Here is a 52,918-nt window from a genome sequence, read left to right as displayed (position 1 = left end):
CACCTCGCCACGCGGATCCGGGCTGGGCCGGGTGCGCAGCGGCAATCGAGTGTCGATGGTGCGCGGGGACCGCGACATCTTCGGAGTCCACGGCCGATCGGCAGAACAGCGGATCGCCATCGACATGCTGCTCGACGATGCTCTGGGAATCGTGTCGATGGGAGGGCGAGCCGGAACGGGGAAGTCCGCGCTGGCCCTCATGGCCGGACTGCAGAAGGTGCTCGAGGAGAACAAGCACTCGAAGATCATGGTCTTCCGTCCTCTCTACGCCGTCGGTGGGCAGAACCTCGGTTACCTGCCCGGCAGCGAGGGCGAGAAGATGAACCCCTGGGCGGAGGCCGTATTCGACACGCTGAGCGCCCTGGTGAGCAAGAACGTCATCGACGAGGTGGTCAACAGAGAGATCCTCGAGGTGCTCCCGCTGACCCACATTCGAGGACGCTCCCTCCACGATGCGTTCGTCATCGTCGACGAGGCACAGTCTCTGGAGCGCAATGTTCTGCTCACGGTGCTCTCACGGATCGGAATGAACTCGAAGGTGGTGCTCACCCATGACGTCGCCCAGCGGGACAACCTGCGAGTGGGCAGACACGACGGAGTCGCCGCGGTGATCGAGAAGCTCAAGGGCCACGAACTCTTCGCACACGTCACCCTGACGCGGTCGGAGAGGTCGGAGATCGCGGCTCTGGTCACCGACGTGCTCGAGGAATTCGACCCGTTCCGTTCCTGACTTCCTGAGTGGATCGACAGCACGAAACGGCGCCCGGACGAAATCGTCCGGGCGCCGTGTTCTGATCAGTCAGATCGGCGGCTTACTTGTAGTTGCCGATCATCGTGGTGACATCGAGGGCCTTGTCGAGGTCGGCCTCGGTGATGGAGCCGTTCTCGACGAAGCCGAGAGCGATCGTCGCTTCCTTGACCGTCATCTTGTTGTTCACGGCGTGCTTGGCGATCTTCGCCGCGGCTTCGTAGCCGATGACCTTGTTCAGCGGAGTGACGATGGAGGGGCTCGCCTCGGCGAGGAAGCGGGCACGCTCCTCATTGGCGGTGAGCCCGTCGATCATCTTCTCGGCCATGACGGTCGAGGCGTTCGCGAGCAGGCGGATCGACTCGAGCAGGTTCGAAGCCATGACCGGGATTCCGACGTTGAGCTCGAAGGCGCCGTTGGTCGACGAGAGCGAGACTGCGGCGTCGTTGCCGATGACCTGAGCGGCGACCTGAATGGTGGCCTCGCAGATGACCGGGTTGACCTTGCCCGGCATGATCGACGAACCGGGCTGGAGATCGGGGATGGCGATCTCGCCGAGACCGGTGTTCGGTCCCGAACCCATCCAGCGCAGGTCGTTGCAGATCTTCATGTAGCCGTAGGCGATCGTCCGCAGCTGACCGGAGGCTTCGATGAGTCCGTCGCGGTTGGCCTGCGCTTCGAAGTGGTTGCGGGCTTCGGTGATCGGCAGTCCGGTCTCCTCGGCGAGGATCTCGACCACACGGGAGGAGAAGCCGTCGGGGGTGTTGATGCCGGTGCCCACAGCGGTTCCGCCCTGCGGGACCTCTGCCACGCGGGGCAGGGACGCCTCGATGCGCTCGATTCCGTAACGGACCTGTGCGGCGTAGCCGCCGAACTCCTGTCCCAGCGTCACCGGGGTGGCATCCATGAGGTGGGTGCGGCCGGACTTGACGATGGAGGAGAACTCCTCCGCCTTCTTCTCCAGGGAGGTCGCCAGGGTGTCCAAGGCCGGGATGAGGGTGTTGACCAGGGCCTTGGTCACGGCCAGGTGGACCGAGGTGGGGAAGACGTCGTTCGACGACTGCGAGGCGTTGACGTGGTCGTTCGGGTGAACGTTGATTCCGTCGGCTTCGAGAGCCTTGGTCGCCAGCGAGGCCAGGACCTCGTTGGTGTTCATGTTCGACGAGGTTCCCGAACCGGTCTGGAACACGTCGATGGGGAAGTGGGCGTCGAACTCGCCGGAGATGACCTGATCGGCGGCGTTCTGGATGGCTGTGGCGCGTGCCTCGTCGAGCACGCCGAGTTCGGCATTGGCCTTCGCGGCGGCCTTCTTCACCTGTGCCAGTGCGGCGATGTGCGCGGATTCGAGGGTCTTGCCCGAGATTGGGAAGTTCTCGACGGCACGCTGGGTCTGTGCGCTGTAGAGGGCGTCCTTGGGGACTTTGACCTCACCCATGGTGTCGTGTTCGATGCGAAATTCTTCGGTCATTGTTGTCCTTTCCGTTGGGTGCCTGGGAAATGATTGGCGAGCTCAGGCTCATTGATCCGAGCGGCTGACCATCGAGGCGGCCGGTCGCTCAGGAAGCATAGGTGGAGATCGCGGCCTCGTCGCCTCCGTACTGGGCGACGACCGTGGTGTGCCCGTCATGGAGCTGGTAGGTGAGTCCGACGATGATGAGTCGGCCATCGTCGACAGCGGTCCTGATGATCGTGGACAGCTGCATGATCTTGTCGACCGTGTCCATGGTGTTCTGGCCGACGGTCTCGTTGACCGTGGTGCGCCCGTTCTTCCGGGCCCGTGCCACGGTCGGCAGGATGCGGGCGACTACGTCGGAGATGAATCCGGGAGGAGTCTCACCCGAGTCGTAGGCGTTGTAGGCAGCGGTCACGGCTCCGCAGCTGTCGTGTCCGAGCACGACGAGCAGGGGAGTGCCGAGCATCTCGACCCCGTATTCGAGCGATCCCAAGGTGACCGGGTCGACGACCTGTCCGGCATTGCGGACGACGAACATATCGCCGAGTCCGACGTCGAAGATCATCTCAGCGGCGACTCGGGAGTCCGAGCAGCCGAAGAGAGTGACGAACGGGGTCTGGCTGTCCGACAGCGACTCGCGTCGTGCGGTGTCCTGGTTGGGGTGTCGAGGGACATCGTCGACGAAACGCTGATTTCCCTCGAGGAGTCGGTTCCACGCCTGATTGGGCATTGCTTTCGCACCTGCTTCCGAGTTGTGTGGATCGCGCCCGGGACCGGGTGCGATGGGAGGTCAGACCAGTCCGCGGCGGGCGGCTTCTTCAGCGGCCTCCACGTAGGAATGCGTCTTCGCCGCCTGGTGCTCGGCGAAGACCTGGCGCACGGTCCCCGACTTCGACCGCATGACCAGCGAGTGTGTGGTGACGTGGCCGCCCTGGAACTTCACTCCGTCGAGCAGATCGCCGTTGGTGATGCCGGTGGCGACGAAGTAGCTGTTGTCTCCGGTGACGAGGTCATCGGTGTTGAGCACCTGGTTGACGTCGAGGCCGGCCTTGGCGGCGGCTTCGCGTTCGGTGTCGTCCTGCGGCCACAGACGGCCCTGGATGACTCCGCCGAGCGCCTTGATGGCGCAAGCGGTGATGATGCCTTCCGGGGTGCCGCCGATGCCCATGAGCATGTCGACGCCGGTTCCGGGACGGCAGGCGGCGATGGCTCCGGCGACGTCGCCATCGGTGATGAGCTGGATGCGGGCACCGGCGGCGCGGATCTCATCGATCATCTGCTGGTGGCGGGGACGGTCGAGGATCATCACCGTCACCGAGGCGGGATCCTTCGTTCCCTTCGCCTTGGCGACGCGACGGATGTTCTCGGCGATCGGCAGACGCAGATCGACGGCGTCGGCGGCATCGGGGCCGGTGACGAGCTTCTCCATGTAGAACACGGCTGAAGGGTCATACATCGCACCGTCTTCGGTCACGGCCATGACCGAGATCGCGTTGGGCATGCCCAACGCGGTCAGGCGGGTGCCGTCGATCGGATCGACGGCGACATCGCAGTGCGGTCCGCCGCCGTCGCCGACCTGCTCGCCGTTGAAGAGCATCGGAGCTTCGTCCTTCTCGCCTTCGCCGATGACGACGGTTCCGGCCATGCGGACGGTGGAGATGACGTTGCGCATCGCGGCCACGGCTGCTCCGTCGGCGGCGTTCTTGTCTCCGCGGCCGACCCAGGGTGCGGCGGCGATGGCGGCAGCCTCGGTGACTCGGACGAGTTCCAGGGCCAAGTTGCGGTCGGGTGCGTCCGACTCGACCTGAGCCTTCTGTGACCATGAGTCGGTCACTGCGACAGGTGGAGCCTCCTCATCAACTCGTCCTCGGTCTTGGTGAGATTTCACGTCAACAGGCTCTTTGGAGTCACTCATGGTTCCAATTGTGCCACCCCTGTGATCCGGGTCGCGACAGCGGTGTCCGCTTGTGGCCGCAGTCACGCGATTGAGCTGGAATTGGCCCTTCGCGCGCGAGCCGAGGACAATGGCGGTGTGAATGTCCGAAATGCTGCTGACGAGACGGGTACTCGAACAGTCGTCGACGAGTCGACGCAGAGTCCCAAGGGAGAGTCCATGGCTGACGAGTCCGGAGTGATGTTGCCGGGGTCCCGAGAAGAGATGCGCTCCCTGCGCAAGAACTCGAACTGGGTCAATATGATCATCGCGATCCTCGCCTGTCTGGCCGTCGCCGTCGGGATCCTGTTCCTCGCCCCTCAGCCCGAAGTCGACTCCGAACGTGTCGTCGACTATCAGGGAATCGCCGAACAGTCGCAGGGCAATGCCGACTTCGACCTGATCGTTCCGCAGATCCCGCGTGGGTGGACCTCGAATGAGGCCAGCCTCGATCGTGTGGGCGACTCGGAATACACCTCGTGGTACATGTCGTTCATCGGTCCCGAGGACCAGTGGGTGAGCATCGAACAGGCCGAAGCGAGTGAGAACTGGGCGAAGCGGAAGACCGATGAGGCCGTCGCCGCCGAGAAGGTGACTGTCGGCGGTGCCGACTTCCAGATCTACCGCACCGAAGAGGAGAAGGAATACTGGGTCACGCACAAGGGCGACATGTATGTCGTCATGAGTGCCACCGCTGCACCGGACACCATCAACAGCTTCGCCGATCAGGTGGCCGCCCAACTGAAGTGATGTCAGGCGCCTGACCGGAGGTGAGCCGGCACGGCGCTCTCAGCCCATCGGCTGGGCTTGAGCCTGACCTCTGAGCAGCCGAGACCTATTCGGCGTCGTCCGAAGTCTCCTCACGAGCCTTGTCGAGGCGTTCGCGCGCCCCATTGAGCCATGATTGGCACCGGTCGGCCAGAGCCTCGCCTCGTTCCCACAGCTGCAGCGACTCTTCGAGCGGCAGATTGCCGGTCTCCAGACGTTTGACTGTCATGACGAGTTCTTCGCGTGCCTGCTCGTAGCTGAGGGTGCTGATATCGGGCTGATCCTGTTGGGTGGTCGGTTCGGTCATCGGTGTCTCCTTCGCAGAGTGAGTGGAATGTGGGCGGAGTGTGGAGCTGTCGTCATCCGTCGGTCGTCGAATCGTCCGTTTCCGGTGAGACGTCGGTGATCGCGGCATCGAATCGACCATGGGCGACCCGGACGTGGACGGTGTCGCCGGTCGTGACCTCGTCGGCATTGCGGACGGCCTGTCCCTCGTCGGTCTGAACCACGGCGTATCCGCGCTCCAGCGTCCGCAGGGGAGAGAGGGACTGGGCCTGGGAACGGAGGTGCTGGATCTCGTTCTGGGCCTGGACGACCGATGCGTTCGTCGCCTGCAGGCTGCGACGGCGGATCATCGCCAGTTCGTTCTCGTGAGCGGTGATCATCGTCTGCGGTTCGGCGAGCACCGGGCGCGAACGCACGGCGGTGAGCATCTCCTGTTCGCGGTCGAGAATGCGATTGACAGCGGCCTCGAGCTCGGTTCGGGCGCGCAGCAGATTCATGCCTTCTTCGGCGACATCCGGCACGATCCTCTTTGCCGCATCCGTGGGCGTCGATGCCCGCATGTCTGCGACCTCATCGAGGATCGGCCGGTCGGCTTCGTGTCCGATCGCCGAGACCACCGGTGTCTGGGCTGCAGACACAGCGCGGACGAGCGCTTCGTTGGAGAACGGCAGGAGGTCTTCCATGCTGCCGCCGCCGCGGGCGATGACGATGACATCGATCTGCGGGTCCGCGTCGAGTTCAGCGAGGTTCTTCATCACGCCGGGGACGGCGTCCGGGCCCTGAACCGCACAGTTGCGGACTTCGAATTCGGCGGCAGGCCAGCGCAGGTGCACGTTGCGGATGACGTCTTTCTGCGCATCAGAATCCCGTCCGGTGATCAGACCGATCCGGTTCGGCAGGAACGGCAGGCGCAGCTTCCGACTGGGGTCGAAGAGCCCTTCGGCACCCAACTGCTTCTTCAGTCGTTCGAGGCGGGCGAGGAGTTCGCCGAGTCCGACGGCACGGATGTCGTTGGCTCGCATCGTCAGTCGACCGGTCTTCGTCCAGAAGTCGGCTTTGAGGTTGGCGACGACATGGCTGCCCTCGGTCAGAGGCGCCCCGGTGCGGTCGAGTACGTTCTTCCAGATCTGACCGGCAGGGACATCTCGACGTCGGTGTCACGCAGAGTCAGGTAGCTGGCCTTGCCGCGATGATTGAGCTCGACGACCTGCCCTTCGATCCACACGCTCGACATGCGATCGATATAGGACTTCATCTTCGACGACAGCAGACTCAGCGGCCACGGATTCTCCGCCGTGGTCTCTGCTGCGGTGGCGGCGAGCTCCTTCGGCTCGACGGATTCGCCGAGCGTGCCGGGCGTGCCGGAAATTCTTTGCGCCATCTAAGTCCCCTTCCGAATCCCCAGCCTAACGAACAGCTCTGACACAGCCCATTCCTGGCCGCCGTCGAGGCCTCCGGCTTAGACTGAACGGGTGACTGTCGTTTCAGTACCTGCCCCGACCATTCCGCGCCGGCGTCTGACACCAGGCGAGATCCGTACTCCGGTCAATGCTGACAAGAGAGTGCTGCTGGCCGCGCCGCGCGGCTACTGTGCCGGTGTCGACCGGGCCGTCATCGCCGTCGAACGCGCGCTCGAGCATTATGGTGCACCGATCTACGTCCGCAAGGAGATCGTGCACAATCGCCACGTCGTCGAGACCCTGTCCGAACGAGGAGCCGTCTTCGTCGATGACACCGCTGAGGTCCCGGAAGGCGCTCGAGTCGTGTTCTCCGCCCATGGAGTCTCACCGGCCGTCCATGCCGAGGCGGCTGAACGTTCGCTGTCGACGATCGATGCGACCTGCCCGTTGGTGACCAAAGTCCACAAGGAGGCCATCCGGTTCGCCCGGGACGGCTTCCGCATTCTCCTCGTCGGCCATGCCGGACACGAAGAGGTCGAAGGGACCATGGGAGAGGCCCCGGACCACATCACTCTGGTACAGAGCCCCGAGGAGGCGCGCACCATCGAGGTGCCTGACGCCGAGAAGCTGGTGTGGATCTCCCAGACGACATTGAGCGTGGACGAGACGATGGAGACCGTCGAGATCCTGCGTGAGCGCTTTCCGCATCTGCAGAACCCACCCAGCGATGACATCTGCTACGCGACACAGAACCGGCAGGTTGCAGTGAAGAAGATCGGGCCCGAAGCGGATCTGGTCATCGTCGTCGGGTCGGCGAACTCCTCGAACTCCGTCCGCCTCGTCGAGGTTGCCCTCGAACATGGGGCGAAGGCAGCTCACCGTGTCGATTTTGCTCGTGAGATCGACGAGACCTGGTTCCACGACGTCGTCACCGTCGGAGTCACCTCCGGGGCGAGCGTTCCCGAGAACCTCGTCCAAGACGTGTTGCACTTGCTGGCTGACTACGGTTTCGACACGGTCGAAGAAGTCGTCACCGCCGAAGAGGACCTCATCTTCTCCCTGCCGAAGGAACTGCGCAAACTCGGCTGACGACCCTCAGTCCGTCCCCGTCTGCCGATCACGCAGATGAGTCGGACTGCGATCATCGAAGTCCATGGCTCGCGGCCGACTGAGCTCCTCGGCGCTGACGCCCCGAGCGCGAGTATCGAGTTCGGCCACGGCATCGAGCTCATCGGCGACGATGCCGGTCGACGGGAACTTCCTCGCGGTGACGAGGAACCGGGACTCCAAGGACGAGACGAACCGGTTGTAGTCCTCGACCGACCGATCCAGACTGGCACCCATCCGAGACACATGGGTGACAAGGGTGCCGACGCGTTCGTAGAGTTCCGTGCCCAGCCGCAGCACTTCGGCCGCCGAGGTGGACATATCGGCCTGCCGCCAGTTGAGTGCCACGGTCTTTAGCAGCACCAGCAGAGTCGCCGGTGAGGCGAGGACGACGTTCTTGCCCAGCGCATGGTCGATCATCTTCGGGTAGCTCGCCGCAGCGGCCGAGAGCAGCCCGTCGGTGGGGACGAAGCAGACGACGAAGTCAGGGGAGGAGTCGAACGCCTTCCAATACTCCTTCGACGCCAGAGCATCGACGTGGCGCAGCAGCGCACGGGCATGATCCTGGCCATCTGTACCCGAGTCGGGCGCCTCGGCGGAGTCCCCGTTCATCCGTGCCGACAGCGGGGTCTTCGCATCGATGACGATCGTGCCGTCGCCGGGCAGATGGACGACCATATCGGGGCGGTGGCGCTTACCGTCCCGGTCGGCACTGACCTGCGTGTCGAAGTCGACGTGGGGGAGGAGGCCGGCATATTCGACGATGCGTTTGAGCTGGACCTCGCCCCAGTCTCCGCGGTGCGTCGTCGAGTTCAGTGCGTTGGCCAGGGACCCGGTGGATTCCTGGAGGCGGAGGTTCTGTTGGCTGAGGTGCCCGATCTGGGAGTTCAGTCGGGTGATCTGTTCGATCTGAGTGCGGTCCTGGGTGTGCAGGTTCTCCTGCAGGTTCTTCACACTCGCGGCCAACGGTCCGATGGCCGCAGTGATCTCACCGGCCATCTGCGCATCGGCCTCGAGGTCTTCTGTGCGCTGAGACAGGATACGGGACGTGGTTTCGCGCGGGTGAGTCTTTCGAGGTAACGGGACCGCGTGAGGCTGCGCCCGAGGAGGAAGCCGAGTGCGGCGGCGAGGACGATCGCCACGATGAAGGCGATGATGACTGCGGCGGCGGGGAAAGCATTCATGGTTCCAGGGTGACAGAGGGCACTGACGTAGAGAATGTTAGAGACGGGTTTCCGGTGTGGCCCAGGCACTGACTGCCACGAGAATTCGAGGACCACCTCGGCGACGGCTAGACTTGGATACCGTGGCTTTGACTATTGGAATCGTGGGACTGCCCAATGTCGGCAAGTCGACCATGTTTAACGCACTGACCAAGAACCAAGTTCTCGCGGCGAACTACCCGTTCGCGACGATCGAACCGAACGTGGGCGTGGTCCCTCTGCCGGACGAGCGGCTGACGCGACTGGCGGAGATCTTCTCCTCCGAACGCATCCTCAACGCCACCGTGGACTTTGTCGACATCGCGGGAATCGTGCGCGGTGCCTCCGAGGGCGAGGGCCTGGGCAACCAATTCCTCGCCAATATCCGCGAGGCCGATGCCATCTGCCAGGTGATCCGTGGATTCGTCGACGACGATGTCGTCCACGTCGACGGCAAGATCAGCCCCGCCGATGACATCGACACGATCAACACCGAACTCATCCTCGCCGACCTGCAGACGCTGGAGAAGGCGCGGCCGCGGATCGAGAAGGAAGTCAAGGGAAAGCGTGCACCGGCCGAGCAGCTGACCGCGATCGACGCCGCCACTGAGATCCTCGAAGGCGGGCGGACGCTCTACCAGGCGATGCAGGCCGACAAGTTCGACGTCAGTGCCCTGCGTGAGCTGCAGCTGATGACGGTCAAGCCCTTCCTCTACGTGTTTAACGTCGACGACGAGGTGCTCGCCGATGAGGACAAGAAGAACGAGATGCGCGCCCTCGTGGCTCCCGTCGAGGCGATCTTCCTCGATGCGAAGTTCGAGTCCGAGCTCGCGGAGCTCGATGAAGAAGAGGCGCGGGAGATGCTCGAATCGACCGGTCAGGAGGAGAGCGGGCTCGATCAGCTCGCTCGTGTCGGCTTCGATACCCTCGGTCTGCAGACGTATCTGACTGCCGGTCCCAAGGAATCCCGTGCGTGGACGATTCCGAAGGGCGCCACCGCCCCCGAGGCGGCCGGAGTCATCCATACCGACTTCCAGAAGGGCTTCATCAAGGCCGAGATCGTGTCGTTCGAAGATCTCGATGCGAACGGTACGATGGCTGCCGCGAAGTCCGCTGGCAAGGTCCGGATGGAAGGCAAGGACTACATCATGGTCGACGGAGATGTCGTGGAATTCCGTTTCAATGTGTGATCATTGGCCCGTCGTAAGCATCAGGGGTCGATGACGCTCACAGGATCGACGGGGGAACGCGTGCAGGTGTTCTGAGGAACCGGGCGAGTAGGCCAGCGTCAGGCGTCGTGGGGCACGTGGAGGATCGAGATGGTCGCCAGTGAGTCACCGTCGTAGTTGAACATCACGTGCCTGCCGTTGGCGCTGTACAGGTCGAGATCCGAGCGGGAGTCGTTCGGCGTACCCAGCGCGGCATGTACGTCCTCGCGCGTGGTCGGGAAGGACAGTCCGTCGACGAGCTGATCGAGGCGCGGGTAAGGGCGACGTTCGCCGTCGCGCACGTGCACCAGGATGGCGAGGAGAACGTCATCGCGGTACTGCAGGTCCACCCCGCCGCTGTCGAACACGAGAAGTTTGCCGCCGCCGTCCGCAGCGTCGATGTCGTGCGAGTCGAGGCCAGGTCCGAGCAGATCGACCAGATCCAGCATGACCGGGTCTCCGTATGCCGAGCCCGCGGCATCGATCAGCTGCGAGATCCCACCCGTGATCGGCTTCCGCTCGGCGGCGAGCACGGACTCTGCCTGTTCGGCCTCGACCTGCGTTGCAAAGTCCTGCCGCTGTGCGTTGATGCGCAGAACACACTCATCCCGAAACTGGATGTTCACGAACGCATCGCCCGCCGGATAAAGAAGGTAACGCTTCTTGTTCTGTCGAGGCGTGCCCAGCTGATCGATCACCTCGTCCCGGCTCATGCCGAACCTGATGCCCTCCACCAACGCGTCAGGATGCGCGTAAGCCGCATACTTCTCACTGTCGCGCAGGTGGAAGAACACGGTGTCGACGATGCCGTCATGAAGCAGGAAGTCAACGCCGCCCGTGGCGAAGATCAGGTACTTCTCGTGCACGCCAGTCGACGTGTACTCCTTGAGCGTGAACTTGGTGCCGACGGCCTCCATCGCCGCGATCATCTCTTCGGAGCCGTCCGACGATCCGATCGCGTCGAGATAGTGAAGGATCTCGCCTGTGATCGGCTTCGGCTCGGCGGCGAGCACAGATTCCGCCTGCTCGGCCTCGGCCTGAGCCAGCAGGTCGAACCGCTGTGCATCGATGGCCGAGATCCGTTCGTCGTCGAGCTGGATGTTCACGAATGCATCGCCGGCCGGGTACAGGAGGAAGTGCTCCCTGTCCTGACGCGCCGGGCCGAGCAGGTCGATGACCTCAGCCCGGGGCATTCCCGGCGCGAGCCCGTCGACGAGAGCCTCGACGTGCGCGTAGGCGGCGTACTTCTCACTGTCGCGCAGGTGGAAGAACACGGTGTCGACGATGCCGTCGAGGAGCAGGAAGTCGACGCCTCCCTTGGCGAAGATCAGGTACTTCTCGTGCACGCCGGTCGACGTGTACTCCTTGATCGAGAACTTCGTTCCCACGGCTTCCATCGCCGCGATCATCGCGTCAGAGCCGTCTTCGGACCCTATCGCCGCCAAGTAGGTGTGGATCTTCCCACGGATCGCTGCCTTCACGTGCTGTCCTCCATGTTCGAGTGCCTGCTGCGGGTCGTGAGGCCAAACTCGGCGGTGCGTTCCGGCCGTGAGAGGCGTGCATGTGGCGTCAGCCGTCGCAGGGCGGAAAGGTCTTGCGCCATGCTATCAGCACCACGCGGCCCGCGGAGCGTGCGTGCGCCAACGAATCGACCCAGCTGGGCCTGCGGTGGCCAGCGGGTGACGACTGGAGGCTGCACGCCGTCACGGCCCTCCGCGACGTGATGTTTCTCGGTGTGGCGACGTGGTTGAATTCAGATTCAATGTGTAGTTGCCCGACGCCGGTTGTGACGCGATGACCGCGGAACTCGCGGAGTGACGTCAGGAGTGCTTCGCGACGTACCGTTCCATCCGCTCCAGAATGCTCTTGCGGTGCGGGAGGGGGCGTGTCATTCCGAGAGGTTCGCGTCCGTTGGTCGCCGATGTCGTGAAGTCCAGCGGTCCGGGCTGCTCGAACCAGAGGTCGTAGATCGGCTGGAGTTCCTCGTCGGTGTGCTTCATCCACAGCACCTCGCAGAACACGAGGCCGCCTTGCGAGCTGACCGCGTTGACGTCGGATCCGAGGTCGATGAGTCTGCGTGAGATGCGCGTGTCGTCGTCGATCCGGCGCTCGACCTGCCCGAACAGGACATGAAGCGCGGTGCGCCCCTCGGAATCCGGTGTCCAGGGTCGTGCACCTTGGTCGAGCAGCCACGCCATCGATGAGTAGCGAGCGTCGAGGTCATGGTTCGAGAGCGTGTCCATCATCCATGACATGCCGTTCTCGTGCGGCACCGTGACATCCACGCCCTGCTCCTGGGCCGCGGCGATGAAGTCGGCGGTCGGCTTCCGGTCAGCGATCGTGCTCGGATCCCTCATGCTGACGTGTGACTCCCCGCCTTCTCTCAGGCGACTCGGGGCCGAGCCCGACGTTGACGTACGTCATTCAATCAGGCCTGGGCGCGGTGTGGTGGGGACCCGAGGTGGGGCAGTCCATCAGGCGTCGCTCTTCAGCAGGTCATCGAGGTGGACCCCGACGTCGTCGAACGGCTCGAACCACTCGCGAACGAGGTCCATGCCGAGCCTGTCGCGCTTCTGCAGGGCGAAGGCGGTCACCTCTATCAGGCCCATTGATTTATCCAGGCGGACATGTCCAGAGTCCGCGATTGCAATGAGGACTGGTTTCAGGTCGACATCGACGCGCTTACGGATCTTGCTGGCCTCGGCCGCCGACGGTGCGTTGATCGCTGCTCGCATCACGGGTCTGCGCGTCGGGAACTCAGCAACGCTGCGCTTGGCGATCCGCGTCCAGGACTCGCCCGTGATCGTCGGAACGACCTGGAAGAAGCGCTCGACGGCGGGATCGAGCTGAATCGGCGGCATAGCTATCTCCTGGCTCTCAGAGCATGGTGGTGAATTGGTCGGCTCTCCTGCGACTATTGCTGGCTACGAGGTCGTCACACACCGGCCCAGGTGGTGCGATCCGGCACCTCGTCCCACCGGTGCGCGGCGAGCCGCGCGTCGTCGACGTGCTCGAAGATGGGCGCGCCGCGGATACACAGGCCCCAGTAGAGCAAGCGGTCGCACTCGGAGCACTCCAGGTAGCTGACGACCGTGTACTTCATGTCCGCGGCGAACAGGTCGAGCATGTCGACCAGCGGCACGTCGCCCGCGACTTCCCGCATCCGGCCGCCGGCGACACGCTCGCGCAGTGCTGCGGTGGTGGCCGTGATCTCGATGTCGTGCGGCGGGGTACTGTCCGACCGCACGAGGGCCGTGTCGCAGGTCGGGCACTGCGCTGGGGGTCTCGCCATCACGATTCCGCCGGAGCGTCGTCGACGAGCCGCATCGCCTCGCGGACCAGGCGCGGCGTGCGAAGCTCTGCCCGGAGCCGGGCAAGGGTGCCCTCATCCCCGACCGCGCCACGCAAGTCGAACAGCAGGTGGTCGCGTTCCCGCATCGCCGCGCGGCTGACATCCGGGTCGAGAGCGCTGATCCGGGTGAGGAGATCCTCGACGCCGCGGTGGTCCTCGGTCGGTGGACGCGGGGACTCGGAGGCGACGGCTGCGACGAGGGCATGCAGCTCGCCGACCTCGTCGAGCACGCCGGCGGCCTCGCCCGAGAACAGGGCGTGCAGGTCGTCGTAGCCGTACGCGGGCGGCTCGAACGCGTGACGGCGGAACGCGTCGCCGATGCGCTTGTCGTCGCAGACCTCGACCGCGGCTCGCCATCCCTCGCGCACCGCCAACGAGCGGATGAGCTGTTCCTTCAACCGCCGCATCTCGACGCGGTCCTGCCGTGCGTCGCAGCGACTCCAGAGCCGCAGGAACGACAAGGCATCGCCGTTCGCAGCGTGGTACGCGGCGATACTGCGCCACCCGAGATGCCCGGATCTCGGAGTCACGTCGCCGATGCGTGCGGCCGTCCGCTCGGCCGCGGTCACGTCGTCGGCCCCCAGGTGCACCTCTACGAGGTGGACCAAGAGATCACGAACCACGAGGTCGCGGTCCTTCGCCGGAAGGTCGGACTCCGCCGCCGTGGTGATCAGGAACTCGGCGTCGTGCCAGCGGTCGAGAACGCCGTCCCTCAGCAGCCTGAGTACCACGGCCGGCAGGCCCGCGCGGTACATCACCCTGCCGCCGCGCGCGTGCTCGTGGCCGGCCGGAAGTGCAGCCTCGAGGGCTTCGACGGCCGGGACCAGGCCCGTCGGCAGCGGGTACGGCGGGGAGCGGAACGCCACGCGCTCCTCTTCCGACCAGGGGAAGTGCATCGCGAGGGCGGCGATGTCTTTCAGATCCATCCCCGCTACGTCCTCGCTCGAGATCGACGGGGCGGTGTGTTCGGGCCCGTCGAGCATCTGCGGCATGGTCACGAGAAGTGAGGTGAGGTGGTCCTGCGGCTCCTCACGGATCGTCATCAGGACTCGGTGTGTGTCATTCGGCCGCCACCACAGGATCTTGGTCGCTTCCATGGCCGTGGCGAGCGCCGCCAGGATCGATCGCGGGTCGGGGCTGTCCGCCGTCCGGTCGAACGCAGGGACCGTGGAGACCTGGAGTTCGTGATGCGATCCCCAGCGCGCGTCCAGGGCAGAGACGGCGGGCGGCGTTTCCTGCCGCAGCGTGGCCAGGTCCGCGTCGTCGCCGAGCACCACCAGGTGGAGGATGCCCCAGTTGGTCTGCCCTTCGTACCCGTCGAGCCGCCACTCGACCCTCTTGGGCGGTTCATCGTCGTCCGGCCAGGGCAGGTCGACCATGCGTTCCGCGAGCATTGCGACGGTTGCCGCGCTCAGCGGCTGTTCATCGTCGGCTTCCCGCCGGGTGTGCTGCAGATCGACCGCGCAATAGTGCAAACGACCGGCGTACGAGAACGTCAGCGCCACCTGCTGATCGCTGCCCACCGGCGTGGTGGTGACGGTGAACAGCTCAGAGTTCGCGAGTTCTTCCAGGGCCGCGTGGGGAGGTGCGTCCTCGCCCTCGTCAGAGAGGAGCCAGGCGATCCATGCCGGGGCGTCCCAGCCTTGCTCGTGCACGATGTCGTGGAGCTGGGCGATCAGTTCCTCGGCCGCCTGAGAGAAGGCGACGGAGTCTCGCGGTCTCACAGCTTGCCCTGGAACAGGGACTGCCGTGTGGCGGTGTCGAAGATCGCGACGATGTGATCGCCTTTCGCGAGCGTCACCGTCGTCGACCGCAGGGAGAGAGCTCGGGCGATGGCAGGACGCAGTTGCAGCATCTTCCACACCGGGATAGCGACCATCTCGTCAGCCGTGGCCTCGTTCTTCGACCTCGGCGGAGAGGCATCGACGAACCACCCGGTGCTGTTCTCTGCGCGATCATCCGAGCGGACGAGTGAGACGAGTTCGGAGGTGTCCCAGCCGTCGATGCAGAACACCAGTTCGTCCCATCTGACGTCCTCGGGTTTGATGCCGACGGTCCGGGCTGTGGTCAGCAGGCCCACGGTCATCTGGATCATCAGGGTGAGGTCGTCGGAGTCCGCGGTCCGCGGGTCGTTCTGGAAATCGCGCGTGAAGATGGTGAAGCCGTCGTCCTCTTCGCGGAGCCACAGCGGTGCCCACCCGATATGCAGGCTGAAGCCGTGACGCCATTCCTCCGCCACGCCCTCGAACTGGCTGATGAGGCCTCTGAGCTGTGGCTCCAGTTCAGCCGATGCGGTGGCGCGGATCTGGGTGCCCGTCCGGTCGGAACGGAGAGTTGTCATGGCGCTGTTCGTCGAGGTCATCCGGAACTCTCTCGGGCTCGGCGATGCCGACGTCCCGTGTCGTCGTGGGGCCCGCCGTGGGGCAAGCGCCTGCGGCGTCGGTCGTCGCAGGACAGAGGGATCTCGCGCGATCCTATCACTGCTACGCGGCCCTCGGAGCGTGGGCGTGCCGACGAAGCGCACCACCCTCCGCGACGCGATGTTTCTCGGTGTGGGGATGTGGTGGAGTTCCGCTTTTCAAACTAACGTCTGGTGAGGTCTGACGGGCAACGGCTGCACATTGCCACACTCCACGTCCCCGTCGATCGGGACGTCGAGCCGTCCGAGCGCATCTGCGACGGCCTAGTGTTGAGTTAGGCACTCTGTACGCGCGGCGCGAATCCTGCCCGCTGGCACGGCGTTGGTTTGATCGAAGAAGGTCTTTTGTCTACCTCCTGAACCGCTGTGCCTCTCCGAAGCTCGTGGCACTCGCCTACTGCAGCTTCTCAACCCTGCTCAACCGGCCGAGCCATTCGATGAGGAGCTGGGTCTCCGCCCTGCCGAGGACATCTGGTTGTGCTGCAGCGAGCTCGATGGCAGTGGTGAGCGAGTCGTTGGCTCGTGTTCCCTTGCCGGTGATCGACGAGATAGCGCCTTCACGGACAGTTTGAGACAGGGCAGGATCCGGCGCTGCCAGGATGATCTGGCGCAGGGTGACGCCGATGTTGGTCACTAGGATGTGCGCGGCAGCCTGCTCAGAGGGCACCAGAAGCCTGCCCTGTTCGGCGGCCCGCGCCGTGAGCGCGCGCAGGATCTCGCTGGGACGGAACTGCGCCTCGGGGGAGTGCCCAGGGCGGACCTTCCCGTACATCAGAGTGTAGAACCCGGGGTTGGCCAGACCGAAGGCGACGTGGGCATCCCAGCCGGCACGGATGTCCTGGATGGGATCGCCCGAGGACTCCATCGACGACTTCTCGTTCAGGTAGAGGTCGAACCCGTGCTCGATGACAGCGTCGATCAGCCCTTGCTTGGAGCCGAAGAAGTGGTAGAGCGTCGGCATCTTCACCCCGACTGCGTCGCACACCGCGCGCAGGGAGAACTCCTCGCCAGGAGAGGCGGCGATGAGGTCGGCGGCTGCCGCTGTCAGTCGCTCCCGTGTATCGCTTGTCGGTGCTCCTGTCATAGTGCTACGTTAGCTTATGTATCAGAGTAATACTGTTGCATACCAACGATATGGAGGGCTGTCATGGCCGATCACACGCTCAACGGCAAGAACGTCCTGATCGCGGGCGGCGCGAAGAACCTCGGCGGGCTGGTTGCTCGTCAAGCAGCCGAGGCCGGCGCGAACGTCGCGATCCACTACAACTCCGACTCCAGTCGCGCCGACGCCGAGCAGACGCTGGCCGCCGTCGAAGCGGCTGGAGGCAAGGGCGCGGTGTTTCAGGGGGACCTCACGGTTCCGGCGAACGTGGCCGAACTGTTCGCCGACGCTGAGGCGGCTCTGGGGACGATCGATGTCGCGGTGAACACGGCGGGCAAGGTCCTGCGCAAGCCGATCGTGGAGACCACCGAGGACGAGTACGACTCGATGTTCGACATCAACTCCAAGGCCGCTTACTTCTTCATCAAGGAAGCCGGCAAGAACCTCGCCGACGGCGGCAAGATCATCACCATCGTCACCGCGCTGCTGGCCGCGTTCACCGACGGCTACTCCACCTACGCCGGAGGCAAGTCGCCGGTGGAGCACTTCACTCGCGCCGCGGCCAAGGAGTTCGCCGACCGAGGCATCTCCGTCACCGCGATCGCGCCCGGTCCGATGGACACGCCGTTCTTCTACGGCCAGGAGACCCCGGAGCGGGTCGAGTTCCACAAGTCGCAGGGTATGGGCGGTCAGCTCACGAAGATCGAGGACATCGCCCCGATCGTCCGCTTCCTCGCCTCCGAGGGCTGGTGGATCACCGGCCAGACGATCTTCGCCAACGGCGGCTACACCACCCGCTGAGCTCGACCCTACGAAATAAGGAGCGCCCCATGGCAGCACTCACCATCCCCGAACCCGTGGCCTCGTTCATCACCGCGGTCAACGACCACGACGAACAAGCCTTCCTCGACGCCTTCGCTCCTGACGGGACCGTCGACGACTGGGGCCGCGACTTCACTGGGCGCGAGCAGATCAAAACCTGGAGCGACAAGGAGTTCATCGGTTCGCGCGGCACCCTCGCGGTCGAGGAGGTCGACATCGCCGCTAGCACGATCACCGTCATCGGCGACTGGCGCTCCAACCACGCGAACGGCCGCTCGAAGTTCGTCTTCGACGTCGACGGCGACAAGCTCGCGAAGATGACGATCCGCGAAGGCTGAGAGCCGGCACGAGCGTCTCGAGCGGGCATCCAGCCAGTTGGACGCCCGCTCGTCGCTGTCGTCTTCGAGGCCCCCGCACCACACATACGAGGTTCACCAACCATGACTACCGTCCCGCTCGCCCGCATCGGGCACCGTCGATCCGAGGTCGGCCCCGTCGAGCTCTTCTTCGACCTGGTCTACGTCTTCGCCATCATCCAACTCTCGCACCTGCTCATCGAGCACCTCTCCTGGGAGGGCGCTGCCCAGACCATCGTGGTGTTCGCCGCGGTGTGGTGGGGCTGGAACTACACCGCCTGGGCGATGAACTGGCTGGATCCGAGCCGCACCCCAGTGCAGCTGCTCTCCGGGGTGCTCATGCTCGCCGCACTGGGCATGTCGATCGCTATACCCAGCGCCTTCGGCGACGGAGCCTGGCTCTTCGTCGGGTGCTACCTGTTCATGGGCCTCCTTCGTCCGGTCTTCATGATGATCACCTACCGCGGCCACCAGCTCGCAGCCAACTACCGCATGCTGCTGCTGTGGACCCTGCTGGCCGGCATGTTCTGGGTCCTCGGTGCGGCACTGCCCCTCGAGTGGCGGCTGGGTCTCTGGTTGATCGCGGTGCTCATCGACTACGCGGCCCCGCTCGCCCACTACCGGATCCCCGGTATCGGCGCAGCCCCCATGCACCAGTGGGACACCGACGCCGAGCACCTGGCCGAGCGCAACCGTCTCGTCTTCATCATCGCCCTCGGCGAGTCCATCCTGCTCATGGGCGGCAGCATCGTCTCCCACGGGCAGCTCACCCCCGGCCTCGCTCTGAGCTTGATCGTCGGCTTCGCGTCCCTGTTCGTGCTCTGGTGGAACTATTTCGCCCTCGCTGGCCCTGATACCCACGGCGGGGACTCGTCAACTGGGGCTCTCCGATCGGCCTACGCCTATGCGCATGCTTTTATGGTCTTGGGCGCGATCCTCGTCGCCGTCTCCATCGAGCTGCGACTCTCCCATGATCACCTCACGCCCGCAATCGTTGTCGTGACGGCCGCAGGTCCGCTCGTCTACCTGGCGGGGAACCTGTTGTTCCTCCGGTCCCGGTTCGGACGCCTCGCGCGGTCCCGGTTCATCGCAGCAGCCGTGCTGGTGGGGATCATGATCGCCGCGATGCTGCTGATCGATCATCTGCCGGTGATTGCGTTGAGCGTCGCCGTGCTCGCCGTGACGGCGGTTCTCGCCGCCCATACCGCGTACACGACAGCAAAACGGTCGGCGCTCGAATAACTGGTGATTACCTCGCAATCTTTCACGTCGGATTCTTCTGCGCCCGATCGCGGTGCTCAGGAGCGAGCGACGCGCTTTGCTTTTCAACTGCGATCCTCGGTCATAGCTGGCCGACCGCATCGCGGCGAGAATGCTCCTTTGCGTCGCCGGTGGCTATGCGCACCTGGTCTCGGCCGTGCACTGTACGAACGGATCAGAGCAACGCTCTGACCCGCGGGATGATTAGCGCTGGCAACTTGACTACTCATCGTCAGAGGTTGGTTTGTAGCGGAACTCGGTGGAGTTCCGGATTAACGTCTAGCGTTAATGACGGTATCCGTTATACGCTGGTCTCGTGATCAGATCGTTCGGCAGTAAGGACACCGAACGCATCTGGCATGAGCAGTACGTCAAGGGTGTCGATCGGACGGTGCAGCGGGCGACCCTGCGCAAACTCGAGCTGGTTCACGCGGCGAAGGATGTCGAGGATCTGCGAATCCCGCCGGGGAACCGGCTGGAGAGGTTGGCCGGAGATCGTCGTGGTCAGCACAGCATCCGGGTGAATGCCCAGTGGCGGATCTGCTTCGTCTGGAGAGATGGAGGTGCAGAAGATGTCGAACTCGTCGACTACCACTGAGGCCGACCTGATCGAGCCGGTCCACCCGGGGGAGATCCTGATGGCGGACTTCATCGAGGGCTTCGGGATCACACAGAACAAGCTTGCTGTGTCCATCGGTGTGCCGCCGCGCCGGATCAATGAGATCGTGCACGGCAAGCGGGGGATCACCGCTGATACGGCGATCCGACTGGCGCGATACTTTGGGACGTCCGAGGAGTTGTGGATGAACCTGCAGTCGAACTACGAGCTGCGGCTCGAGCGTCGGGCGCTGCGCGACAAGGTTGCTGCGATCACGCCGCTGAAGGTCGCGTGACGCGTGCCAGAAGTCGCGATCGACGTCGTTGCGCACGATGAACTAGCCTCCCGCGACTTTGCGTCGCTTCGCCGGCTCTTCGACGCCGAGTACCAGGATGACTTCGGTGAGTGGAACCCCGATGCGCCGTATGGGTATGCGCCGCACACCGTCCACGTATTCGCTCGGCGTCACGGCGAAGTCGTCGGTCATGTCGGATGGGCGAGGCGGACGGTGGCTGTCGGTGGCGTTGAGGTCGAGATCGCCGGCGTTGGTGGCGTACTGATCTCTGATGACGTGCGCGGTGAGCGCGCAGGAAGTCGACTGATGGGCAAAGCGGCCGAGTCGATGAAGACGGCGGGTGGTATCGGTTTCGGATACCTCGGGTGCCGTGAGGAAGTCGTGCCCTTTTATCGTTCCTGCGGCTGGTCGCGGATTTCGGCGGCCGAGCGCTCGATCGATCGGGAGGGGCGGCTGATCGACGACCCGCCCGGGCAGCCTCTGCTGATCCTGCCGGTGGAGAGTACCGTCGCCGCTTGGCCGGTCGGCACAGGCGACCTGCGTGGTCGCGCGTGGTGAACCGGAACGAAAGGTTGGTATGTACCGGAACTCGGTGGAGTTCCGCTTCAACGTCTGAGGCCCATACTCTTGACTCTTCCTATAACCGGAAGATATCTTCGTGTTCTATGAAGAACATGGCAGCGCAGCTGACGCCTTTCGTGCGCTCGGATGCAGTTGGGGCGATTCTGGCTGAGACTCTCGGACACCCCGGTCGGGAGTTTACGTTGGCCGAGCTTGGGCGGCGGACAGATACGAGCGGTCCGGTCGTGCATCGCGAAGTCGGGCGATTGGTCGAATCGGCCGTGCTTTGTGACCGGTACGAGGGGCGAAACCGTCTCGTGAGTGCGAATGCCGACCACCCATTGTTCGCTCTGATGCGAGATCTGATCGCTGCGACCTACGGTCCTGTGCCGGTATTGCGTGAGCTCTTTGAAGGGGTCGACGGGGTGGAGGAGCTGCTCATCTATGGATCCTGGGCCGCGAGACGGTCCGGAGAGAGCGGCGCGTTTCCCAACGACTTAGACGTCCTTGTCGTTGGCGACGCACCGCGGAGGGTGCTCACGGAACTGGCCGCGGAGGCAGGTGACCAACTAGACCTTCCGGTCAACGTCACGCGCATAGCGCCGGTCGACTGGGATTCGGAAGAGTCGTCGCCTTTCCTCTCGACAATTCGTTCGCGCCCGCTCGTCGATGTGAGGTCCGGCGAGATCGTTGACTGACATCGTCGATCAGATGCTCGCGAACCGGAGACTGGAGCGAGTAGAGAAGAATCGCGAGCATGCGCTGGCCGTGGTCGAAACCAGTGAGCGTCATGTCCGAACGGCTGCGCTGCTTGCTGATACAGACGATCACGCGATGGCGTTCACGGCGGCGTACGATGGTGCGCTCAAAGCGCTCGTCGCGGTTCTTGCTGCTGAAGGGCTTCGTGTCCGACCTGTCGGCGGAGCTCATCGCAACACCGGGATCGCGGCAGCAGGTTTCGTCAAAGACTGTGCCTTGGGCGAGTTCGAATGGATGCGACAAGTGCGCAACGCGACAGAATATCCAGACGACGATCGGCCGACAGCGACGAACCAAGACGTGGCTGAAGCGATCGCCGCGGCCGTTCAGATCGTCGATGTCTGTGCCGAGTACGTGCGTCGCGACGGCTAGTCGACGAATTTGGGTGCAGTTATTCGCTCGCATCGGCTTCGACAACCTCAGTCTGCAGACCTACCTCACCGCCGGACCCAAGGAATCGCGCGCGTGGACGATTCCGAAGGGCGCCGCCGCCCCCTAGGCGGCCGGAGTCATCCATACCGACTTCCAGAAGGACTGCATCATGTTCGACGGCGACGTGGTTGAGGTCCGCTTCGACGTCTAGCGCTGCTGCCTGACTCCGTCATGCGCTGAGTTCGAAATCAGATCACTCCGCGATAAGGAGACTGATCGCATCTGGTCTGAGCAGTTACGACAAGCGCATTGATCGTGCAGTGGCGGCCCTGCTTCGTCTGGAGAGATGGAACTACAGACAATGTCGAGCTCGTCTACTAACGCTGAGGGCGATCTGATCGAGCCCATCCACTCGGGAGAGATCCTGATGGAGGAACTTCATCGAGGGGTTCGGGATCACGCAGAACAAGCTCGCCATGTCGATCGGAATGCCGCCGCGACGCATCGACTAGCTGCGTCGTGAGCGGCGGACGCTGCGCGACAGGATCTCTGCGATCACACCTCTCGTAATCGCACAGCCGTTCGACTCGTCGTGGAATCCGGTCTGCCGAAGGTTCCGCTTCAACGTCTGAGGCAAGCGTTAATAGGTGGGCGCTCCCCGTTCGGCCCGGCGTCCGCGGCAGAGGCTGGGGCACTGTGGCAACGACAGCTTGAGCTGTCCTGCACTTCCTAGGCTCATAACGCCAGAATAGTCGCGGAGAGGCCCGACGGCTGGGGACATGTGCGGATGGAGTGCGGCGGCGATCAGCCCCTTGACAGTTCCTCGCGGACGATCGCTGTTCCCGCACTCAAGGCGCTCATCTTCGCGAGGGAGACGTCGCGCGCGAAGGGGGCCATGCCGCAGTTCGTGCTTGGAATGAGCTTGTCCGCGTCGGCGAAATTCAGTGCCTTGCGCAAAGTGGCGGCGACCTCTTCGGGTGTCTCGATGGTCTCGTTTGCCACGTCGATGGCGCCGAGCATGACCTTCTTGCCGCGGATCAGTTCGATGAGGTCCATCGGGACATGGGAGTTGTGGCATTCGAGTGAGACGATGTCGAGGCTCGAGCGCTGCAGGAGCGGGAACGATTCCTCGTATTGGCGCCACTCGGACCCGAGAGTCGTTTTCCAGTCGTTGTTCGCCTTGATCCCATAGCCATAGCAGATATGTACCGCGGTCTCGGCCTGCAGACCTGCCGCTGCTCGTTCGAGCGCGGCGACTCCCCAGTCCTTCATCTCCTCGAAGAAGACATTGAATGCGGGCTCGTCGAACTGGATGATGTCCACCCCCGCCGCCTCCAGATCCTTTGCCTCCTGATTGAGGACCGTGGCGAATTCCCAGGCCAGCTTCTCGCGGCTCTTGTAGTGGTCATCATAGAGTGTGTCGATCATCGTCATCGGTCCCGGCAGCGCCCACTTGATCGGCTGATCGGTCTGCCGGCGGAGGAACTTCGCATCGTCGACGAACACCGGTTTCTCACGGCTCACGGCGCTGACGACTGTGGGAACGCTTGCGTCGTAGCGATCGCGGATTCGAACCGTCTTACGCTTCTCGAAATCGACTCCGCTGAGATGCTCGATGAACGTCGTCACGAAGTGTTGGCGGGTCTGCTCTCCGTCGCTGATGATGTCGATGCCGCGGTTGGTCTGCTCATGAGTCGAGATGCGCAGAGCATCGTGCCTGCCCTCGGCCAAGGCATCGCCCTGGAGGTTCCAGGGGGACCAGAGAGTTTCGGGTTGCGCGAGCCAGGACGGCTTCGGCAGGCTGCCGACGATTGAGGTGGGCAACAGCGGCTGCGTCATCGTTTCTTCTCCTGAGGTCATGCGGCTGGGACGGGTCGGTCGGAAGCCCACTGTTCGAGCATCTCTCGGTGCGGGTTGACGAAGAACTCCTCCGTGAACTTCCCCTGTCTCATGCCGAGCTGGCTGCGTTCGACACGATCATATGAGACAGGCATCTCCGAGAAGTCGTGCCGGTCCAGCGTCGGCCGGTAGACCTCTCCGGCGGCGGTATTCGCGTTGTAGATCTCGGGCCGATAGATCTTCTGGAAAGTCTCCATCGTGCTGATCGTGCCGATGAGCGCCAGATCGGAATAGTCGCCGAGGAGGTCGCCGCGATGGTAGAAGGCCAGCGGTGCGACGCTGCCCGGCGGCATGAAATACCTCACCTGGAGTCCCATCTTCGCGAAGTAGTCATCTGTCAGCGAGTACTCGTCCTGCTGGTATTCGAACCCGAGAATCGGGTGGTGATTCTCGTTCGACGGTACGACTTGCTCGTGGAGACGCTGATGCAGATCACGGGTGCCGTCTGGAACCGTTCCCGATAGGCAGCAGAATCGAGGAAGTGTTGGAACAGTTTGCCATGCAGATCACCGAAGTCATCGGGGACCGTGAACTCGGTTGCGGCCTCATTGGCAGCCGGCAGCCGCACGCTGAAATCGAAATCGCGGACGAAGGACGAGAAATTGTTCCCCACGATCCCGGGGTGACGTTTTCCGGTCTGTCTGTCGATGATCTGGATATCCAGGACTTCGAGCAGGGGGAACTCCTGTTCCCGGCCGCCAGTGGTGAAGTGAAGTCCTCCGGAGACGATGTCGAGTTCGAGGACATAGCGATCCCGGTCGGGATTGTCCCAGGACGCGAGTTCGTTGAAGCGGCGATGGATGATGCTCAGAGCAGTGCGGAGGTTCTGCCGACGGTCCTCGCCCCTGGCGAGGTTGGCGAAGTTCGTCGTCGCTCGGGTGCTCTCCGATGGCGAGTAGTCCTCGTCGAATCGAGTCGTGGTGATGCTGAATGAGAACTCAGGTGTCATGGACGTCCAATTCGGTGGGTGTTCGGCCGGTTGCGGTCGTTTGCATATCTGTGATCCATCCTGCCCGTCCCCGGCGGTTATCGGGTAACTCGGGGGAACTATGGATTCCTATAGCCTTAGACTATGTCTCGAGGTCTGAAGAACATCACGCTGCTGCAACTCCAGTACTTCATCGAGGTCGCCTCGGAGGGGTCGTTCACCGCCGCAGCCGATCTCCTCTATGTCTCCCAGCCGACCATGTCTGCCGCGATGAAGGACCTGGAGACTCGTGTGGATCGCGCTCTGCTCATCCGATCCGCCCGCGGGGTGACTTTGACTGACGACGGTGTGGAGTTCCTCGGCTATGCCCGGCAGGTCGTCGAACAGGTGGAACTCCTCGAACAGCACTACTTAGGGCGCCCCCCGTCACGGCGTCTGCTCGGAGTCTCGGCGCAGCACTACTCGTTCGTCGTCGATGCTTTCGTTCGGATGGTCAAGGCCAGCGATGCTGCCGAGTACGAGTTCTCACTGCGAGAGACGCGTACCTGGGACATCATCGAAGACGTTCGCACGCTCCGCAGTGAGCTCGGCATCCTCTACCGCAACGATTTCAACAGGAAGGTCATCGACAAACTGCTGCGAGACTCCGGGCTTGCGTTCCACCCGCTCTTCCTCGCCTCTCCGCACATCTTCATCTCTCGTACGAACCCGCTTGCCTCCCGCCACCGCGTCACCCTTGACGATCTCGCCGCCCTGCCGCGGCTCACTTTCGACCAGGGGGCGAACAACTCGTTCTCCTTCGCCGAGGAGATTCTCTCCACCCTGTCGAGCAAGCAGGAGATCCGGGTTTCTGACCGTGCGACCATCTTCAACCTGATGATCGGACTCGACGGCTACACCATCTCGACGGGCATCATCAGCGACGATCTCGATCCGGCCATTGTCGCGATTCCACTCGAGGTCGAGGAACGCATCGAGATCGGCTGGATCGGTCATTCCGGGATCCCGCTGACCGAACAGGCGCAGCGCTACCTCGACGAAGTGCGGGCCGTCGTCGGCGGTTTCGGCATTGCGCTGCTCGACCGGCCTTGACCGAGGGCAGCGCCGAGGCGGTTCCCTCGACCCACGAGATCGTCAGTTCGTCAGCGCTCCCTCGGCAAAGGCCGCCGACGCCGCTGTGCGGCAGACGCTCTGCTGTGGCATGTTTGAGGAGCACCGGAGTCGGGCTAGTCGATCCGCGGTGGAAGATCAACTGATGACGCCTCGCACGATCGATGTCGTCGCTCGTCAGGATCCCGCGTCAGCTGATCTGACCGAGTTCCGGCCGATGTTCAACCGAGAGAACTCGATGGTTCCGGCGAGTGGGTTTACGAATAGCCGTACGGCTAGTCTTCGCTTGGTCTCCACGTCAAGGCGCGGATCGAACAGTGCGTGCGGGATCGGTGGCGGGTATGGCAGCTGGTGAGTGGTGGCAGGCCGACGACTCGCCGCGCCCCTCGCTTGAAGACCACCTCGGTGCAGGGGCCGTGCTCTCTGGGGTTGCAGATCGCGGCATCCGCGAGGCGATGAGTCCTGTAGCCTCAGCTGCCGCCGACCTAGTCGAGGCAGCGAGGCCACGTCTGACTCTGGCCCTAGCCGAATGCGTCAGGGCTCGAGAGCTGGGAGCGATGGGATTTCACTCCGACGTTGAAGCGGCACCCTCGTCGGACGTCTCAGGGGTGAAACTCAGATTCGACGTCTAGTGGACGGTGACCGTGTCGGCGTCGGCCACCCATTTTTCGTCGTCCACGACGACGCGCTCGATTCGGCGTCCGCCGATTTCGGACGCGGAAGCGGCGAAGTCCGCGAGGGTGACCGGCTCGGGCAGCGTCAGGTCGATCGGGCCCTCAAATGGTTCGACCATCTTCTGAAGCGGATTCCGCCTGGGCAGAGCGGCGTCTGTGCCCGCGATCCCTCGCGTGCGACCCATTTGGCCGATCAAGGAGCCCGCGTCCGGCAGGGGTTCTCCTCCAGGAGTATCGCGGCTCCGAGCAGTCGCTGGCCCTGTGCCAAACCGGAACGGATTCCACTTGTCGCTCAGGGGCACGACGCCGGCGTATTGGTCCCCGACTTCACAGCAGAAGACTTCCAATCACTTGCCCGCGACAATGCTCTCGTCCTCAAACACGGGGCCGACCGCCTCGAGCCGACAATGACCGCCGAACAGCATTCCAGCTCGGTGGGATCTGCCGATCGTCAGCGTGCCCGACTAGCCTCGCGACATCGACGAGGCTGACTCAGTGCAGGGATTCTCTGCTGACCTCGGCTGCCCTCCCACGGCCGTGGGCGCAGGCCGATTCATCTGGGTTGTGAGAATCGGACTGCGTTAGAGTGGCCCCTGGCGTCAGGAGGTGACCGCCACGATGAGATCTGCTGCAGCGGGAATCTCAACCCGACAGGTCGGAAAGCGAGGACCGAAGGTGACAGCCAGCAAGCGTTCGTCACAGCCCGCGGTGCCCCAACGCGCGGCCAATACAGTTCGGGCAACGGGCGTCCTCCTCGCGCTCGTGTTCGGTGCGATCGCTGTAGTCAACGGCCTGGCATCGCTCATTCCCGGGCTTGGCCCGGTCAGTTCCGCTGCGGCCCGGTTTGCGCCGACGATTGCGCCGATGGCAACTGTGGTCGGAGCGATTGTGCTTGGGTTCGGAATCGTCTGGCTGCGCCGAGGCCGTCGATGGACCGGAGCTGCAATGACAGGATTCGGAGTGGTGAGCACGATCGCGAATCTGGCGGTCGTCATTGTGCTCCTCGTTGCCATCACCTCGGCCGGTGGTTCGGTGAACCTGTTCACGGCGACGTTCGGGCTCTCGGCGATCGACTCGGCATCGCCTGACCGCAAGGAAGTGTACGACCAATCCAGCTCAGGCGATGACCTCTCCGTATCGATCTACGAACCGGAGAGAGCGAAGGGTTCAGCTCCGACGATCATGTACGTCCACGGCGGCGGTTGGATCGCAGGCGAACCGAACGCATCGAGTTCAGAGCTCCGTGAACTCGCTGATCATGGCTACCTGGTCGTATCGGTCGAATACGAACTCGCCACCCTGGATAACGCAACCTGGCAGAGCGCACCGTCGCAGGTCGCATGTGCGGCAAGCTGGATTCAGACCCACGCCGACACGATCGGTGCAGATACCGATCGTCTTGCGTTCTGGGGCGAGAGTTCGGGCAGCAACATGGTCGCCAATACCGCCGGTGCCGCAGCGCAGGGCGACGCCGAATCGTCCTGCGGTGGGACGGTTCCGGTTCCGGCGGCGGTCATTGCCGACTACCCCGCGTTCGACGTGACGGGTCTCTACGAGAACGCCCCCACCGGGCCAGGCGCGGGATCCGGCACGCGCCTGTTCGCGACCAGCTACACGGGTGGCACACCAGAGGAATATCCGGAACGCTACTCAGTGGCCGATTCCGTCACGCATCTGAAAGCACCCGCGCCGCCGATGCTTATGATGACAGCGATGCGCGATGACGTGATCACCCCAACCGACCAGCTTTCATGGGCCGAATCAGCCCGAAGCCGCGGAGTCGACGTCAAGACCGTGAAAGTTCCCCTCGCCAATCATGCGTACCCGCAGAAGGCGAAGAACTCAATCGGCAGCCAGGGACATCTGAGCATCGCAGAGGCCTACTTATCCGAGCAACTTCGCTAGCCACAGGTCTGTTGTGGACCTCAGCTGCCCTGGCGGGGAGGCGTCGATGCAGGTATCGTGGAAACCGGCAGCCACGTACGGTTGTCAGCACTTCCAGGTACCTAAGCCTGAATCATTGTGGAGAGCTCCGGTCGGCCCGGAACATGTCCAGATGGGGTGCGGCGCATTCTTGCGCCGTCTTCAACCGCCGGTGCGACACACCGGCTGACGTAAGGACATGACATGACGACCAAAGACGAGAAGAACCTGTCCCAGGTGACCGCCAAGATCGCGAAGATGGACGAGCCGGAGCGATCGCTCATGCAGCGAGCGCACGAGATCATCGTGACCGTCGCCCCGAGTCTCAAGCCGCGGATCTGGTACGGCATGCCGGCCTATGCTCTGTCCGCGAGCACTCCTGCACTGGTGACACTGCGCAATGACGAGCGGGTCAACCTGGCCCTCACGGAAAAGGTCGAACTCACCCCAGCCGGTGGTTCCGACGGAACGCTGATGCCCGCCGCGTGGTACTTCGAGACCATCGACGAGGCCGCCGAGAAGCGCATCGCCGAGATCGTCAGGACGGCAACCTCCTGACGCTGACGATCGCCGGGGCTGAGCCCGCAGACGTCACTTCGTGCGATGTCTGTGTCCGGGGCTCGGCCGCGCGGTCGGCGCTGAGCGTCTGAGTTCCGATTGGCTATGGTGGTGCTTGAAGGGAAAGCAGTCCCATCTGCCATAAGTCTGAGGAGTGATCGACATGAGTTTCTCTGTCTACCTGTCCGGTGAGATCCACACCGAGTGGCGCGATGAGATCAAGCGCGGCGCCGAGGCAGCGGGTCTCGACATCGAATTCACCGCACCCGTGACCGACCATCCCGCCAGCGATGCTGCTGGTGACCACCTCGGCGAGAACGACAGCTCCTACTGGCGCGACCACCAGTCGTCCAAGGTCAATGCCATTCGCACTAGGACGCTGATCGCAAAGGCCGATCTGGTCGTCGTGCGTTTCGGGGATAAGTACAAGCAATGGAACGCCGCCTTCGACGCCGGCTACTGCGCAGCACTCGGCACACCCTATGTGACCCTTCACGATGCCGACATCGTGCATCCGCTCAAGGAAGTCGATGCCGAAGCCAAAGCCTGGTGCCAGACAACCGATCAGGTGGTCGAAACCCTGAAGTATGTCCTCAGAGACTGATCCTCAAAAAGGCTGAGCTCGACGAGCTGAGGCCGCGAATGACCGGATGGGAACCGATCGTTCGCGACCTCTGGCCTTGCGCGTCGTGACGCTATGGCAAGGGATGATCGCCCTTGATCTTGAAGAAAGATCCCCGGATCTCCCCGGCCAGTTTCGACTTCTGACGGGCGAACTTGAACGCCGACAGCTCGGGCGGCACGTCCATGCCCTCCGAGAGTTTGAAACCGACGGCGCGCTTGCCATCCTCGGCCAGGGTCCACAGTACGTTGATCGCCAGACCGGACTGATAGAAGACGTGCACCCAGTAGATGCCGTCGATATCGTTGATGCTGATTTCGAGCGCGGGCGAGGTCGGAACGATCTCGCGTTCGGACACGAGGATCTGCTCGACCCAGTCCAGAACGTCCTGTGCTTCAGCAGCCGGGGCCACGGTGAACGTGTGCTTGTACTTATCGGAGAAGTACCGTGCCTCGTTGGCACGTAGGCCCGCCAGCGCCTCGGCGACGGGGGAGGACTCGAGACCTTCGGTGGAGACCTCGGTGAATGACACGGCTTCGAACGGCATGGATCAAGAATATGCCCGCTGTGATTGGATGAGGAGCATGGAACCTCAAACTGATCTCAATGATGATGACCGCAGATTCCTCACCCGGTGCGTCGACCTGGCTCGCGAAGCCCTTGATGCCGGAGACGAACCATTCGGGTCCGTGCTCGTCGACGCCGACGGTCGTGAACTCTTCGCCGACCGCAACCGGGTGGCCGGCGGCGACCACACCCGTCACCCCGAATTCGAAATCGCTCGCTGGGCAGCCGACCATCTCACACCCCAGCAGCGAGCCGAAACCGTCGTCTTCACCTCCGGCGAACACTGCCCGATGTGCTCAGCGGCGCACGCGTGGGTGGGCCTCGGCCGCATCGTCTACGCCAGCAGCAGCCAGCAGCTGAGCGCCTGGCACAAGGAATGGGGTCTGGCCCCCGGTCCCGTACTGCCGCTGCCCGTTCAGGACGTCGCCCCGGGAATCGAAGTCGCCGGACCCGATCCGGAATTGAGCACCCAGGTGCGGAATCTGCACGCCCGTCTGCACGAAGTCGATGCCTGAGATCCGCGGTACAGTATCTGCATCATCTGCATCTCAGCGATTGTTCTGCCCGCACCGAAATCACGGGGCCGGCAGCGAAACTGACAAAGGAGTCCGGCCTTGGCCCTGCATGAAATCACGTTCCCCTCGAGCAACGATCGCGACACGATCAACGCGTGGCTCCACACTCCCACGACGGCGCCAACGGCATCGTGCAGATCATCCACGGCCTCGGCGAACATTCCCGCCGCTACCTCCACCTCATCAGCACCTTGCTCGATGCCGGCTTCGCCGTCGTCGCCAGTGACCACGCAGGGCACGGGCGCACTGCCATGGAGTCGGGTGTCTGGGCCGACGCCGGAGACGAGGCCGCGCGCGTCGTCGTCGACGACGAGGTGACTCTGCAGGCGAAGGCGCGTGAGATCCTGCCCGGACTACCCTATATCGTCTTCGGCCACAGCTGGGGGTCGATGATCGCCCGGTCCATGGCATCCCGCCCTGAAACCGAACTCACCGGGCTGGCGCTGTGCGGAATCGCCGCGCAGATGAAGGGAATCGAACAGACCATTGACCGCGCTGAACTCGCCGAGGCGGCCGCTGGCGACCATCGTGCGGAACCTGCCGCAGACCATCTGGTGGGACAGCTCTTCGACGGGTTCCTCGACCGCTGTGGTCCCGATGCAGGACCCACCGCATGGGTTGCCCTCGACGAAGCGGTCGTCGCCGATCACGGCCGTGACCCGTTCAACAACTTCGGTGCCCCGATGAGTGCGCGATTCCTGCAGGGATTCGTCGACATCTACGACGAAGCCAATGCCGATTCCTGGTATGCGACGATCTCAAACGATCTGCCGGTGCTCATCCTCGCGGGTGACCAGGATCCGGTTGCGAACTACGGCGAAGGCGCTTACCACGTGGCCAACAGGCTGCGCGAGGCCGGTCACGCCGACGTGCGCACACGAGTCTTCTCAGGAGTCCGGCACGAAGTCCACAACGAATCGACGACTCGCGCCGAGGCGGAAGCGGAGATTGTTGGTTTCGCAACCCGCGTCGTCGCAGGTTAAAGATCGAGGCTGACCCACCATGATGATTCCGTCTGCCGAGGACCTGTCGAACATCATCGATGCTGTCGCGTCCTGGCAGCGCGAGGGGCTGCCCGTCCAAGTCCATCCAGGCGACCTCGGTTGGTATCAGCGCTTCGGCTCGCAAGCGCTCGCCTCGGCGTTGCGGGTATGGACGCGCGACGGTGAGATCGCAGCTGTCGGATTCCTCGACGAATCCGAACTCATCCGTATGGCGATCTCGCCTGACCATGCCTCGGATGAAACCCTCGCCGAGGCGGTCGTGACGGATCTCGAGACCACGCTGTCCGATCTCCTCCCACCGGGGACAGGAATCGTCGAGGCTCGCTTCGGGGCCGAGTTGCAGCACACCCTCACCCAGGCGCGATGGACACCCGACGAACCCTGGACCGTCCTGCACCGCGCACTGTCAGATTCTGTCCCGCCGACCTCGTTGAGGTTCGAGACTGTCGAAGCGGATGGCATCGCTGACCGGATCAGCGTCGAATCCGCCGCATTCCCCGGCGCATCACTGACCGCTGAGCGATGGCAGCTGATGGCTGCAGGACACGCCTACCAACAGGCTCGGTGCCTCGTCGGCTATTCCACGGACGGTGCTGCCGTCGGCGCCACCACCGTCTGGTCCGCTGGACACGGTCGCCCCGGCATCATCGAACCTCTCGGAGTTCATGGTGACCACCGCGGCCACGGGTATGGCACGGAAATGGCGCTCGGTGCTGCAAGCGCACTGCGGTCGATGGGAGCGTCGAGTGTCAACGTGGCCACCCCGTCGTCGAACACCGCCGCCGTCGCCACCTATCGAGCGGCCGGGATGGACAGCCTCGGCGAGGTCAGGGACTTCCGCCGCCCTTGACCGGCGTTGGAGAACAGGCCGGCGCGGCGTTGGAGATCAGGACAGCCGACGTCGGAGGTCAGGCCGGAGCGCCGGCGATGAACGCCGCCTGCGCGACGTGCTGAATCGCATCATCGATGATCGAGACCATGCGGACGCCGCGAGTGACTGCCGGCGTCCAGTTCTCATCGATGATCTCGTCGAAGTCGTCCTCCGACAGCGTCTCCAGGTACTCGGTGAACGCGTTCAATGTAGCGTTGAGATAGGCGACGAGCAGCTGCTGATCGTCGACGCGGATCTCGGCTGCCTGTTCCGGGGTGTGCCCGAGCCCGAACCCATCGCCGGCCTCGTCGAGGTTGAAGCGCTCACGGAAGTCCTCCCACTGTTGAGGGCCTCCGGTGAGGTCGGAGAGCTGGACGTCGATCTCGCGGCCGCTGTGCCACAGCAACCATGCGATGGAGTTCGGATGACCGCCGAGGTGGCTGTTGAGTTCCTCGGGGGAGAGGTCGGGCAGCGCCTGCGCCGCTTGGAGGGGGCGCTGGGACAGGTCGGTGAGAATCTCAATGCTGTTCATGTCGCCCATTGTGCTCTTCGCAACCATCTCTGTCACCACCGGGGATCAGTCGAGACGGGGCCGGCGGCGGTTGCGTTTGATCTCCGACCGCCGCTGTTCGGATCGCACTCTGCGGCGACGGGAATTTCGGGACGGCTTCGTGGCTCGCCTCTGCACCGGCGGGGCCAACGCCTCTCGCAGCATCTGCGCCAGACGCATCCGCGCGTCCTGCCGGTTCTTCAGCTGCGACCGCTGCTTCTCCGAGGTCACGGTGACCACAGTGCCGGACAGGCGCGGTGCCAACCGGCTGAGCACCCGCTCGCGCTGAGGTTCGGTGAGGAAGGTCGCCGCAGCCAGGTCGAGGCTCAGCTGCACTCGGGAGTCAGAGGTGTTGACGTGCTGGCCTCCGGGTCCCGATGACCGGGAGAACTGTTCTGACAGTTCGGCGGCGGGGACGACCAGTCCGGCAGGGATCCCCGGTCCGGCGGGGACCCGCAGATCACCGTCCATCTCAGCTCTGCTCCGCCTCGCCTTTGCGATCGTCACCGGGGGCGGCTTCTTCGCGCAGCCTCGGCGTGATCTGCAGGTGCGGCCGGATGCCGTGCTTGTCGGCATAGAACTCGCGGATCCGATCCATGTCGCTGACCAGGTCATCGGTCATCTCCAAGGTCGGACCCAGGCCTGTGGTGTGAGTGGCCGAGTCCACGTAGCCCAAGGTGACAGGAAGGCCCGTCTGACGGGCGATGCGATGGAACCCCGATTTCCAGTGAGTGTGCCCACCGCGGGTTCCGTCTGGAGTGATGACGAGAGCGAAGACCTCCCCTTTACGCATGCGGCCGACCACCTCGTCGACGATCTTGGCCGGATCCGACCGGTCGACGGGTATCCCGCCGAGTCCGCGCATGATCGGCCCACGCCATCCGGTGAAGAGGGAATGCTTGCCCAGCCAATGGACATCGACACGAAGGCGCCACGCGATCGCGAGCATCACGACGAAGTCCCAATTGGAGGTGTGGGGTGCCCCGATGAGGATCGTCGGACGATTCGGGGCGGGCTCGGTGACGAGCTTCCACTTGCTGTACGTCCAGAAGGCGCGGGCGATGAGGCGTCGGATCATGATCTCAACGGTAAGGCACGCGCATGTGCGGGCCTACCGGTGTCCATGGACGCGTGGTGCGAAACGGGCATGTGCGGCTTTCAGCACCGGGACGAGTCGCCGATGGCTGAGGACGAACCCGCTTCTGACGAGCAACCGCGGATTATGCCTGCGCCCGCGTCGCCGCCGGGTCGCTTCCTCGGTGAGGATATACGTCGCGACCCTCGGACCACGGCGTGCCGCCTCTTCGAACACAATCGCCTCGATATTGTGCCACGACAGCAGTGTGCCCGGCAGAACCTCACCGCGCCGTGCCAACGCGACGCCGACGGGGGAGAGGACGAGGGCTTCGCGCCTGCGCATTCGCACGAACAGACCGATCGGTGCGACGACGAGGCACCCGACGATGCCGATGACCAACGCCCACATGCGCAGGTTGATGATGATCAGCCACGGGCTGCGCCCGTCCTCGATTTTGGCGGTGACGACGTAGATGAAGGAGGCGAGTAGACCGATGCCGATGACGAGCGCGACGAGCAGACCGAAGAGGACCTGCCGATTCGAGGAGGGGATGACGACCTGCTGTCCACGGCCGAGCCGACGCACGACGGCGGCAGGGGAGAGATCGTCGGTCATGGACATCAGAATACCGGCGTCACGGAATAATCACGGCCGACCTGTCGCTGTACCGGACACCAAGCATCACCGACAACGGAGGTAGATATGTCTGATTCAGCTCGTGTCGTCATTCTCGGCGGCCATGGAAAGATCGCACTTCTGGCCGCGCCCAAGCTCAAGGCCGCAGGCTTCGCCGTCGATTCGGTGATCCGCAACCCCGACCAGTCATCAGATGTCAAAACCGCTGGGGCCAACCCGGTCGTCCTCGACATCGAAACCGCCGACACCCAGGTACTCGCCGACCTGTTCGCAGGAGCCCAGGCTGTCGTGTTCTCCGCCGGAGCCGGCGGCGGCAGCCCGGAGCGGACGAGGGCCGTCGACCTCGAGGCCGCCACACGCTCGATCGACGCCGCCGGACAGGCGGGAGTCGAGCGCTTCGTCATGGTCTCCTATGCCAGCGCGAGTGTCGACCGCGACCGTGTCGACCCGGAGAGCTCCTTCTACCCCTACGTCGAGGCCAAGGCCGGTGCCGATGCGCACCTGCGCGCCAGCGATCTCGACTTCACGATTCTCGGACCCGGCGGGCTGACCCTCGAACCCTCCACCGGAAAGGTCCTCATCGCCGATGAAGCCGGCGACCTCGACGGCGACCGGCCGGCCGACGAGGTGCGGGTGACCTCCCGCGAACTCGTCGCCGATGTCATCACACACGTCATCGCCGAATCCGCAGCCTTGCGTGAGACCGTGAACTTCTACGACGGGCAGACCCCCATCGCCGAGGCGATCAGCTGAGCTGAATAGCCACACGGGCACAGCCCCGTGCGAATCCGCTGGCCTGTCGTCTCCGATCGGAGACGACAGGCCAGCTGTCTTTCCGATGATTCCGGTTCGAGCCGCCGGTGAGGCTCAAGCCTTTCGATTCCACAGCTGATGAGTCAGACCACTGGCCGTGGTGAAGTTCTCGATCGTGAAATCCTTTTCCAGTCCCTCGAGCCCTTCCCAGAGCCAAACTCCCCGGCCGAGGGTGACCGGGACGATGACTAGGTGCATGAAGTCGACGAGGCCGGCCGCAAGGAACTGTCTGACCATCGAAGGACCGCCGCCGATGCGGACATTGCCGCCGCCAGCCGCGGCGGTCGCCTCAGCGAGGGCCTCCGTGGGGGAGGCGTCGATGAAATGGAAGCTCGTGCCGTTGTCGAACTCCATCGGTTCGCGCGGATGATGAGTGAGAACGAAACACGGGGTCTTGAACGGCGGTTCCTCACCCCACCAGCCACGCCATCCGTCGCCGGGCCACGGCCCCGTCTGGGGACCGAACTTTTTCCGGCCCATGATCTCGGCTCCGATGCCCTGCCCCCACATGGCGAACAGAGCGCGGTCTGCGGTCACCGGGGCGTCGACCTTGTCCACGCCCTCGATGCCGCGGCCGTCGAAGTAGGAGAACAGTGCTTGGGCTTCGCCGATCGGCTGATCGAAGGTGACGAACTCGCCGGCAGCGAATCCGTCGAGGGAGACGAAGAGGTTGTTGACACACGCTTTGGCCATGTGCACTCCAATGTGATGGTTCGGCTGATGTCTTCAGTCCGACGGATGGCGTGGGTTCCGGGGAAGTGGACCCAGTGTAAGATTAAGTAGTTTCAGAATGCAATCACTGGAGGAGGGGCGATGCCCGCACAGCCGCGTTCGGGCTGCGCAATCAACGCCGCCGTCGAGGTCCTCGGCGACAACTGGTCGCTCATCGTCCTGCGGGACATCATCTTCGGCAATCGTCGGCACTTCCGCGAGCTGCTCACCCACAATGATGAGGGCATAGCCTCGAACATGCTCGCCAGTCGTCTGAGGAAGCTCATCGACGAAGGGCTGCTGACAAAGGCGGAAGCCGCACGCGGGCAGCGAGCCCAGTACACCCTCACCGAGGCTGGAATCCAGACCCTGCCGGTCATGGTCGCCCTTGGAACGTGGGGAATGACCCACCGGGAGACCTCGCCAGAGCTGACGATCCGATCCAGAATCATGGCCGATGACCCCCAACTCGTCGCAGGTCTCGTGGATGAGCTTCGGGAGACCCACCTCGGGGTGCCGCGCCCGAATCCTGATGCACCACGGGCCTCACAGCGATTGCAGGCCGCTTACGAGGCGGAGATCTCCGGAAGCTGAGAGTCCCGGTAGCTGAGCCGGGCGTCGACCTCGGTTGCGGCCAGCCCCAATGGCCGTGGGATCGCGGCGAGGCCGGTGTGAGGTCGATCCGACGATTCTCTTGCCCGATCCCGCGAGATGTGGTTCCATGTACTAGGTAATTGCATATTGCAATCACTTACTCTCAGGGCTGATCCCGAAGGAGCGATCATGATCACTGGACTCATGGCCAATATTGCTGTCACCGACGAGAAGGAGGCGACCGCATGGTATTCCCGGCTCATTGGGCGACAGCCGGATGACAAGCCGATGGCGGGGCTGGCCCAATGGCTCTTCGACGAGAAGTTCGGAATCCAGATCTGGGAAGACCCACAGCGAGCCGGACGCTCCAATGCGGTCCTAGATGTGGATGACCTCGACAAGATGGCCGAGCATCTGCGGGTGACCGGAATCGACCACGACGAGCCGAGCCCCGGTGGCGGACAGCGCATCCTGCCGATCACCGACCCGGACGGAAACCAGGTGGTGTTCTTCGGTGAGTGAGGCAGCATCCGACCAGGGTGCGCCCGTGACCGCGACGATCAGCCTCGGTGCTGATATCGACCGCCCGGTCTCCGCGGTGTGGAGCGCCTTCGCCGATATCGACCAGCGCGTGCAGTGGGGAGTCCCCGAGGGAGAGGAGATGGTCTGCGATGTCGACGAGTTCCGCCCGGGTGGAGCGATCCGCGCCCGCTGCGGGTCACCCGGAGCGCTGGAATTCGTCTCCACCGGGCAGTACTGCGCGGTCGTGCCGGACCGTCATATCGTGACCACTGAGACTCTCACAAGAGGCGATGAGATCCTCTCGACCGCCATCATCACCTGGGCCCTGATTCCCACCTCGACAGGCACCCGAGTCGAACTCGTCGACCAGGTCGTGTCCTTCGTCGGGGAGGGGATGATCGACGGCCACCGCAACGGCCACGACATCTGCCTGCGACAGCTCGGCGAATTCCTCAGTTCTTAAGATCCGCGGCCCACGGAAGATCGGCGCCTTCGCGACTGACCGTGATCGCGGCGAGCGCCGCTGCGTGTTCGCCCAGGCCCGTGAGCTCTGTCGTGCTGAGATCGGACAACGCGGCCTCCTGAGCGTGCAGGTCGTGGATGAGGGAGACCATGAATGTGTCCCCGGCCCCGATCGTGTCCGTGACGTCGACCTGAGACGCAGCTGCTGTCACCCGCGCCGAGGCGGTCGCCAGGATCGCACCGTCACCTGCGCGAGTCATCGCCACCAGTGATGGACCGAGTCCGAGCAGACGATCGATCTGAGCATCTTCGGCGAGGTCGGGATAGAGCCAATCGGCATCGACATCGCTGAGCTTGAGGACATCGACATTCTGGGCGAGAGCTTCGAACCGCGGCAGGGCCTCCTCGTGGGAACCGATGATCGACGGCCGGATGTTCGGGTCGAAGGAGACGAGGGGTCTGTCTCTCTGCTGATCTGACTGCTCCGCGGCATCATCGAGGTGCCGATCGATCACGGCGGAACCCGGTGACAGGAATGCTGCGATCGACCCGAAATGCAGGACGGAATGGGCATTTCTTCCGAGAAGCGATGAATCGGGATCCCACCGCAGCTGGAATTCGTACTCGGCCGATCCGTCCTCTGAGAGTCGAGCCAGCGCCGTGGATGTGGCGCCGCGCGGGGAAGTGAGAACGTCGACCTGGGACTCCCGCAGGTGGGCGAGAAGGAATCCGCCGTGGAAGTCATCACCGACATCGGTGAGGAACTCGACATCGTCACCGAGGCGGCCCAGGCCGAGCGCCACGTTGGCCGGGGCTCCGCCCGGTGCATAACGGTCGGGAGCGCCGTTCGTGCTGACGATGTCGATGAGGGCTTCACCGATGACGAGAATGCTCATGGTCACGATTCTAAGGTGGGAAACATTCTCCGGCCGTGACCAGCAGGAATAGGACGAAAATCGGTGAGTGGAACGCATCTGCGTCATTTCATGTCAGTACCGTCTGGAACTGTGTGGTCATGGACGAGAACACCATTGACAACGACGTCAGAACGATCATCGACGCGGAAACCGCCCGCGTCTTCGCCCCTCGGCCCGGAGAATGCCTGGCCTGCTATGTGTTCCGCCAACTCGGCGAATTCGGCTGCAACGGCACTCATCGCTTCGCAGAGAGCTTCCGCGACCGGACGGCTCCACGAGCCACGGCGCTGCTCGCGCGGTTGGGCAGGATGGGTGCCTGCTGCTGTGACTGTGAGATGTTCTTCAACGCCTTCACGTTCGCAGCTAAACCCTGGATCACCAGCATGCCGTTCGGAGAGCTCATCGGCACTCCCTTCGGCAGTGAGGAAGCGATCGACATGAGAGAACGGTTCGGAATCGACGAACCTCCCTCGACGACGCTCTACCTCTGCTGCCGACTGGTGAGACGAGGATCCACCCAAGCCTGCGGAAACTGGGCCCGCATCCGACGGTGGTGAGCGCACGCGTCCGGCAGAATAGGATCATGCCTTCCACACTGCCGCTCTTCCTCGACTGCGATCCCGGCATCGACGATGCAATTGCGCTGGCCTACCTGAGCTGCCAAAACGACGTCGACGTCATCGGCATCGCCGCCACCGGAGGCAACGTCGCTACCTCACAGGTCGTCGAGAACACCCGCGGATGGCTGTCGCTGGCCGGCCGCAGCGACATACCCGTCCACGCCGGCCACGCTCTTCCGCTGGCACGACAGACTCCGCAGACAGCGCCGGACGAAGGACTGGAATACGCCGACCTCACTCATGGCGAGACCGGGCGCGGGTATGCGCACTTGCTGGCCCCAATCGCCCCGGCGAGTTCGGTATCGGCTGCTCAAGCGTGGGTCGATGCTGCCCACGCCCATCCCGGACAGCTCCTCGGCGTCGTCATCGGTCCGGCCACGAACCTCGCTCTCGCCCTCGACATCGACCCGGAGCTGCCGAGACTGTTCAAACGACTCTTCATCATGGGCGGAGCGTTCAACTACCGCGGCAACACCCACCCCACGACGGAATGGAACGTCACCTTCGATCCCGAGTCCACGGCCCGAGTGTTCGAGGCATTCGGCACAGCGCATGCGAACAGTCACCTCGGACACCTGCCGGTCATCGCCCCCATCGAAGCGACCGAAGCCGTTGAGATGACACCCGAGCGCCTCACCACGATCCTCGACGGAGCCTCTGCCAACGGTGCCGATGACCACTGGCAGTCGGTCCTCGAACAGCTTTCCGAGGCGCTGCGCTTCTACTTCGAGTTCCACGAATCCGACGGACTCGGCTACCTCGCCCATATCCACGATCCCTTCGTCCTCGCCTGCGCCCTGTCATGGGCACGACAGACCACCGTCGCGTCGACCGGGGCGGAGCCCGAAGAGCCGAACACCGACGCCCAGGACACGGTCGCCACGGCTCCCGTCAGGGGAGCTGCAGGCCAACTGCCGTGGGCGACAACTCGGTGGGCACCTGTCGATGTCGAACTCACGGGTACACTCACACGAGGCGAAACCGTCGCCGATTGGCTGGGACGTTGGGGCCGTCCCGTGAATGCAGAGATCATCCGCACTATCGACGCTCCTGCATTCCTCGACCACCTCAGCACCACCCTGATGAAAGGACCACTCGCATGACCGCACACTCCAGACAGTCTGGGCAGGGGCCGACCACCACGGTCGTCCCGGACAAAATCGCAACCGCACCCTTCCCCTCACCCTCACACTGCTCGGCACCCTCATCGTCATCGGCACCTACGTCGCCGTGCTGCTGACCCAACCGGCCAACCTCGGCGTCGACCTCGGCCACACCACTCTGTGGGTCATGCTCGGCTATCTGGGCGGAGGCATCCTGCTCGCCGCCGGCACCCTCCCGCTCATTCCCCGCAGCGTCCTCGCGCTCATCCCGGTCGCCATCGCGCTCAACATCGTCATCGGGCAGATCATCGGCAACTACACGCCCGTGCCCCTCTACCTCGACTCCATCGGAACGGTGCTCATCGGCGTCCTGGCAGGGCCCGCCGCAGGTGCCTTCACGGGAATCATCTCGAACCTCATCTGGGGCGTCACCCTGAGCCCCAGCGTCATCGCCTTCAGCTCCGGGGCCGCCTTCATTGGAGCTGCCGCCGGCTGGGCAGCACGACTCGGGGTCTTCCGCACACCCTGGACGGCGGTCATCGTCGGCGCCGTCGCCGGGGTTCCCGCCGGTGCCATCGGAGCACCCGTAGCCGCCTACGTCTTCGGCGGCGGACTCGGAGCCGGAACCGGGGGAGTCGTGGCCATCCTCCAAGCCGCGGGCCTCGAGATGTTCAACGCCACCTTCGCTCAGAGCATGATCTCCGACATCGTCGATAAGGCGCTCATCTTCGCCCTCGCCTATGTCGTCATCAGGTCGCTGCCCAAACGCATCATCGGTCGCTACCCCTTCGCCCTGCACAGCCGCCAGAAGTCTGCGTCGAATGAGAGCACAGCGTCTGCCGGAGCGACGGCCGGGTCGGCGCCCGCGGCGGAATGATCGCCTCCGGTCCCAAGACCCCCAGTACAGGAGGTGCCGCCGTATCTCCAGAAGACGGTCGCACTGACCTCGGTCGCCGGCTGCATCCGGCTACCGAGATCGTCATCCTCTTCAGCAGCCTCCTGCTCGTCTTCGGGGTGCCCTCACCCGTGGTGCCCATGGCCGTCATCGTCGCCACCGGGCTCACAGTCGTCGTCTCACCGGCGCTGCGTCTGCGGTCGTGGGCCCTCGGTGTCGCCGTGCTGTGCCTGCCGACGCTGTTCGTGCTCGTCATCGTGCAGGGGTTCTTCTACCCGGGCGCCGAGGTGCATGTCCTCTGGGAGGCAGCACCGGCGCATCTCAGCGTCGAAGGACTGAGCATCGCAATCCAGATCTGGCTGCGCGTGACCGCACTCATCGGCCTGTGTGCCCTCTTCGGCCTCGGCACCGATTCGGCTCGACTCTTCGATGGTTTGCGCATGCTCCGACTGCCCGACAGCATCGCCTATGTGTGCGCCTCCGCAATCGGACTCATCCCTCTCATCGGCGCCCGAACCCGCCACGTCATCGAAGCCCGAAAGGCCCGAGGCTGGGCGACGCAGCGCTGGCGCGTGCGGATGCGGCTGCTGCCGGGCATCGTCACGGGCCTGTTCACCTCGGTGCTCATCGAGGTCGAACAGCGCCACGAGGTGCTCGAACAGAGCGGCCTCGGAGCGAACAGTCGCCGTGTCGAACTGCACGACTACCACACCGGTCGCGGACAGGGACTGCTGCGTCTCACCATCGCTGTCCTCGCGGTCGGTCTCGTCTCCGCCTCGGTGGCCGGTGTGCTGCCGCTGCCGAACTCCTCTCAACTGATCGGTGTCCGCTGAGGTGACGGCGATGACAGGTTTCGGATTCACCTACGCCGGTGAAGAGACCCAGGCTCTGACCGATGTCGCCCTGTCGCTGCCGGCAGGATCGATGACCGCGGTTCTCGGTCCCGTCGGATCGGGAACATCGACCCTGGCTCGGGCGTTGGCCGGTCTGCTCGGAGCCAGAGGAACATCGACCGGGCACGTCGACGCCGCTGGGACTGTCGGCCTCCTCGGCGATGATCCGGAAGCCCAACTGAGCGGAATGACCAGCCACGTCGAGGATGAGGTCCAGTTGGCGTGCAGATTGCGCGGCATTGCGGGAGCCGAGTCAGAGGAGCGGGCGCGGGCTGCGTTGGCACGGTTGGGGATCGACGACCTGTGGGCCCGCCGTCTCGATACGCTCTCCGGCGGTCAGCGCCAATTGGTGGCGTTGTCGAGGATCACCGCACTCGACCCCGATCTGCTCATTCTGGACCAGCCCTCGCAGTCACTCGACCCCGATATGCGTCGAGGTCTGGCGGCTGCCCTGCGGCAGACCTGTGGTCGTGGGCGGTCGGTGCTCATCACCGGACACCAGATCGACGAGCTCGCTCTCTCCTGCCACGAGCTGCGTTTCCTCGACGCGGGCAGGCTGAGGCCGGCGCACGTCGCGCCCGGGGATTCCGGGGTCGACACTGAACTCGACGCCGACGCCGACGCCGACACCGACGCTGAGGCAGGTACAGGTGACGAGCTGGGCCGTTCCGCACTGCGGCAGGGAGTCTGGGACACTCGTCCCGTTGACCCGCCCGGACCGGTCATTCCGACCGCACCCGTGAGAACGGAACCCGTGCTTAAGGTGAGGGACTTCGGCGTGGACCGCGCAGGCACAGTTGTGCTCAAGGGCGTCGACTTCGACCTTCACCCCGGTGAGCTGATCACCCTCACCGGCGCCAACGGAGCGGGGAAGTCGACTCTGCTGCGCGGGCTCATCGGACTCCTCGATCGGTCGGCTGACTGCGCGGGCACGGTCACGGCGAGCCGCCTCGGCGAAAGGACGAATCTGCTGGACCTGCCCGCCCACGTCCGCAGCGCTCATCTGGGATGGGTCGGACAGGATCCCGGCGTTCAGCTCTCGGCAGCGACCGTGCGATCCGAACTCATGCTTGCGGCTCCGCTGCCGCGCCACCGGCGGCGCGATCGGCCGGAAATGATCGAACGGCGTCGCCGCATCGTCGACACGGCGTTGGACGAGGCCGATCTGGCTGCCGTGTGTGAGGAGCATCCATTTGACCTCGACACGCCCCGGCGCAAAGACCTCGTCATCGCTTCGGCCCTTGTCACAGGCGCAGAAGTCCTGCTTCTCGACGAACCCACGATCGGTCGCGACGGGTGGGAATGGACCGGTTGAGCGTGATCATCTATGGCTTCCTGGCCCGAGGCGGCGCCGTCCTCGCAACAACCCATGACCACCGGTGGGCCCAGGAATCCTCTCACCGTCGATTTCACCTCGCTGATGGACGAGTGAACCTGTCCTGAAGCGGCACGGCCCCTGCGACAACGGACCTCCGAAGCGATTGTGTGGTGCAATGAGTCTGTGAGTTCTGTCGTCTGAAGGGAACGCAATGCGCGGACCGATCATGCTGTTCGCCGCTTGGGCTCTCCACGACGCGGAGGAGGCACTGACTTTCCCCACGACGGCCGACTACATCGCCGATCTCACTGGAATCGACGCTGTGCGGATGTCGACGAAGCAGAGCGTGGCCGCGATCGTAGTGGTCGGGGCCGGGCTCGCCGCTGCCAGTATCCGAGGGGTTCGGACAGGGGGAGCCTCACGCTTCTATCGGGCGTCGGTCGCAGGCCTCGAAGCTCACGTGTTCACCCACCTGCTCTCGGCAGTCGCAGCTCGACGATACACCGCAGGAGTGATCACGGCTCTGCCGATCATGTGGCCGGGCGCCGCTTATGCCCGACGGGAACTCGCCGCACTCGGCAGACCGCTGACCGCCGGCGACTGGGCCCGCGGTGCACCGACGATGGGCGCGGTGGCGGTGGCCGCCCACGTCCTCGTCAGGATCGACTGGTCGTCCCTGCTCAGAAGTCGTATCCCGAGTCGGCGGTGACGCCACTTGGTCCGCGGAACCTCTGCAGATGCAGGTGCCGGATGAGTCGGATGACCGGGCGGATGAGCATCTCGATGCTGCCGATGACGAACAGCCAGGTGCCGGTGGTCATCAGAGCGTCGGAGAAGAACATGAAGCTGCCGATGAGGAACCACACGCCGATGAGCACATCATTGGCGATGCTGATGACCTGGTAGCGCTGGCGGATGACAAGCTCTTCGGGCCCGATATGCAGGTGAATGTCGCCGTTGTTCTCAGCCATGTGACTCTCCTCTTCCGTCGCCGGCACTCCGCCCTGCTCAGTTCCTCAGTCCCTTATTCCTGGGATCTCGGCGGAGCCCTGCCACTTTCCATGCAGTGCGAGCCTACTGGCCGACCGGCATGTCGTGCAGGTCCGAGGTTCGCCGAATCTCACGTCAGTGTCGAGTCCTAGATTGAGCGTATGGACGTAAACCCGCACTCATTCGACGCCCTCTACAGCGAGCCACGCGAGCGCAGCTCACTCCCGTCGTGGGACGAGCTGCTCTGTGCTGTCCGCCGGTCTCCCCAGCTCACAGCATTTGATGCGGCGGTAGTCTCCCGATCCGGCCCGGAAGCGTCAGTCCCTTCCGCTGCGGAACCGTCAGTCCCTCCCGCTGCGGGATCGACGGCCTCCGCCGAGGCGGCCGGCCCCGACACCGCGAACCGTGCCCCGACCTGGGACGGCCTCAACACGGTCATCGCCGCCCTGCGCGGAAAGGATCTGCTGCCCGAGACGCTGCCGACGACCCGCAGCCCCACAGTGATGCTCGTGCACCTGATCGAGGAGTTGGCCCTCGTCTTCGCAGGTCACCGTGGCGACCGGCCGAAGCTCGGCGTCATCGGCAGTGAGCCCGGGATCGACAGGGCCCAGGTGCGTTTCGAAACCGAATGCATCACATGGTCCATCGCCGGTCGCCTGGGGTTGAGAGCAGCGGCGACCGGCTCGCTCAAGCGCTACCTCAAGGACGGCGACCTCATGCCCCCGATCTCACGCGATCGAGTGCTGCACACCGTCGATGCGGTCGAAGGACTCTTCGGCGGGGCGCCCACCTTCGGGGAGACGATCAGGCACGAGATTCCGAGTCTGTTCTCCTTCAACGAGCCGTTGGCTGTCTGATCCGGTGCTGGTCGTTCTGACGAACAGGGAGGATGATGGGACCTGTACGGTCCGGAAACCGGTGACTGGTCGGTGATGACACTGCTGGTCGCGCGCGACCCTTACTCAGCGAGGAGAGACTGAGATGAGCAGAAGAGTCCAAGTCACTTTCGACTGCCATGACCCGGTGAAGACGGCGAGGTTCTGGGCATCGGCACTCGGCTACATCATTCCTGGCCCGCCGGGCGTCGAACTCGGCGACGACGATCCGTTCGACGCTTGGAAAGCCTTCATCGCCGAACTCGGGATCGAGCTCGGGCCGGAGAACATGCGCGCGGCCATCGAAGATCCCGAGGGCATCGGACCCCGCCTGTTCTTCCAGACCGTCCCCGAAGACAAAACGGTGAAGAACCGGATCCATCTCGACGTCCGATCGGCACCGGGCCTCGAAGGCGAGGAACGGATGGAGGCGCTGGAAGCCGAATGCGTGCGCCTGTCAGAGTTCGGAGGACATCGGCTCAGACGTGTCGATCCCGATCCGCCGATGGAGCAGGGCTTCATCATCATGGCCGACCCTGAGGGCAACGAGTTCTGCCTTGACTGAGGATCCGAACCCATCGAACGCCGGCGCCTGGACGAGGCGTGCTCCGAGCTCGATGGAGAATCGGCGTTCGCGCAGATGAGACTTTTCTCAGAAGCTCTGCTGCCCGACGCGTTCCCTGCTAGCGTGAGCCCCATGAAGACGAAACGCATGGCATTGAGCACAGCGGCAGGACTCGCGGCTCTTTCTCTCGGTTTGGCCGGGTGTACCGGAAGCGGCTCGGAGAACGGCGGTGATGACACTCAAGACAGTCCCGCCGCCAGCGACTCGTCGTCGGACAACGCCGATGAGGCCACGGACGACAAGGATGAGAACGCCGGCGACGACAGCGAGCAGGAATCGACGCAGGACTCGTCCGGACAAGGGCTCCCCGCCGATGCCGATCTGAGCAAGGATGCGCCGGCGGTCAGTGCCGGCGACGCGATCGAGACGGCGAAGAAGGAAGTCGGAAACGGAATCGTCCACGGCATCGAACTCGACTGGGACGAGAAGGACGGGGCCTGGCAGTACGACGTCTCGATCCTCGACGGCACCACCGACCACGACGTCGAGATCGACGCCGACTCCGGAAATATCGTCGAACACGAGCAGGATTCGACCGACGACAAGGAAGAGCCCATCGACCTCAACGACCCGATGACCTTCGACGACGCACTCAAACTCGCGCAGGAGAAGGCGTCCGGCAAGCTCGTCGGCTGGAAGCTCGAATACGACGACAGCATGCAGGAATACCAATTCGACTTCTCCGGTGGCGGGGAGGAGACGGAAGTCACCGTCGACACCGACACCAAGCGCGTCACCGTCGACGATGACTGACACCGGTCGCCTCATCGTCATCGCCGGGCCCATGTTCTCCGGCAAGTCCGAGGAGCTCATGCGCCGGGTGAGGAGGGCGACCATCGCCGGCGTGGCTGTCCTCGTGGTGTCCCATTCGCTCGACACCCGCTCGCCGATCTCGACGATCACCTCACATATCGGAGCCCACATCCCCGCGGTGCCGCTGTCGGACGTGGACTCCCTCGCCGAGGCGGCCCGCTCTGCCGACTATGATCTCGTCGCCATCGATGAGGCTCAGTTCTTCGGACCCGAGCTCATTCCCATAGTCGAGGGGCTCCTTCGCGACGGGATCGACGTCATCGTCGAGGGGCTGTGCGTGACCTTCGACGGAGAGCCATTCGAACCGCTGCCGAGTCTCATGGCCGTGGCCGAAGAAGTGCTTAGGCTCACCGCGGTCTGCACGATCTGCGGCCGCGATGCCGTCTTCCATCAACGGCTCAAAGACTCGCAGCGCGGATCGAGTGCTGCAGAGGCATCGGAGGCGGCCTCGGATGAGGACCCACCGAGTCCTGTCGCCACCGCCATCGATGCCAGCCACGTCGGGGGCCTCGACGCCTATGTCGCCCGCTGTCGCGAACACTTCAGTCGGAGGCCTGCCACAACGTCAGCCGTCAGCAGTTCTCAGACATAGCCGTTGACAGGACTCTCGCCTTTGCCGGTGGGGTGTTGCTTCTGACATGGGAGAACGTCGGTCAGGATTCTTATGTCAGTGGCGACCGATAGTGTTTTGGACATGGAAGCAGAGCAGGTTCCAGACGTTCTCACCGAGATCCGTCGGTGGCGTGTCAGTCTGTCCGAACTGCCCCCGGCGAAGACCGAGGAAGAAGCCATCGATCGCATCACTGCACTCGAGGAACTCGCGTCGGCGAGTGCGGCCGCGCAGGCCCGTGAGACCCTGACGTTCGACATGCTCCGCCGCAATCGCGAAGCCGAAGACGGTGTTGCCAGCAAGAAGCAGGGACGTGGCCTCGGAGCCGAGGTGGCCCTGGCGAGGAAGGTCTCGCGCTCCCGCGGAGACGCACTGTTGAAGTTCTCCCGGACTCTGCTCATGGACCTGCCGAGGACGTTTGCGGCGATGAAGGGCGGTGACATCTCGGAAGAGAAAGCCCGGGTTGTTGCCAAGGAGTCCGACTGGCTGCCGAGGGAGAAGAAGCATGAGCTCGATGAGTGCATGGCCGAACGCCTTTCCGAGGTGGGTGTCAGGCAACTCGGCAACGAGGTGCGAGCGCTTGCGCAGAAGCTCGACCAGCAGGCCGCGGTCGACCACTTGGAACGCTGCATCGAAGAGCGTTCAGTGAGTGTGCGTCCGGCTCCGGGGAACATGGCCTACCTGACCGCGCTGCTGCCGATGCCGCAGGCGGTTGCCGCCTTTGCGAACCTGACGAAATCGGCACAGTCTGTCATCGCCACGGGTGAAGCCGACGGTCGCTCGCAGAGTCAGATCGCGGCAGACCTGCTGGTCGAACGCCTGACCGGGCAGGAATCGGCCAAGGCCGTGCCGACGGAGGTGCACCTGATCATGCAGGCGAGCAGTCTGTTCGCACCGGGGGAGGAATCGGCATGGTTCCCCGGAGTCGGACCGATCCCGGCCGAGGTTGCCAGGGATTTCGTGGCCGAGAATGATGCTGCGGTGTTCCTACGTCGCCTGTACACGCGGCCGGAGGACGGACAGCTTGTGCGGATGGATTCTCGCCGCAGGGAGTTTGCCGGACTGCTCCGGCGCATGATTGTTATGCGTGATGATGTGTGCCGCTCGCCCTGGTGCGACGCGCCGATCAAGCAGGCCGATCACGCGGTCTCCTTCGCCGCTGGCGGAGACACCGAATGGGAGAACTCCTCCGGCTTGTGCGCGGCCTGCAATTATGCGAAGGAACTCGCGGGGTGGCGGCATGGGGCAACGCCGTATGCGCTCGAAGTGGTCACGCCCACGGGCCACCGCTACCGCTCGCGCACCAAACCGATCAGCGAGCCCGACCCGGGCCTGGTCGGCGGCGAGAGCGTCGCCGAGACGACTGCTCCGCCGGGTATTCTCGCGGGAACCGGTCCGCCGAACCCGGCAGTCGGTTCCGACCCACCAACTGTTGAGGGCGGACCAAGTCCACCGGCCGCCACGGTCGAAGACAGCACAGTTGCAGGCCCTGTAGCTGCAGACACCGCACCCGGGTCTGGTGCGCCTGCGTCGGGCGAGTCGTCTGCATCAGGAGAGGTCGAGGGTGCTGACGAAGGTCCCGACGACCAGCAGCGGCGGATCATACTGCCGTGGCGGTTCATTCGCAGGGCCGAGCAGCCGCCACCGCTGAGAATCGGGAGCACCACCGTCAGCGTTGATGTCTACGACGCGGACTTCGAGCCGCTGAGCCCGGTCGAGGAGCTGCTGCTCACCGGCATCCGGGAGCATGTCGGGTCCCGGCGAGCCGAGGCAGCGGCTGGAGGCCATGGTGGCAGCCAACCTGCATTCAGCTACTCTTTCCACAATTCTGCTGGGCGGAAGTCCAAAGGCGAATGACAGGGTCCTCCGGTTTGGCGATCAGGACTCCACGTCCTCACGGTCGATGCTCTCCCACACCTCGCGCCAGATCCGGGCGAGGTCGGCGACCTGGTAGTGGGCGTTGAGTCCGCTGGGCTGCGGCACCACATGCAGAGCCACCTCATCGGGCCACCCTTCGATCAGCGTCGTATCCTGCTGACCGAGCTGGGCCTTCGGCTGTGCGAAACCAGTCCTGAACGCGGTGATCCCGGCGATCGCCACGGCACGGGGGCGGTCATCGGAAAGACGACCGATGAGGTGGGCCGCCCCCTCACGCAGCTCCTGCCGGGAGAGTTCGTCGGCCCGGACAGTGGCTCGCCCGATGAGGTTGGTCAGGCCGATGCCGCGACGCAGCAGCTGCTGTTCATCCGCGGGATCGAGTCCACACGAAGCATCGACCTGGTGATCGGTGAGACCCGCCTGATGCAGAGACGGCCAGAACCGATTGCCGGGACGCGCGAACGGCGCATTCACCGCAGCCGTCCACAGCCCCGGGTTGATGCCGACGATGAGCAGCTTCAGCCCTGAGGAATCGCTCGGCAGAATATCGTCGATCGCATTCGGATCATCCGTCGCGAAATCCGCAAGGTCATCCTTGGTCGGTTTGCGGCCGCCCAGAGGCGATGGCCGACGATTGCTGACGAAGTTGTCCTCACTCACACCTTCCACACTACCGTCGTACCATGAGCCACGAACATGTGACCCCACAGCCCGGAGAGTCCGCGCCCTTCCATTTCGACGACCGGTGGATCGTCGACGCCGGAATCGAGTCGGTGTGGGCTGTTCTGGAACGGGTCGACCAGTGGCCGGGGTGGTGGCCGGGACTGACAGCAGCCGAAAAGGTCGGGGCAGCACAGGCTGACGTTGACGCAGCCGATCTGCCGGTGACCCCTGGCAGCCGAGCCCGCCTTCTGGTCCACGCCCCGATCGGGTGGTCCCTGCGCTTCTCCATCGAAGTCGACGAGGTCGATGCGCCCCATCTCATCCGTTTCCGTGCGAATGGTGATCTGCGGGGCGAGGGCCGATGGACTCTGACCGCCTCGGCAGGCGTGACGACCATCGATTCTCTGTGGTGTGTGACGACGAGCAGAACGATCATCAGAGCGATGCGACCCCTATCCGGAGTCATGCACGGAGCGGTGATGAGAGCCGGTGAACGGGGACTGCGATCACGTCTGGCCGACCGATCCGGCTCCTGAGCTAAGCGGTCGCTGGGCCGCTGAAGCTGCCGGTTGCCGGTCCCTTTGGTCTGCCGAGGCCCGAGCGGCGGCCTCCCACGCATCGATGCGCCGGCAAGGGAACGCAGTCGGACTCCGGCCGGCACCGAACCGGACAGAATCCGGACGGCCTCGGCCGATCGAGCCCCGGACTTGCAGTGGAAGACGATGTCGACAGGCGCCTCCGGCCGGCCGGCGCCACCGAGCACCGACTCAAGCGCCTCCCACCCGCTGTCTCGAATGTCGCCGAGGGGCAGATGCATCGAACCGGGGATGGAGGCCAGTTCGCGTTCCCAGTCCTCTCGCACATCCACGACGACCACATCGTCTTCCCGGGCCCGAAACTCTGCGATGTCGATTTCGTCTGCCGCGGGACCGGGGGCCGTGCCGATGGCCGGAACGGCTGCGCAGGCGGCGGCTGCCTCGGTGAGATCGGTGACCGCGGGACGGTCGGGATCGGGGGAGAACCGCAGAGTCGAATACTCCCCGGTCAGCGCCTCGTAGCGCAGGAGTCGACCGATGAATGGAGAACCGACTCCGCAGATGAGTTTGATCGCCTCGGTCGCCATTGCCGAGCCCACGGTTCCGCACAGGACGCCGAGAACCCCGCCCTCGGCACAGTTGGGTACCGAATCGGGTTCCGGGATATCCGGGAACAGGTCGCGCAGCATCGGTCCGTGGCCGGGAACGAACGTGCTCACCTGACCGGCGAAGCGGAAGATCGTGCCCCACACCAAGGGGGTGCCGATGAGTTCGGCAGCATCATTGGACAGGTACCGGGTGGCGAAGTTGTCGGTACCGTCGAGGACGAGATCGTGGCCAGCGAAGAGATCGAGCGCATTCTCCGGGGTCAGCCGACCCTCGATCGTGCGCACCACGATGTTCGGATCGAGCCGGTGCACGGCTTCGGCGGCCGAGGCGACCTTCGTTCGGCCGACATCGGCATCCCGGTGGATGACCTGACGCTGCAGATTCGACGACTCCACCACGTCATCGTCGATGATCGTGATCGAGCCGACCCCGGCGGCCGCGAGATAGTTGATCACGGGCGAACCGAGTCCACCGGCTCCGATGACCAGCACCGAGGCGGCCCGCAGACGCCGTTGCCCCTCCAGTCCGAATCCCGGCAGGCTGAGGTGCCGGGAGTAGCGTTCCAGCTCTGCAGGGGACAGGGATTCCACGGGTTCGACGAGCGGAGGGAGCGTCGGCAGAGCGGTGGAAGCGGTGCTCATTGTGCTGCGACCATTCCGGCGAACGGCGATGATGCCAATGCCAAGGGTCGCTTGGGGATCCTCCCGGCTCCGGCCGCCAGATGTCCGGCCTCGACGGCCAGAGCCATCGCCCGGGCCATGGCATGAGCGTCGTGGGCGCGGGTGACGGCCGAGGCCAGCAGCACCGCAGTGCACCCGAGCTCCATCGCCAGAGCCGCATCCGAGGCGGTGCCGACACCGGCGTCGAGGATCACGGGCACCTGCGCACGGGAGACGATGGTTTCGACGTTGTGGGGATTGAGGATGCCCAGTCCGCTGCCGATCGGTGCACCGGCCGGCATCACCACCGCCACCCCGGCATCCTCCAGGCGTTTCGCCAGAGCCGGATCGTCGTTCGTGTAGGCGAAGACCGTGAATCCGTCGAGGACGAGTTCCTCGGCCGCGGAGAAGAGTTCGATGGGGTCGGGCAGCAGCGTGTCCTCATCGGCGATGACCTCGAGTTTCACCCAGTTCGTCTCCAGGGCTTCCCTGGCCAGGCGGGCAGTGAGCACGGCATCCCGGGCGGTGTAGCAGCCGGCGGTGTTCGGCAGCACTCGGATTCCCAAACGCTGGAGCATGGTGAAGACCGAGTCTCTCGACTCGGCGTCGAAGCGGCGCATCGCCACCGTGGTCAGTTCGGTCCCCGAAGCCATCAGGGCGTCTTCGAGGATGCTCAGGGAGCTCGCCCCTCCCGTGCCCATCACGAGACGAGACGACATCTCCACATCATCGATCGTCCAGCTCATATCAGCCTCCCTGCACTGCGGTGACGATGTCGACGGTGTGCCCGTCGGCCAAGGCGAATCCGGACCAGGCA

Annotated in this window: 61 protein-coding genes and 6 pseudogenes (2 of these 67 running past the window's edge); 37 read left to right on the top strand and 30 right to left on the bottom strand. The window is 64.2% G+C overall.

Annotation, left to right across the window (positions count from 1 at the left end; genetic code table 11):
• A protein-coding gene (gene phoH2 / locus AC2W7L_RS03765; RefSeq protein WP_486003331.1) for an RNA 5'-3' helicase PhoH2 crosses the window boundary here: on the top strand, positions 1-730 show its 3' portion. The gene continues 578 nt to the left of window position 1, outside the view; the window shows 730 of its 1,308 coding nt (coding positions 579-1,308); its start codon lies beyond the left edge, outside the window; the stop codon is at positions 728-730.
• An 82-nt stretch (positions 731-812) separates the two neighbouring features.
• Here phoH2 and AC2W7L_RS03760 read toward each other — a convergent pair whose 3' ends face one another.
• The 3 genes from AC2W7L_RS03760 to glpX all read right to left on the bottom strand — a co-directional run bounded on the left by AC2W7L_RS03760 (position 813) and on the right by glpX (position 4,116).
• Positions 813-2,216 (bottom strand): class II fumarate hydratase, encoded by a 1,404-nt coding sequence (locus tag AC2W7L_RS03760; protein ID WP_486003330.1) that lies wholly within the window; start codon positions 2,214-2,216, stop codon positions 813-815.
• Between the two features lie 88 nt (positions 2,217-2,304).
• Positions 2,305-2,931, bottom strand: coding sequence for a carbonic anhydrase (locus AC2W7L_RS03755; RefSeq protein WP_486003329.1), 627 nt, complete (start codon positions 2,929-2,931; stop codon positions 2,305-2,307).
• Between the two features lie 60 nt (positions 2,932-2,991).
• The gene (glpX, locus tag AC2W7L_RS03750) at positions 2,992-4,116 is read right to left on the bottom strand and encodes a class II fructose-bisphosphatase (protein ID WP_180956971.1); all 1,125 of its coding nucleotides are present in this window, start codon (positions 4,114-4,116) and stop codon (positions 2,992-2,994) included.
• A 198-nt stretch (positions 4,117-4,314) separates the two neighbouring features.
• Here glpX and AC2W7L_RS03745 point away from each other — a divergent pair, with 198 nt between their 5' ends.
• A complete protein-coding gene (locus AC2W7L_RS03745; RefSeq protein WP_486003328.1) occupies positions 4,315-4,884 on the top strand; it encodes a DUF4245 domain-containing protein in 570 nt (189 codons plus the stop codon).
• A gap of 85 nt (positions 4,885-4,969) precedes the next feature.
• Here AC2W7L_RS03745 and AC2W7L_RS03740 read toward each other — a convergent pair whose 3' ends face one another.
• Complete coding sequence (locus tag AC2W7L_RS03740) at positions 4,970-5,209, bottom strand: exodeoxyribonuclease VII small subunit (RefSeq protein WP_101555286.1); 240 nt, start codon at positions 5,207-5,209, stop codon at positions 4,970-4,972.
• 52 nt (positions 5,210-5,261) lie between these two features.
• Positions 5,262-6,568, bottom strand: a pseudogene (gene xseA / locus AC2W7L_RS03735) (exodeoxyribonuclease VII large subunit).
• Between the two features lie 91 nt (positions 6,569-6,659).
• Here xseA and AC2W7L_RS03730 point away from each other — a divergent pair.
• Complete coding sequence (locus AC2W7L_RS03730; protein WP_486003327.1) at positions 6,660-7,676, top strand: 4-hydroxy-3-methylbut-2-enyl diphosphate reductase; 1,017 nt, start codon at positions 6,660-6,662, stop codon at positions 7,674-7,676.
• A 6-nt stretch (positions 7,677-7,682) separates the two neighbouring features.
• Here AC2W7L_RS03730 and AC2W7L_RS03725 read toward each other — a convergent pair whose 3' ends face one another.
• Both AC2W7L_RS03725 and AC2W7L_RS03720 read right to left on the bottom strand, forming a co-directional pair.
• Positions 7,683-8,693, bottom strand: a complete 1,011-nt coding sequence (locus AC2W7L_RS03725) for a DNA recombination protein RmuC (protein WP_486003326.1) — start codon at positions 8,691-8,693, stop codon at positions 7,683-7,685.
• Positions 8,645-8,878: a hypothetical protein gene (locus AC2W7L_RS03720; protein ID WP_486003325.1), complete on the bottom strand. Its 234-nt coding sequence runs from the start codon at positions 8,876-8,878 to the stop codon at positions 8,645-8,647. The genes AC2W7L_RS03725 and AC2W7L_RS03720 overlap by 49 nt, the downstream gene beginning before the upstream one ends.
• A gap of 122 nt (positions 8,879-9,000) precedes the next feature.
• Between AC2W7L_RS03720 and ychF the strand changes: the two genes are divergently transcribed.
• The gene (ychF, locus tag AC2W7L_RS03715) at positions 9,001-10,086 is read left to right on the top strand and encodes a redox-regulated ATPase YchF (RefSeq protein ID WP_486003324.1); all 1,086 of its coding nucleotides are present in this window, start codon (positions 9,001-9,003) and stop codon (positions 10,084-10,086) included.
• Between the two features lie 98 nt (positions 10,087-10,184).
• Here ychF and AC2W7L_RS03710 read toward each other — a convergent pair whose 3' ends face one another.
• From AC2W7L_RS03710 to AC2W7L_RS03680, 7 genes are all read right to left on the bottom strand, one after another.
• Positions 10,185-11,585 carry a hypothetical protein gene (locus AC2W7L_RS03710; protein ID WP_486003323.1) on the bottom strand — a complete coding sequence of 467 codons (1,401 nt, stop codon included), beginning with the start codon at positions 11,583-11,585 and terminating at the stop codon, positions 10,185-10,187.
• A gap of 339 nt (positions 11,586-11,924) precedes the next feature.
• On the bottom strand, positions 11,925-12,461 hold the full coding sequence (locus AC2W7L_RS03705; RefSeq protein WP_486003322.1) for a hypothetical protein: 537 nt from the start codon (positions 12,459-12,461) through the stop codon (positions 11,925-11,927).
• A 117-nt stretch (positions 12,462-12,578) separates the two neighbouring features.
• Complete coding sequence (locus AC2W7L_RS03700) at positions 12,579-12,965, bottom strand: hypothetical protein (protein ID WP_486003321.1); 387 nt, start codon at positions 12,963-12,965, stop codon at positions 12,579-12,581.
• A gap of 74 nt (positions 12,966-13,039) precedes the next feature.
• Positions 13,040-13,351: a hypothetical protein gene (locus tag AC2W7L_RS03695; RefSeq protein ID WP_486003320.1), complete on the bottom strand. Its 312-nt coding sequence runs from the start codon at positions 13,349-13,351 to the stop codon at positions 13,040-13,042.
• 44 nt (positions 13,352-13,395) lie between these two features.
• Positions 13,396-15,180 (bottom strand): hypothetical protein, encoded by a 1,785-nt coding sequence (locus tag AC2W7L_RS03690; RefSeq protein ID WP_486003319.1) that lies wholly within the window; start codon positions 15,178-15,180, stop codon positions 13,396-13,398.
• Positions 15,177-15,797, bottom strand: a complete 621-nt coding sequence (locus AC2W7L_RS03685; protein ID WP_486003318.1) for a hypothetical protein — start codon at positions 15,795-15,797, stop codon at positions 15,177-15,179. Before AC2W7L_RS03685 ends, AC2W7L_RS03690 begins: the two co-directional genes overlap by 4 nt.
• 472 nt (positions 15,798-16,269) lie before the next feature.
• On the bottom strand, positions 16,270-16,959 hold the full coding sequence (locus tag AC2W7L_RS03680; RefSeq protein ID WP_486003317.1) for a TetR/AcrR family transcriptional regulator: 690 nt from the start codon (positions 16,957-16,959) through the stop codon (positions 16,270-16,272).
• A gap of 63 nt (positions 16,960-17,022) precedes the next feature.
• Here AC2W7L_RS03680 and AC2W7L_RS03675 point away from each other — a divergent pair, with 63 nt between their 5' ends.
• The 10 genes and pseudogenes from AC2W7L_RS03675 to AC2W7L_RS03630 form a co-directional block, all read left to right on the top strand.
• Complete coding sequence (locus AC2W7L_RS03675) at positions 17,023-17,778, top strand: SDR family oxidoreductase (protein ID WP_486003316.1); 756 nt, start codon at positions 17,023-17,025, stop codon at positions 17,776-17,778.
• 29 nt (positions 17,779-17,807) lie between these two features.
• A complete protein-coding gene (locus tag AC2W7L_RS03670; RefSeq protein ID WP_486003315.1) occupies positions 17,808-18,137 on the top strand; it encodes a nuclear transport factor 2 family protein in 330 nt (109 codons plus the stop codon).
• Positions 18,138-18,239: 102 nt separating this feature from the next.
• Entirely contained in the window at positions 18,240-19,397 is a 1,158-nt protein-coding gene (locus tag AC2W7L_RS03665) for a low temperature requirement protein A (RefSeq protein WP_486003314.1), read from the top strand.
• Between the two features lie 334 nt (positions 19,398-19,731).
• Entirely contained in the window at positions 19,732-20,013 is a 282-nt protein-coding gene (locus AC2W7L_RS03660; RefSeq protein WP_486003313.1) for a type II toxin-antitoxin system RelE/ParE family toxin, read from the top strand.
• Positions 19,988-20,308, top strand: a complete 321-nt coding sequence (locus AC2W7L_RS03655) for a HigA family addiction module antitoxin (protein ID WP_486003357.1) — start codon at positions 19,988-19,990, stop codon at positions 20,306-20,308. The genes AC2W7L_RS03660 and AC2W7L_RS03655 overlap by 26 nt, the downstream gene beginning before the upstream one ends.
• A 3-nt stretch (positions 20,309-20,311) precedes the next feature.
• The gene (locus AC2W7L_RS03650) at positions 20,312-20,866 is read left to right on the top strand and encodes a GNAT family N-acetyltransferase (RefSeq protein ID WP_486003312.1); all 555 of its coding nucleotides are present in this window, start codon (positions 20,312-20,314) and stop codon (positions 20,864-20,866) included.
• Positions 20,867-20,973: 107 nt separating this feature from the next.
• Positions 20,974-21,567: a hypothetical protein gene (locus tag AC2W7L_RS03645; protein ID WP_486003311.1), complete on the top strand. Its 594-nt coding sequence runs from the start codon at positions 20,974-20,976 to the stop codon at positions 21,565-21,567.
• The gene (locus tag AC2W7L_RS03640; protein ID WP_486003310.1) at positions 21,560-22,000 is read left to right on the top strand and encodes a HEPN domain-containing protein; all 441 of its coding nucleotides are present in this window, start codon (positions 21,560-21,562) and stop codon (positions 21,998-22,000) included. Before AC2W7L_RS03645 ends, AC2W7L_RS03640 begins: the two co-directional genes overlap by 8 nt.
• A 25-nt stretch (positions 22,001-22,025) precedes the next feature.
• A pseudogene (locus tag AC2W7L_RS03635) lies at positions 22,026-22,211 on the top strand (DUF933 domain-containing protein); the annotation flags it as partial.
• Positions 22,212-22,361: 150 nt separating this feature from the next.
• Positions 22,362-22,509 (top strand): annotated as a pseudogene (locus tag AC2W7L_RS03630) (helix-turn-helix transcriptional regulator); the annotation flags it as partial.
• A gap of 295 nt (positions 22,510-22,804) precedes the next feature.
• On the opposite strand, the gene AC2W7L_RS03625 reads toward AC2W7L_RS03630, so the two are convergent.
• On the bottom strand, positions 22,805-23,839 hold the full coding sequence (locus AC2W7L_RS03625; RefSeq protein WP_486003309.1) for a methionine synthase: 1,035 nt from the start codon (positions 23,837-23,839) through the stop codon (positions 22,805-22,807).
• A 17-nt stretch (positions 23,840-23,856) separates the two neighbouring features.
• Positions 23,857-24,848 (bottom strand): annotated as a pseudogene (locus tag AC2W7L_RS03620) (putative oxygenase MesX).
• Between the two features lie 123 nt (positions 24,849-24,971).
• Between AC2W7L_RS03620 and AC2W7L_RS03615 the strand changes: the two are divergent.
• On the top strand, positions 24,972-25,919 hold the full coding sequence (locus tag AC2W7L_RS03615) for a LysR family transcriptional regulator (RefSeq protein WP_486003308.1): 948 nt from the start codon (positions 24,972-24,974) through the stop codon (positions 25,917-25,919).
• 646 nt (positions 25,920-26,565) lie between these two features.
• Here AC2W7L_RS03615 and AC2W7L_RS03610 read toward each other — a convergent pair.
• A complete protein-coding gene (locus AC2W7L_RS03610; protein WP_240688457.1) occupies positions 26,566-26,730 on the bottom strand; it encodes a hypothetical protein in 165 nt (54 codons plus the stop codon).
• A gap of 643 nt (positions 26,731-27,373) precedes the next feature.
• Here AC2W7L_RS03610 and AC2W7L_RS03605 point away from each other — a divergent pair.
• The 3 genes from AC2W7L_RS03605 to AC2W7L_RS03595 all read left to right on the top strand — a co-directional run bounded on the left by AC2W7L_RS03605 (position 27,374) and on the right by AC2W7L_RS03595 (position 29,696).
• Positions 27,374-28,516 (top strand): alpha/beta hydrolase, encoded by a 1,143-nt coding sequence (locus AC2W7L_RS03605; RefSeq protein WP_486003307.1) that lies wholly within the window; start codon positions 27,374-27,376, stop codon positions 28,514-28,516.
• Positions 28,517-28,738: 222 nt separating this feature from the next.
• Entirely contained in the window at positions 28,739-29,092 is a 354-nt protein-coding gene (locus tag AC2W7L_RS03600; RefSeq protein ID WP_486003306.1) for a DUF1801 domain-containing protein, read from the top strand.
• 163 nt (positions 29,093-29,255) lie between these two features.
• Positions 29,256-29,696, top strand: a complete 441-nt coding sequence (locus AC2W7L_RS03595) for a YtoQ family protein (RefSeq protein ID WP_486003305.1) — start codon at positions 29,256-29,258, stop codon at positions 29,694-29,696.
• Positions 29,697-29,787: 91 nt separating this feature from the next.
• Here the strand turns inward: AC2W7L_RS03595 and AC2W7L_RS03590 are convergent, their stop codons facing one another.
• Entirely contained in the window at positions 29,788-30,261 is a 474-nt protein-coding gene (locus tag AC2W7L_RS03590) for a phage tail protein (RefSeq protein ID WP_486003304.1), read from the bottom strand.
• Between the two features lie 37 nt (positions 30,262-30,298).
• On the opposite strand from AC2W7L_RS03590, the gene AC2W7L_RS03585 reads away from it, so the two are divergent.
• The 3 genes from AC2W7L_RS03585 (at position 30,299) to AC2W7L_RS03575 (ending at position 32,710) form a co-directional block, all read left to right on the top strand.
• Entirely contained in the window at positions 30,299-30,796 is a 498-nt protein-coding gene (locus tag AC2W7L_RS03585; RefSeq protein WP_486003303.1) for a nucleoside deaminase, read from the top strand.
• A 155-nt stretch (positions 30,797-30,951) separates the two neighbouring features.
• A complete protein-coding gene (locus AC2W7L_RS03580; protein ID WP_486003302.1) occupies positions 30,952-31,839 on the top strand; it encodes an alpha/beta fold hydrolase in 888 nt (295 codons plus the stop codon).
• Between the two features lie 19 nt (positions 31,840-31,858).
• The gene (locus AC2W7L_RS03575) at positions 31,859-32,710 is read left to right on the top strand and encodes a GNAT family N-acetyltransferase (protein WP_062241949.1); all 852 of its coding nucleotides are present in this window, start codon (positions 31,859-31,861) and stop codon (positions 32,708-32,710) included.
• A 58-nt stretch (positions 32,711-32,768) separates the two neighbouring features.
• Here the strand turns inward: AC2W7L_RS03575 and AC2W7L_RS03570 are convergent, their stop codons facing one another.
• Genes AC2W7L_RS03570 through AC2W7L_RS03555 form a run of 4 tightly spaced genes read right to left on the bottom strand, consistent with a single transcriptional unit; the run spans position 32,769 to position 34,974 of the window.
• Entirely contained in the window at positions 32,769-33,263 is a 495-nt protein-coding gene (locus tag AC2W7L_RS03570; RefSeq protein ID WP_135807646.1) for a mycothiol transferase, read from the bottom strand.
• Positions 33,264-33,308: 45 nt separating this feature from the next.
• Positions 33,309-33,752, bottom strand: a complete 444-nt coding sequence (gene arfB, locus AC2W7L_RS03565) for an alternative ribosome rescue aminoacyl-tRNA hydrolase ArfB (RefSeq protein WP_486003301.1) — start codon at positions 33,750-33,752, stop codon at positions 33,309-33,311.
• Position 33,753: 1 nt separating this feature from the next.
• A complete protein-coding gene (locus AC2W7L_RS03560; protein ID WP_486003300.1) occupies positions 33,754-34,359 on the bottom strand; it encodes a 1-acyl-sn-glycerol-3-phosphate acyltransferase in 606 nt (201 codons plus the stop codon).
• Positions 34,360-34,392: 33 nt separating this feature from the next.
• Positions 34,393-34,974 carry a hypothetical protein gene (locus tag AC2W7L_RS03555; protein ID WP_486003299.1) on the bottom strand — a complete coding sequence of 194 codons (582 nt, stop codon included), beginning with the start codon at positions 34,972-34,974 and terminating at the stop codon, positions 34,393-34,395.
• Positions 34,975-35,061: 87 nt separating this feature from the next.
• Between AC2W7L_RS03555 and AC2W7L_RS03550 the strand changes: the two genes are divergently transcribed.
• Positions 35,062-35,748, top strand: a complete 687-nt coding sequence (locus tag AC2W7L_RS03550; protein WP_486003298.1) for an SDR family oxidoreductase — start codon at positions 35,062-35,064, stop codon at positions 35,746-35,748.
• A gap of 114 nt (positions 35,749-35,862) precedes the next feature.
• On the opposite strand, the gene AC2W7L_RS03545 is transcribed toward AC2W7L_RS03550, so the two are convergent.
• Positions 35,863-36,501: a dihydrofolate reductase family protein gene (locus AC2W7L_RS03545; protein WP_486003297.1), complete on the bottom strand. Its 639-nt coding sequence runs from the start codon at positions 36,499-36,501 to the stop codon at positions 35,863-35,865.
• A gap of 120 nt (positions 36,502-36,621) precedes the next feature.
• On the opposite strand from AC2W7L_RS03545, the gene AC2W7L_RS03540 reads away from it, so the two are divergent.
• From AC2W7L_RS03540 to AC2W7L_RS03530, 3 genes are all read left to right on the top strand, one after another.
• The gene (locus AC2W7L_RS03540; RefSeq protein ID WP_486003296.1) at positions 36,622-37,113 is read left to right on the top strand and encodes a winged helix-turn-helix transcriptional regulator; all 492 of its coding nucleotides are present in this window, start codon (positions 36,622-36,624) and stop codon (positions 37,111-37,113) included.
• Between the two features lie 189 nt (positions 37,114-37,302).
• On the top strand, positions 37,303-37,635 hold the full coding sequence (locus tag AC2W7L_RS03535) for a VOC family protein (protein WP_135807639.1): 333 nt from the start codon (positions 37,303-37,305) through the stop codon (positions 37,633-37,635).
• Positions 37,628-38,098 (top strand): SRPBCC domain-containing protein, encoded by a 471-nt coding sequence (locus AC2W7L_RS03530; RefSeq protein WP_168216584.1) that lies wholly within the window; start codon positions 37,628-37,630, stop codon positions 38,096-38,098. Before AC2W7L_RS03535 ends, AC2W7L_RS03530 begins: the two co-directional genes overlap by 8 nt.
• Here AC2W7L_RS03530 and AC2W7L_RS03525 read toward each other — a convergent pair.
• Complete coding sequence (locus tag AC2W7L_RS03525; RefSeq protein ID WP_486003295.1) at positions 38,088-38,993, bottom strand: carbohydrate kinase family protein; 906 nt, start codon at positions 38,991-38,993, stop codon at positions 38,088-38,090. The genes AC2W7L_RS03530 and AC2W7L_RS03525 overlap by 11 nt on opposite strands.
• Positions 38,994-39,112: 119 nt before the next feature.
• On the opposite strand from AC2W7L_RS03525, the gene AC2W7L_RS03520 reads away from it, so the two are divergent.
• The 6 genes from AC2W7L_RS03520 (at position 39,113) to AC2W7L_RS03495 (ending at position 44,552) form a co-directional block, all read left to right on the top strand.
• Positions 39,113-39,571 carry a DUF2695 domain-containing protein gene (locus tag AC2W7L_RS03520; RefSeq protein WP_486003294.1) on the top strand — a complete coding sequence of 153 codons (459 nt, stop codon included), beginning with the start codon at positions 39,113-39,115 and terminating at the stop codon, positions 39,569-39,571.
• A 26-nt stretch (positions 39,572-39,597) separates the two neighbouring features.
• Positions 39,598-40,737 carry a nucleoside hydrolase gene (locus AC2W7L_RS03515; protein ID WP_486003293.1) on the top strand — a complete coding sequence of 380 codons (1,140 nt, stop codon included), beginning with the start codon at positions 39,598-39,600 and terminating at the stop codon, positions 40,735-40,737.
• Between the two features lie 127 nt (positions 40,738-40,864).
• Entirely contained in the window at positions 40,865-41,614 is a 750-nt protein-coding gene (locus AC2W7L_RS03510; protein ID WP_486003292.1) for a histidine kinase, read from the top strand.
• The gene (locus AC2W7L_RS03505; protein WP_486003291.1) at positions 41,611-42,465 is read left to right on the top strand and encodes an energy-coupling factor transporter transmembrane component T family protein; all 855 of its coding nucleotides are present in this window, start codon (positions 41,611-41,613) and stop codon (positions 42,463-42,465) included. Before AC2W7L_RS03510 ends, AC2W7L_RS03505 begins: the two co-directional genes overlap by 4 nt.
• Positions 42,466-42,475: 10 nt before the next feature.
• Positions 42,476-43,840, top strand: coding sequence for an ATP-binding cassette domain-containing protein (locus AC2W7L_RS03500; protein WP_486003290.1), 1,365 nt, complete (start codon positions 42,476-42,478; stop codon positions 43,838-43,840).
• A gap of 214 nt (positions 43,841-44,054) precedes the next feature.
• Positions 44,055-44,552, top strand: a complete 498-nt coding sequence (locus tag AC2W7L_RS03495) for an HXXEE domain-containing protein (RefSeq protein WP_486003289.1) — start codon at positions 44,055-44,057, stop codon at positions 44,550-44,552.
• Here AC2W7L_RS03495 and AC2W7L_RS03490 read toward each other — a convergent pair.
• The gene (locus tag AC2W7L_RS03490; protein WP_486003288.1) at positions 44,524-44,814 is read right to left on the bottom strand and encodes a YrhK family protein; all 291 of its coding nucleotides are present in this window, start codon (positions 44,812-44,814) and stop codon (positions 44,524-44,526) included. The two genes, AC2W7L_RS03495 and AC2W7L_RS03490, sit on opposite strands and share 29 nt — an antisense overlap.
• A gap of 180 nt (positions 44,815-44,994) precedes the next feature.
• Here AC2W7L_RS03490 and AC2W7L_RS03485 point away from each other — a divergent pair, with 180 nt between their 5' ends.
• From AC2W7L_RS03485 to AC2W7L_RS03465, 5 genes are all read left to right on the top strand, one after another.
• A complete protein-coding gene (locus AC2W7L_RS03485; RefSeq protein ID WP_486003287.1) occupies positions 44,995-45,690 on the top strand; it encodes a hypothetical protein in 696 nt (231 codons plus the stop codon).
• A gap of 124 nt (positions 45,691-45,814) precedes the next feature.
• Positions 45,815-46,273, top strand: coding sequence for a VOC family protein (locus tag AC2W7L_RS03480; RefSeq protein WP_486003286.1), 459 nt, complete (start codon positions 45,815-45,817; stop codon positions 46,271-46,273).
• Positions 46,274-46,405: 132 nt separating this feature from the next.
• Positions 46,406-47,086, top strand: coding sequence for a PepSY domain-containing protein (locus tag AC2W7L_RS03475; RefSeq protein WP_486003285.1), 681 nt, complete (start codon positions 46,406-46,408; stop codon positions 47,084-47,086).
• Positions 47,079-47,738, top strand: a complete 660-nt coding sequence (locus AC2W7L_RS03470) for a thymidine kinase (protein ID WP_486003284.1) — start codon at positions 47,079-47,081, stop codon at positions 47,736-47,738. Before AC2W7L_RS03475 ends, AC2W7L_RS03470 begins: the two co-directional genes overlap by 8 nt.
• A gap of 102 nt (positions 47,739-47,840) precedes the next feature.
• Entirely contained in the window at positions 47,841-49,613 is a 1,773-nt protein-coding gene (locus tag AC2W7L_RS03465; protein ID WP_486003283.1) for an HNH endonuclease, read from the top strand.
• 21 nt (positions 49,614-49,634) lie between these two features.
• On the opposite strand, the gene AC2W7L_RS03460 is transcribed toward AC2W7L_RS03465, so the two are convergent.
• Positions 49,635-50,294, bottom strand: coding sequence for a mismatch-specific DNA-glycosylase (locus tag AC2W7L_RS03460; RefSeq protein WP_486003282.1), 660 nt, complete (start codon positions 50,292-50,294; stop codon positions 49,635-49,637).
• Positions 50,295-50,317: 23 nt separating this feature from the next.
• Between AC2W7L_RS03460 and AC2W7L_RS03455 the strand changes: the two genes are divergently transcribed.
• Positions 50,318-50,833 (top strand): SRPBCC family protein, encoded by a 516-nt coding sequence (locus AC2W7L_RS03455; protein ID WP_486003356.1) that lies wholly within the window; start codon positions 50,318-50,320, stop codon positions 50,831-50,833.
• A 164-nt stretch (positions 50,834-50,997) separates the two neighbouring features.
• Here the strand turns inward: AC2W7L_RS03455 and AC2W7L_RS03450 are convergent.
• From AC2W7L_RS03450 to thiS, 4 genes and pseudogenes are all read right to left on the bottom strand, one after another.
• A pseudogene (locus AC2W7L_RS03450) lies at positions 50,998-51,126 on the bottom strand (hypothetical protein); the annotation flags it as partial.
• A 234-nt stretch (positions 51,127-51,360) separates the two neighbouring features.
• Positions 51,361-52,083 (bottom strand): annotated as a pseudogene (locus AC2W7L_RS03445) (HesA/MoeB/ThiF family protein); the annotation flags it as partial.
• Complete coding sequence (locus AC2W7L_RS03440; RefSeq protein WP_486003281.1) at positions 52,080-52,847, bottom strand: thiazole synthase; 768 nt, start codon at positions 52,845-52,847, stop codon at positions 52,080-52,082. The pseudogene AC2W7L_RS03445 and the gene AC2W7L_RS03440, both read right to left, overlap by 4 nt.
• Before the next feature lies 1 nt (position 52,848).
• On the bottom strand, positions 52,849-52,918 hold the end of the coding sequence (gene thiS / locus AC2W7L_RS03435; protein WP_486003280.1) for a sulfur carrier protein ThiS. Its footprint extends 188 nt past the window's final position; 70 of the gene's 258 nt are visible here — the last part of the coding sequence; its start codon lies beyond the right edge, outside the window; the stop codon is at positions 52,849-52,851.

The organism is Brevibacterium sp. LAARM3_SD1, from assembly GCF_057364765.1.
The sequence above is the reverse complement of the archived record's forward strand: the minus strand, read 5'-3'. Positions and strand labels throughout refer to the sequence as shown.

Excerpts from the sequence above, each read along its gene's own strand:
- AC2W7L_RS03760 (WP_486003330.1), bottom strand. The coding sequence starts at position 2,216 with ATGACCGAAGAATTTCGCATCGAACACGACACCATGGGTGAGGTCAAA.
- AC2W7L_RS03755 (WP_486003329.1), bottom strand. The coding sequence starts at position 2,931 with ATGCCCAATCAGGCGTGGAACCGACTCCTCGAGGGAAATCAGCGTTTC.
- glpX (WP_180956971.1), bottom strand. The coding sequence starts at position 4,116 with ATGAGTGACTCCAAAGAGCCTGTTGACGTGAAATCTCACCAAGACCGA.
- AC2W7L_RS03745 (WP_486003328.1), top strand. The coding sequence starts at position 4,315 with ATGGCTGACGAGTCCGGAGTGATGTTGCCGGGGTCCCGAGAAGAGATG.
- AC2W7L_RS03740 (WP_101555286.1), bottom strand. The coding sequence starts at position 5,209 with ATGACCGAACCGACCACCCAACAGGATCAGCCCGATATCAGCACCCTC.
- AC2W7L_RS03725 (WP_486003326.1), bottom strand. The coding sequence starts at position 8,693 with ATGGCCGGTGAGATCACTGCGGCCATCGGACCGTTGGCCGCGAGTGTG.
- AC2W7L_RS03720 (WP_486003325.1), bottom strand. The coding sequence starts at position 8,878 with ATGAATGCTTTCCCCGCCGCCGCAGTCATCATCGCCTTCATCGTGGCG.
- AC2W7L_RS03705 (WP_486003322.1), bottom strand. The coding sequence starts at position 12,461 with ATGAGGGATCCGAGCACGATCGCTGACCGGAAGCCGACCGCCGACTTC.
- AC2W7L_RS03700 (WP_486003321.1), bottom strand. The coding sequence starts at position 12,965 with ATGCCGCCGATTCAGCTCGATCCCGCCGTCGAGCGCTTCTTCCAGGTC.
- AC2W7L_RS03685 (WP_486003318.1), bottom strand. The coding sequence starts at position 15,797 with ATGACAACTCTCCGTTCCGACCGGACGGGCACCCAGATCCGCGCCACC.
- AC2W7L_RS03680 (WP_486003317.1), bottom strand. The coding sequence starts at position 16,959 with ATGACAGGAGCACCGACAAGCGATACACGGGAGCGACTGACAGCGGCA.
- AC2W7L_RS03675 (WP_486003316.1), top strand. The coding sequence starts at position 17,023 with ATGGCCGATCACACGCTCAACGGCAAGAACGTCCTGATCGCGGGCGGC.
- AC2W7L_RS03670 (WP_486003315.1), top strand. The coding sequence starts at position 17,808 with ATGGCAGCACTCACCATCCCCGAACCCGTGGCCTCGTTCATCACCGCG.
- AC2W7L_RS03665 (WP_486003314.1), top strand. The coding sequence starts at position 18,240 with ATGACTACCGTCCCGCTCGCCCGCATCGGGCACCGTCGATCCGAGGTC.
- AC2W7L_RS03655 (WP_486003357.1), top strand. The coding sequence starts at position 19,988 with ATGTCGAACTCGTCGACTACCACTGAGGCCGACCTGATCGAGCCGGTC.
- AC2W7L_RS03645 (WP_486003311.1), top strand. The coding sequence starts at position 20,974 with ATGAAGAACATGGCAGCGCAGCTGACGCCTTTCGTGCGCTCGGATGCA.
- AC2W7L_RS03625 (WP_486003309.1), bottom strand. The coding sequence starts at position 23,839 with ATGACGCAGCCGCTGTTGCCCACCTCAATCGTCGGCAGCCTGCCGAAG.
- AC2W7L_RS03615 (WP_486003308.1), top strand. The coding sequence starts at position 24,972 with ATGTCTCGAGGTCTGAAGAACATCACGCTGCTGCAACTCCAGTACTTC.
- AC2W7L_RS03610 (WP_240688457.1), bottom strand. The coding sequence starts at position 26,730 with ATGGTCGAACCATTTGAGGGCCCGATCGACCTGACGCTGCCCGAGCCG.
- AC2W7L_RS03600 (WP_486003306.1), top strand. The coding sequence starts at position 28,739 with ATGACGACCAAAGACGAGAAGAACCTGTCCCAGGTGACCGCCAAGATC.
- AC2W7L_RS03595 (WP_486003305.1), top strand. The coding sequence starts at position 29,256 with ATGAGTTTCTCTGTCTACCTGTCCGGTGAGATCCACACCGAGTGGCGC.
- AC2W7L_RS03590 (WP_486003304.1), bottom strand. The coding sequence starts at position 30,261 with ATGCCGTTCGAAGCCGTGTCATTCACCGAGGTCTCCACCGAAGGTCTC.
- AC2W7L_RS03585 (WP_486003303.1), top strand. The coding sequence starts at position 30,299 with ATGGAACCTCAAACTGATCTCAATGATGATGACCGCAGATTCCTCACC.
- AC2W7L_RS03575 (WP_062241949.1), top strand. The coding sequence starts at position 31,859 with ATGATGATTCCGTCTGCCGAGGACCTGTCGAACATCATCGATGCTGTC.
- AC2W7L_RS03570 (WP_135807646.1), bottom strand. The coding sequence starts at position 33,263 with ATGAACAGCATTGAGATTCTCACCGACCTGTCCCAGCGCCCCCTCCAA.
- arfB (WP_486003301.1), bottom strand. The coding sequence starts at position 33,752 with ATGGACGGTGATCTGCGGGTCCCCGCCGGACCGGGGATCCCTGCCGGA.
- AC2W7L_RS03560 (WP_486003300.1), bottom strand. The coding sequence starts at position 34,359 with ATGATCCGACGCCTCATCGCCCGCGCCTTCTGGACGTACAGCAAGTGG.
- AC2W7L_RS03555 (WP_486003299.1), bottom strand. The coding sequence starts at position 34,974 with ATGACCGACGATCTCTCCCCTGCCGCCGTCGTGCGTCGGCTCGGCCGT.
- AC2W7L_RS03550 (WP_486003298.1), top strand. The coding sequence starts at position 35,062 with ATGTCTGATTCAGCTCGTGTCGTCATTCTCGGCGGCCATGGAAAGATC.
- AC2W7L_RS03545 (WP_486003297.1), bottom strand. The coding sequence starts at position 36,501 with ATGGCCAAAGCGTGTGTCAACAACCTCTTCGTCTCCCTCGACGGATTC.
- AC2W7L_RS03540 (WP_486003296.1), top strand. The coding sequence starts at position 36,622 with ATGCCCGCACAGCCGCGTTCGGGCTGCGCAATCAACGCCGCCGTCGAG.
- AC2W7L_RS03535 (WP_135807639.1), top strand. The coding sequence starts at position 37,303 with ATGATCACTGGACTCATGGCCAATATTGCTGTCACCGACGAGAAGGAG.
- AC2W7L_RS03525 (WP_486003295.1), bottom strand. The coding sequence starts at position 38,993 with ATGAGCATTCTCGTCATCGGTGAAGCCCTCATCGACATCGTCAGCACG.
- AC2W7L_RS03520 (WP_486003294.1), top strand. The coding sequence starts at position 39,113 with ATGGACGAGAACACCATTGACAACGACGTCAGAACGATCATCGACGCG.
- AC2W7L_RS03515 (WP_486003293.1), top strand. The coding sequence starts at position 39,598 with ATGCCTTCCACACTGCCGCTCTTCCTCGACTGCGATCCCGGCATCGAC.
- AC2W7L_RS03505 (WP_486003291.1), top strand. The coding sequence starts at position 41,611 with ATGATCGCCTCCGGTCCCAAGACCCCCAGTACAGGAGGTGCCGCCGTA.
- AC2W7L_RS03500 (WP_486003290.1), top strand. The coding sequence starts at position 42,476 with ATGACAGGTTTCGGATTCACCTACGCCGGTGAAGAGACCCAGGCTCTG.
- AC2W7L_RS03495 (WP_486003289.1), top strand. The coding sequence starts at position 44,055 with ATGCGCGGACCGATCATGCTGTTCGCCGCTTGGGCTCTCCACGACGCG.
- AC2W7L_RS03490 (WP_486003288.1), bottom strand. The coding sequence starts at position 44,814 with ATGGCTGAGAACAACGGCGACATTCACCTGCATATCGGGCCCGAAGAG.
- AC2W7L_RS03485 (WP_486003287.1), top strand. The coding sequence starts at position 44,995 with ATGGACGTAAACCCGCACTCATTCGACGCCCTCTACAGCGAGCCACGC.
- AC2W7L_RS03480 (WP_486003286.1), top strand. The coding sequence starts at position 45,815 with ATGAGCAGAAGAGTCCAAGTCACTTTCGACTGCCATGACCCGGTGAAG.
- AC2W7L_RS03475 (WP_486003285.1), top strand. The coding sequence starts at position 46,406 with ATGAAGACGAAACGCATGGCATTGAGCACAGCGGCAGGACTCGCGGCT.
- AC2W7L_RS03470 (WP_486003284.1), top strand. The coding sequence starts at position 47,079 with ATGACTGACACCGGTCGCCTCATCGTCATCGCCGGGCCCATGTTCTCC.
- AC2W7L_RS03465 (WP_486003283.1), top strand. The coding sequence starts at position 47,841 with ATGGAAGCAGAGCAGGTTCCAGACGTTCTCACCGAGATCCGTCGGTGG.
- AC2W7L_RS03455 (WP_486003356.1), top strand. The coding sequence starts at position 50,318 with ATGAGCCACGAACATGTGACCCCACAGCCCGGAGAGTCCGCGCCCTTC.
- AC2W7L_RS03440 (WP_486003281.1), bottom strand. The coding sequence starts at position 52,847 with ATGAGCTGGACGATCGATGATGTGGAGATGTCGTCTCGTCTCGTGATG.